41 protein-coding genes, 2 pseudogenes and 1 riboswitch are annotated in these 44,427 nt (G+C 43.3%); of the genes and pseudogenes, 27 read left to right on the top strand and 16 right to left on the bottom strand.

The annotated features are described in order from the left end of the window. Positions 1-522 precede the first annotated feature (522 nt). Positions 523-1,842 (bottom strand): branched-chain amino acid transport system II carrier protein, encoded by a 1,320-nt coding sequence (brnQ, locus tag LF817_RS17015; protein WP_253937010.1) that lies wholly within the window; start codon positions 1,840-1,842, stop codon positions 523-525. A 457-nt stretch (positions 1,843-2,299) separates the two neighbouring features. Here brnQ and LF817_RS17010 point away from each other — a divergent pair. Then, positions 2,300-4,150 (top strand): annotated as a pseudogene (locus LF817_RS17010) (cation:proton antiporter). 178 nt (positions 4,151-4,328) lie between these two features. Here the strand turns inward: LF817_RS17010 and LF817_RS17005 are convergent. Next, positions 4,329-4,508, bottom strand: coding sequence for an SE1832 family protein (locus tag LF817_RS17005; protein WP_253937009.1), 180 nt, complete (start codon positions 4,506-4,508; stop codon positions 4,329-4,331). Between the two features lie 127 nt (positions 4,509-4,635). On the opposite strand from LF817_RS17005, the gene LF817_RS17000 reads away from it, so the two are divergent. The 3 genes and pseudogenes from LF817_RS17000 to dctP all read left to right on the top strand — a co-directional run bounded on the left by LF817_RS17000 (position 4,636) and on the right by dctP (position 6,112). Beyond that, positions 4,636-5,484: a GNAT family N-acetyltransferase gene (locus LF817_RS17000; protein ID WP_253937008.1), complete on the top strand. Its 849-nt coding sequence runs from the start codon at positions 4,636-4,638 to the stop codon at positions 5,482-5,484. A gap of 18 nt (positions 5,485-5,502) precedes the next feature. Beyond that, positions 5,503-5,598, top strand: a pseudogene (locus LF817_RS16995) (TRAP transporter large permease subunit); the annotation flags it as partial. Continuing rightward, positions 5,579-6,112, top strand: a complete 534-nt coding sequence (gene dctP / locus LF817_RS16990; protein ID WP_371925087.1) for a TRAP transporter substrate-binding protein DctP — start codon at positions 5,579-5,581, stop codon at positions 6,110-6,112. The pseudogene LF817_RS16995 and the gene dctP, both read left to right, overlap by 20 nt. A 1,089-nt stretch (positions 6,113-7,201) precedes the next feature. Here the strand turns inward: dctP and LF817_RS16985 are convergent. Together LF817_RS16985 and LF817_RS16980 are read right to left on the bottom strand one after the other, a co-directional pair. After that, positions 7,202-8,392, bottom strand: coding sequence for an MFS transporter (locus LF817_RS16985; protein ID WP_253937007.1), 1,191 nt, complete (start codon positions 8,390-8,392; stop codon positions 7,202-7,204). A gap of 72 nt (positions 8,393-8,464) precedes the next feature. Beyond that, positions 8,465-9,535 (bottom strand): AI-2E family transporter, encoded by a 1,071-nt coding sequence (locus LF817_RS16980; RefSeq protein ID WP_253937006.1) that lies wholly within the window; start codon positions 9,533-9,535, stop codon positions 8,465-8,467. Between the two features lie 196 nt (positions 9,536-9,731). On the opposite strand from LF817_RS16980, the gene pepT reads away from it, so the two are divergent. From pepT to LF817_RS16950, 6 genes are all read left to right on the top strand, one after another. Next, the gene (gene pepT / locus LF817_RS16975; RefSeq protein ID WP_253937005.1) at positions 9,732-10,958 is read left to right on the top strand and encodes a peptidase T; all 1,227 of its coding nucleotides are present in this window, start codon (positions 9,732-9,734) and stop codon (positions 10,956-10,958) included. Positions 10,959-11,240: 282 nt separating this feature from the next. Next, the gene (locus tag LF817_RS16970; RefSeq protein ID WP_253937004.1) at positions 11,241-12,017 is read left to right on the top strand and encodes a TerC family protein; all 777 of its coding nucleotides are present in this window, start codon (positions 11,241-11,243) and stop codon (positions 12,015-12,017) included. Between the two features lie 122 nt (positions 12,018-12,139). Then, positions 12,140-12,334 carry an SE1561 family protein gene (locus tag LF817_RS16965; protein WP_253937003.1) on the top strand — a complete coding sequence of 65 codons (195 nt, stop codon included), beginning with the start codon at positions 12,140-12,142 and terminating at the stop codon, positions 12,332-12,334. Continuing rightward, positions 12,327-12,977, top strand: coding sequence for a hypothetical protein (locus LF817_RS16960; protein ID WP_253937002.1), 651 nt, complete (start codon positions 12,327-12,329; stop codon positions 12,975-12,977). Before LF817_RS16965 ends, LF817_RS16960 begins: the two co-directional genes overlap by 8 nt. Beyond that, positions 12,943-13,401: a GNAT family N-acetyltransferase gene (locus LF817_RS16955; RefSeq protein WP_253937001.1), complete on the top strand. Its 459-nt coding sequence runs from the start codon at positions 12,943-12,945 to the stop codon at positions 13,399-13,401. The genes LF817_RS16960 and LF817_RS16955 overlap by 35 nt, the downstream gene beginning before the upstream one ends. Positions 13,402-13,466: 65 nt before the next feature. Next, positions 13,467-13,913, top strand: coding sequence for an OsmC family protein (locus LF817_RS16950; protein ID WP_253937011.1), 447 nt, complete (start codon positions 13,467-13,469; stop codon positions 13,911-13,913). A 378-nt stretch (positions 13,914-14,291) separates the two neighbouring features. Here LF817_RS16950 and LF817_RS16945 read toward each other — a convergent pair whose 3' ends face one another. Together LF817_RS16945 and LF817_RS16940 are read right to left on the bottom strand one after the other, a co-directional pair. Continuing rightward, the gene (locus tag LF817_RS16945; protein WP_253937000.1) at positions 14,292-15,953 is read right to left on the bottom strand and encodes a glycoside hydrolase family 13 protein; all 1,662 of its coding nucleotides are present in this window, start codon (positions 15,951-15,953) and stop codon (positions 14,292-14,294) included. A 4-nt stretch (positions 15,954-15,957) separates the two neighbouring features. Beyond that, positions 15,958-16,746, bottom strand: coding sequence for an endonuclease/exonuclease/phosphatase family protein (locus tag LF817_RS16940; protein WP_253936999.1), 789 nt, complete (start codon positions 16,744-16,746; stop codon positions 15,958-15,960). Positions 16,747-17,077: 331 nt separating this feature from the next. On the opposite strand from LF817_RS16940, the gene LF817_RS16935 reads away from it, so the two are divergent. Then, complete coding sequence (locus tag LF817_RS16935; protein ID WP_253936998.1) at positions 17,078-18,334, top strand: DNA polymerase IV; 1,257 nt, start codon at positions 17,078-17,080, stop codon at positions 18,332-18,334. A 140-nt stretch (positions 18,335-18,474) separates the two neighbouring features. On the opposite strand, the gene LF817_RS16930 is transcribed toward LF817_RS16935, so the two are convergent. Beyond that, positions 18,475-18,570, bottom strand: a complete 96-nt coding sequence (locus tag LF817_RS16930; RefSeq protein WP_125556768.1) for a YjcZ family sporulation protein — start codon at positions 18,568-18,570, stop codon at positions 18,475-18,477. A gap of 338 nt (positions 18,571-18,908) precedes the next feature. On the opposite strand from LF817_RS16930, the gene LF817_RS16925 reads away from it, so the two are divergent. The 9 genes from LF817_RS16925 (at position 18,909) to LF817_RS16885 (ending at position 28,525) form a co-directional block, all read left to right on the top strand. Beyond that, entirely contained in the window at positions 18,909-19,160 is a 252-nt protein-coding gene (locus LF817_RS16925) for a hypothetical protein (RefSeq protein WP_253936997.1), read from the top strand. A gap of 174 nt (positions 19,161-19,334) precedes the next feature. Continuing rightward, positions 19,335-19,485: riboswitch (FMN riboswitch) on the top strand. Positions 19,486-19,623: 138 nt separating this feature from the next. Beyond that, positions 19,624-20,718, top strand: a complete 1,095-nt coding sequence (ribD, locus tag LF817_RS16920) for a bifunctional diaminohydroxyphosphoribosylaminopyrimidine deaminase/5-amino-6-(5-phosphoribosylamino)uracil reductase RibD (protein ID WP_253936996.1) — start codon at positions 19,624-19,626, stop codon at positions 20,716-20,718. Positions 20,719-20,720: 2 nt separating this feature from the next. Next, entirely contained in the window at positions 20,721-21,368 is a 648-nt protein-coding gene (ribE, locus tag LF817_RS16915; RefSeq protein ID WP_253936995.1) for a riboflavin synthase, read from the top strand. Between the two features lie 16 nt (positions 21,369-21,384). Beyond that, positions 21,385-22,578, top strand: a complete 1,194-nt coding sequence (locus LF817_RS16910; protein ID WP_253936994.1) for a bifunctional 3,4-dihydroxy-2-butanone-4-phosphate synthase/GTP cyclohydrolase II — start codon at positions 21,385-21,387, stop codon at positions 22,576-22,578. A 173-nt stretch (positions 22,579-22,751) separates the two neighbouring features. Further along, on the top strand, positions 22,752-23,222 hold the full coding sequence (ribH, locus tag LF817_RS16905; RefSeq protein ID WP_253936993.1) for a 6,7-dimethyl-8-ribityllumazine synthase: 471 nt from the start codon (positions 22,752-22,754) through the stop codon (positions 23,220-23,222). A 120-nt stretch (positions 23,223-23,342) separates the two neighbouring features. Then, positions 23,343-24,779: a cryptochrome/photolyase family protein gene (locus LF817_RS16900; protein ID WP_253936992.1), complete on the top strand. Its 1,437-nt coding sequence runs from the start codon at positions 23,343-23,345 to the stop codon at positions 24,777-24,779. A gap of 24 nt (positions 24,780-24,803) precedes the next feature. Next, positions 24,804-26,045: an aminopeptidase gene (locus LF817_RS16895; RefSeq protein WP_253936991.1), complete on the top strand. Its 1,242-nt coding sequence runs from the start codon at positions 24,804-24,806 to the stop codon at positions 26,043-26,045. 729 nt (positions 26,046-26,774) lie between these two features. Further along, positions 26,775-27,794 (top strand): acyltransferase family protein, encoded by a 1,020-nt coding sequence (locus LF817_RS16890; protein ID WP_253936990.1) that lies wholly within the window; start codon positions 26,775-26,777, stop codon positions 27,792-27,794. Positions 27,795-27,871: 77 nt separating this feature from the next. Then, positions 27,872-28,525 (top strand): type 1 glutamine amidotransferase domain-containing protein, encoded by a 654-nt coding sequence (locus LF817_RS16885; protein WP_253936989.1) that lies wholly within the window; start codon positions 27,872-27,874, stop codon positions 28,523-28,525. Positions 28,526-28,802: 277 nt separating this feature from the next. On the opposite strand, the gene LF817_RS16880 is transcribed toward LF817_RS16885, so the two are convergent. From LF817_RS16880 to LF817_RS16865, 4 genes are all read right to left on the bottom strand, one after another. Next, positions 28,803-30,158 carry a YjiH family protein gene (locus LF817_RS16880; RefSeq protein WP_253936988.1) on the bottom strand — a complete coding sequence of 452 codons (1,356 nt, stop codon included), beginning with the start codon at positions 30,156-30,158 and terminating at the stop codon, positions 28,803-28,805. A 341-nt stretch (positions 30,159-30,499) separates the two neighbouring features. Next, positions 30,500-31,369: a fructosamine kinase family protein gene (locus tag LF817_RS16875; RefSeq protein ID WP_253936987.1), complete on the bottom strand. Its 870-nt coding sequence runs from the start codon at positions 31,367-31,369 to the stop codon at positions 30,500-30,502. A 95-nt stretch (positions 31,370-31,464) separates the two neighbouring features. Beyond that, positions 31,465-32,367 carry a GNAT family N-acetyltransferase gene (locus LF817_RS16870; RefSeq protein WP_253936986.1) on the bottom strand — a complete coding sequence of 301 codons (903 nt, stop codon included), beginning with the start codon at positions 32,365-32,367 and terminating at the stop codon, positions 31,465-31,467. Between the two features lie 105 nt (positions 32,368-32,472). Next, positions 32,473-34,644: a M6 family metallopeptidase gene (locus LF817_RS16865; protein WP_253936985.1), complete on the bottom strand. Its 2,172-nt coding sequence runs from the start codon at positions 34,642-34,644 to the stop codon at positions 32,473-32,475. 368 nt (positions 34,645-35,012) lie between these two features. On the opposite strand from LF817_RS16865, the gene LF817_RS16860 reads away from it, so the two are divergent. Further along, positions 35,013-36,659, top strand: coding sequence for an ABC1 kinase family protein (locus tag LF817_RS16860; protein ID WP_253936984.1), 1,647 nt, complete (start codon positions 35,013-35,015; stop codon positions 36,657-36,659). A gap of 14 nt (positions 36,660-36,673) precedes the next feature. Next, positions 36,674-36,967 carry a phasin family protein gene (locus LF817_RS16855; protein WP_253936983.1) on the top strand — a complete coding sequence of 98 codons (294 nt, stop codon included), beginning with the start codon at positions 36,674-36,676 and terminating at the stop codon, positions 36,965-36,967. Between the two features lie 424 nt (positions 36,968-37,391). On the opposite strand, the gene LF817_RS16850 is transcribed toward LF817_RS16855, so the two are convergent. Both LF817_RS16850 and LF817_RS16845 read right to left on the bottom strand, forming a co-directional pair. Further along, positions 37,392-38,624: a GNAT family N-acetyltransferase gene (locus LF817_RS16850; protein WP_253936982.1), complete on the bottom strand. Its 1,233-nt coding sequence runs from the start codon at positions 38,622-38,624 to the stop codon at positions 37,392-37,394. Positions 38,625-38,628: 4 nt separating this feature from the next. Continuing rightward, a complete protein-coding gene (locus tag LF817_RS16845; protein ID WP_253936981.1) occupies positions 38,629-39,351 on the bottom strand; it encodes a YwaF family protein in 723 nt (240 codons plus the stop codon). Between the two features lie 76 nt (positions 39,352-39,427). Here LF817_RS16845 and LF817_RS16840 point away from each other — a divergent pair, with 76 nt between their 5' ends. The 5 genes from LF817_RS16840 to LF817_RS16820 all read left to right on the top strand — a co-directional run bounded on the left by LF817_RS16840 (position 39,428) and on the right by LF817_RS16820 (position 42,720). Beyond that, entirely contained in the window at positions 39,428-39,646 is a 219-nt protein-coding gene (locus LF817_RS16840) for a hypothetical protein (RefSeq protein WP_253936980.1), read from the top strand. Between the two features lie 96 nt (positions 39,647-39,742). After that, positions 39,743-41,080 carry a sodium-dependent transporter gene (locus tag LF817_RS16835; protein ID WP_253936979.1) on the top strand — a complete coding sequence of 446 codons (1,338 nt, stop codon included), beginning with the start codon at positions 39,743-39,745 and terminating at the stop codon, positions 41,078-41,080. Positions 41,081-41,594: 514 nt separating this feature from the next. Continuing rightward, positions 41,595-41,897, top strand: a complete 303-nt coding sequence (locus tag LF817_RS16830) for a DUF5316 family protein (protein WP_253936978.1) — start codon at positions 41,595-41,597, stop codon at positions 41,895-41,897. A gap of 135 nt (positions 41,898-42,032) precedes the next feature. Continuing rightward, complete coding sequence (locus LF817_RS16825; protein WP_253936977.1) at positions 42,033-42,338, top strand: YwdI family protein; 306 nt, start codon at positions 42,033-42,035, stop codon at positions 42,336-42,338. A 13-nt stretch (positions 42,339-42,351) separates the two neighbouring features. Beyond that, the gene (locus tag LF817_RS16820) at positions 42,352-42,720 is read left to right on the top strand and encodes a DUF423 domain-containing protein (RefSeq protein ID WP_253936976.1); all 369 of its coding nucleotides are present in this window, start codon (positions 42,352-42,354) and stop codon (positions 42,718-42,720) included. Here the strand turns inward: LF817_RS16820 and LF817_RS16815 are convergent. Genes LF817_RS16815 through LF817_RS16805 form a run of 3 tightly spaced genes read right to left on the bottom strand, consistent with a single transcriptional unit; the run spans position 42,717 to position 43,967 of the window. Then, positions 42,717-42,965 (bottom strand): hypothetical protein, encoded by a 249-nt coding sequence (locus LF817_RS16815; RefSeq protein ID WP_253936975.1) that lies wholly within the window; start codon positions 42,963-42,965, stop codon positions 42,717-42,719. The genes LF817_RS16820 and LF817_RS16815 overlap by 4 nt on opposite strands. Before the next feature lie 36 nt (positions 42,966-43,001). Then, positions 43,002-43,502: a spore coat protein GerQ gene (gerQ, locus tag LF817_RS16810; RefSeq protein WP_371925088.1), complete on the bottom strand. Its 501-nt coding sequence runs from the start codon at positions 43,500-43,502 to the stop codon at positions 43,002-43,004. Between the two features lie 42 nt (positions 43,503-43,544). Then, on the bottom strand, positions 43,545-43,967 hold the full coding sequence (locus LF817_RS16805) for a cell wall hydrolase (protein ID WP_253936973.1): 423 nt from the start codon (positions 43,965-43,967) through the stop codon (positions 43,545-43,547). Between the last annotated feature and the right edge of the window lie 460 nt (positions 43,968-44,427).

Raw genomic sequence — 44,427 nt, 5'->3', positions numbered from 1 at the left:
GTCTACCACACTTCCAAAAATAGAAAGATAAGGATACATCTAACAGAGGAAGTGCTTAAAAAATTTTTTTTGAAAGACAAAAGACAGCTATAAACCCTGATATATCAATGTTTCCGGAGGGAGTCTCACCGTTTTCCCATCCACCTTACGCTTGTACGGGTGCTCGATACTAAGCTTAAGGAGTTTTAATACAAAAATGCTGTAACTACGGCATGCAATATGATGATCCCGTTATTATTAAAAGTAGTAAATCATTTTTGAAAATCAGGTATACGGATCGGGGCGGCGAGCCATTCCCCTCCGCCCCGATCCACTCACCAAATATCTCAGAATCGAGTTTAACCATCCTGACTTCTCATGACATAACTCAATACAAAAAAACCGCTCCTTTCGTTTTAATGTAAGCGGCTAAGCTTAACAAAACAAGAATAAGAACGATTTTATGAGTATCACAACTTGCTTATTTTCTTAGGGGATGGTGCTCATTCAACAGGCTTTTGGGGTGAGTAAGTTTTTCTATCATTAGCTTGAAAAATCATGAGCCGCCGTTTTAGGTGTTTTCACATAACTGATTAACCAACCTGCAATTCCACCGATCAGTGCGGGTGCGACCCAGCTTAAGCTGATTTCGTACAATGGCATGGAACTGATCAAAGGCTCAACGAAGCTCATGGAGAAACCGAACTCTACAAGTCCGTCATAAAGACTAACAAGTGAAGTGAGTAAGACAGCCCCTCTATATACGTAAGGTGAGTGATCAAAGGCACTTCCGATAAACGTCAATATGACTAATACGATCGCAATAGGGTATAAGAATACGAGCACCGGTACAGAGTAAGCGATAATTTCATTAAGTCCCAAGTTGGAAATCGAAAAACTAAGAATAGTAATGAAGGTGATCACTTTTTTATAAGATAATGAAGTGAACCGTTTAGAGAAAAATTGTCCGCATGCTACAGTCAGCCCGACACAGGTCGTGAAGCAGGCAAGCAGAACAATGAGTCCGAGCAGCAGGATGCCGATATTGCCGTACATAAGATCTGCCGCGCCTGATAGGACAGCACTTCCGTTGGCATACTCACCTTCAGTAGCCATTTTTGCACCAATCCAGCCTATAGATACATAAACAGCGGTAAGTCCGATAGCCGTCACACTGCCCGCCTGGACAGTTCGGTACGTGAGCTCTCTCGGGTCCGTTATTCCACGATCGCGGAAGGAGCTTACTACAATAATACCAAATGCTAATGAAGCGATGGCGTCCATCGTTAAATAACCTTCAATAAAACCAGCTGAAAATGGCTGGCTGCTATATTTTTCTTGAGCAGGCTGAATGTCGCCGTTCAATAAGAAGAAACTGCCAATGACAAGGCCTAATATGGCAAGGAACAGAGCAGGGGTCAACCACTGGCCGACTCGATCAACCAATTTCGATGGATTTAAGCTGGTAATGAACACTAAAGAGAAGAATATTATAGTGAATACCATAAGTCCTAAAGAACTGACACCGCCCACCCAGGGAGATACCCCTGTTTCAAAGCCTACGTTGGCAGCACGGGGAATACCGAAGAAAGGTCCAATGGCTAAATAGATAATTGAAGTAAAAACGATTCCGAACAGCGGATGTACCCGTCCAGCTAGTTCGACAGCACCGTTTCTGACGAGAGAAATAGCGGCTACCGTGATAATCGGCAGACCGACACCTGTTAAAATAAACCCGATAATAGCAGGCAGATAGGACGTCCCTGCTTCCATTCCTAAAGAAACGGGATAAATCAAATTACCAGCTCCAAAAAACAAAGCGAACAGCATGAAGCCTATGAATAGTATATTTCTTTTCTGCATACGTTAATCTCCTCTAAGGTGTGTTATATAAATAGCGTAAAAAAAAGCCCCTCTTTCATAGAAGGAGCCATCCTTTTAACGGCTTTCGAATTTTGTCACAGGCGTAATCTTACCAATGTCAAAAAATTATGTCAACGTATTTTTCTTAAAATTTCAAATAGAAAATATTTCATTTGTCGAATGGAATCGTAAAAATAATTATCTGCTGTATAATTTAGTAGTAATCAAGTTCGTGCGAGGGTTTAGAGAGGAAGTAAATTCCGTTAATATATAGAGAGTTCAACAACATTATGATTCGTGAAATAATAAAATACAATCCAATCAACTTTATTTACATGTGGTTCAACGGTCTATAGAATATGTCTATATGATAAAAAGTTTTAGTGGAAGGATCCTTCTGAATGAATGGATGATTCCTGGTGAATATGAACTTACGGTAGTTTAAGGAGACATACATATGCTTGATTCTTTATTATTTCAGCTCATGCTCGTTGGCCTGCTCGGTGTAGGCGCACAGTGGGTCGCATGGCGTTTTCGTTTACCTGCCATCGTCATCATGTCCATCGCCGGGCTGATGGCCGGCCCTATTTTCGGCTTGATTGAGCCTGAACAGGATTTTGGCCCATTATATGACCCTATTATATCTTTAGCAGTCGCTATTATATTATTCGAGGGAAGTTTGAATTTAGATTTTAAAGAGGTCAGGGGGCTTGGCCGCCCGGTATTCCGAATCGTCACAGTAGGTGCTTTCATCAGCTGGATCTTCGGCTCATTTGCGGCTCACTATGTAGCGGGTCTTTCATGGGCCGTGGCATTTGTGATCGGCGGATTGTTCATCGTGACTGGCCCCACAGTAATCCTGCCTTTATTAAGACAGGCGAAACTGAAACCACGTCCTGCTAAGATATTGAAGTGGGAAGGGATCATAGTTGATCCTATTGGCGCGTTGCTTGCTGTGTTCGCTTTTGAATTCATCGTATTCTTAATGGGTGCTGAGGGATCGATATCTGCACTTATTACCTTCTTTTTAGCATCCATTTTTGCCGTCATTTTAGGCTATGGACTCGGTAAAGGCGTAGGGTGGATGTTTGAAACAGGTTATGTACCTGAGTTTCTAAAATCACCTGTAGTTTTAGCTACTGTCCTTGCATGTTTCACCATTGCGGATGAAATCACTCATGAGACGGGGCTTTTGTCGGTAACGGCAATGGGGATGACGTTAGCTAATATGCACATATCTTCCATATCAGATATGAGGCACTTCAAAGAGAATATTTCATTACTATTGATATCGACTATTTTCGTTATGCTGACGGCTTCTCTTAATCGGGAAACGTTAATGGAGATCTTCAATATTGAGATCATTGGCTTTGTTTTACTGATGTTATTCATCGTAAGGCCCTTGTCTATCATCGCATCGACATGGGGGACGGATTTGACTAAACAGGAGAAAATTTTAGTCAGTTGGATAGCTCCCCGAGGAATTGTCGCTCTGACAGTAGCCAGCTATTTTTCCAGTGTACTATTAGATGAAGGGTTTGAAGATGCTTCCATTTTGAAGTCGCTCACCTTTGCACTTGTCTTTACGACTGTAGTCGCCCATGGGTTTTCAATAGGCTGGGTTTCTAGAAAATTGGGGCTTTCTATGGAAGGACCTCCAGGCGTATTAATCGCCGGAGGAAACGCCTTTACTACGGAGCTTGCGAAAACGTTGAGCAGTATGAACATCCCGGTGCTCGTCAGTGATTCATCATGGACGCGTCTCTCTGGAGTCCGTGCCCATGGATTGAAAACTTATCATGGGGAGATCTTATCAGAACAGACGGAATATCATTTAGAAATGACTCCCTATGAATAATATTTGATCTCTGCCACCGAATACGATTCTTATAACGCTCTCGTATGTACGACGTTTGTTCCTGAATTCGGACGTAATAACTTATTCCAGCTGAGTTTGAATAAGCAGGAAGGCGATAAGTTAGAAGACCTTGTCCACACGATCGGCGGACGCATTTTCATGAATGAAGCGGCGACTTGGGAAGAGTTGAACACTAGAGTCGAGAGTGGATATGTGTTTAGAAAAACCAATATTACGAGACAGTACACGTACAAAGATTATTTACAGAAAATTGATGAGCACGCCATGCTCGTCTTTGTAAAAAAACCGACGAATAAGATTGAATTTTTCAGTCATAGTAATAGCGTTAAGGTAGAGCATGGAGATGTGATCGTTTCCTTGACTCCACCTAGTAAAGAACATGTGAAAATCCAGGAAAAATTGAATAAGCAGCGGAACGAATCGCTGTAAATTAAAAAATCAGACCGCCGAGAACTTTCTCAGCGGTCTGATTTTTTTCTAATGTTTCAAAGATCTTTAGGAAGAGCTAGTAAGGCTGAATCTTATGTGCACAGCGACAGCCTGAGAAGATTTATACTGAAATCGAACCAAGCTGTTGGCGTAAATTTGATGTCTGATCGCTATTCAATTAATCAGCCTCTGCTAACTGCTTTTTCAAATCTTTTAGTTGTTCTTCCACTTGGCCTAGCTGTCTTTCCGCATTTTGGACGTTTGCTCCTGATGCTTCTAGTTTATCAAGATCCCCCTGGATACGAACGTAATCAGACTTCAAGGCTGCGATTTCATCTTGGATTTCCTGTTTAGTCATTTCATCACTCCTTGCCATCTATTGTAGTGGAAACAACCTGGTTTAACAATTGGATGGAATCAAAAGAATAGAACGTGATAGACTAAGGACAAAGTGGTTTGTTTTTGGAAAGAAAGGGGTAAAGAATATGAAAATAGTCCGGCATTATGATTTAAATAAATTCAGAAAGCTCATGGAACCGTTGCTCATGGAAAATGAGGCTGAAAACAACCTTCTATTGGGTCTTATGAGAAATCCACCTCCGTCTAACACCATTATGCTGTCCATTCAAGAAGGTACCACCGTTGTATATGGGATCATGCGCACCCCTCCACATCTTTGGATATTACCATCCATCCCACACTTAGAGTCACGACACATAGAAAAGCTATCACAATTTTTTATTGAAAATGACATAGAAGTACCAGGAGCCATAGGTGAAAAGAGTGCAGTAGAGTTATTTCTACGTGCATGGCACGGCATAACTAAAACTAATTTCCGTTTACATATGAGGCAGGGAGTGTATAAACTACGCAGTATAAAGACTAGTTCTTCTGAACGAGGCCGTTTGATTCAGGCGAAGCATGAAGATACGGGGTGGTTAGTGGAATGGTTTCAGCAGTATTACAAACAAATAGGGGAGACGTCACAAATTGAAAAAGCAGAGGAGACGACTGTATCTCTGGTAGGTGATGAAAAAGTTTACTTTTATCGTGTGGACGGAGAGAATGTATCAATGGTAAGCCGGGCACGCAGTACCCCGAATGGGGACACCATTAATGGAGTGTTCACACCGGACAATCATAAGAGAAAAGGTTATGCAACTGAAGCCGTCACATTGCTGACAGAAAAACTATTAAGAGAAGGCAGCGATTTTTGTGCACTGTACACGGACTTATCGAATGAAACGTCAAATTCGATCTATACAAAAATAGGTTATGAGAAGGTAGGAGAATCCTTAGTTTATCATTTTCTTGATGAGAAAACGCTTTCGTAGGTAGTATTTCTTACTTTTTTTAGATTCATTATTATCGGGGGAATTTACTCCGGGTTGTTCAGCCCGACAGAAGCGGCCGGGGTGTCTGTCCTTTATGCTTTCATATTGGAAGTCGCGGACTCAGGATTCTCCGCTTATCTTAGAATCGTATGAAGCTTACGGTGCGGATCCTACTCCAATGAGCTGGTCCGAGCTATATACTTCACTTGACCGTGGAACAGTTGATGGACAAGAAAACCCAATCTTCTTTATTGGAGATGCTTCCTTCCACGAGGTTCAAGATTATATGACCATTTCTAACCATAATAACTATGTTGCGATGACGACCGTGAATTCAGATTGGTACAATGAGCTGCCTGAAGATATGCAGGAAATGCTTGATGAAACTACTCAAGAAATGCAGGAATGGGCATTTGAAGAACAAGATGCTCAAAACAAGGAATGGTTAGAGACTATTGAAAACGATGATGAAAACCCGACTGAAATTATCGAGCTTACTGAAGAGCAGCGTGACGCTTTCCGTGATAAAGCTGAACCTGTGCGTGATTATTATAGAGAAGAAGTATCTACTGTAGATGGAGCTATTCTTGATAAGCTTCAAGATGAAATCGCTGAAATGGAAGAGTAATCTTATTCAATAAAAAAAGGGCTGTCCCAAAAGTCTAAAATAGACTTTTGGGGCAGTCCTTTTTTATATGATGACCTGTTATATTTCACTAATTACTTTTTTAGAAGGCTATGTCAAAGGTGGTTGTTGCTATTGATAAGTGAGTTATTCAACAATATGGCAGGATAGCGGAAGACTTGATTTCGAGATATTTGATGAGAGGATCAGGGCGGCGGGGAATGGCTCGCTTTCCGTGGGAGCGCGGTGAGCTTCCTCGGACGTCCCGTCCTGTGGGATCTCACCAAGCACTCTCTTCCCACAGGAGTCTCCCCATTCCCCGCCGCCCTCCCTATATATGCGCTTCTCGAAATCCAATTAATAAGAAAATTTTTAATTAAAGAGGGAGAATAACACTCCAGTGCAACGGTTAAATTGTCCTATTTTAAAACTCCACAATTTTAAATTAGTTTACTTGCCTTCCTGTGCAAGGTCGATAAGAAAATTCAGACATTCCAATCCTTTCTCAACTCAACACATAGCTACGAGGAGACTTCCTTCACTTATGTGCGGTAAGGAATCATCGAATCCCTCGTTCTTCTTGTTTCTTTATCTCCGGCATCTCATTCCAGTTCATACGAAATTGAACGAAGCGCTTTCGCTTTTAAAAATGGGATATCGCAGTTCCCCAATCCTCGATACGAAGTAAGCGAGAAAAAGTACCGCTTTTACTAAGAAGAAGCGGTTTTCATCACTCTGTTCTTTCGGATTAAGATCTTTATAGCAAGGTTTTGCAACCTGAGACACTTGGACAGAGAATCTGCGTACTAACAGAAATGTTTGCTTTTTCTTGAAGCGGTTTCGAGATACATGTTTGGCCGAGAAGCGGAGGAAACGGTGAGACTCCTGGGGGAGGAGCGGGACAGGTGAGACCCCGGAGAGCGAAGCTCGAGGAGGCTCAGCGCCCGCCCCCCGGAAAGCGATCCGTTTCCCGGAGCTCCTAGATTCTCATTATGTCTCGAAACTGAGTTTTCCACTAAAGGGAGCTTATACGAATATAAACACGGAACTTTAACAAGAAGAAAGCCTTGAAGTAACACATCAGTTCCCTTTTTATTGAGGGGCTGTCCAGGGTTCCGTCTGTTTCTGATAATCTCTCCACGTCAGATAAATGACGAGGATGAATAAGAAGCTGGACATTTTAAAAAGAGTGGCTGTTTCTACAAAGGCATAGATAAAACCTAAGATTAATGCGCTCAATCCGATGCCAAGGTCAATGGAGGAGTAGAACATTCCATTCGCGATACCACTGCGCTCTACGGTCGTTTTCGAAATGACCCAGGCCTGGAAAGCAGGCATCATCGATCCGTAACCAGCACCGAATAAGGAGCCAGCCAGTATGAGATCCATATTCGAATCAGCAAGCGCTAAAATCCACATCGCAATGAAGGAAAGGGCAGAGCAGACCATAATCAGCTTCCACGGTCCTTGCTTATCAAAGTACTTTCCTGTGATCGGTCTTGAAACTGTAGCCAGTAAGGCATTGAAGAAATAAAATAAAAACACGCCGTCCAACCCTTGTTCAACTCCGAAAATTACGATGTACGTGACAATCGATCCATAGCCGAATGTTGTCAAAAAGGTGACAAGCGCGGGGTAGCCGCTTTTCTTTTCGATAAGAGAGCCGAAAAATGAAAAAGGGGGCTTGTCTTTCCTATTTTGATACACACTTTCAGGAGTGACGAAGCTCGTCAAAGAAAATAAAAGAATGGCAATAATACCAAGGCCCACCGAAATCCATACGAGCAGGTTGAAATCGTAGTTTTGGTAAAGGTAAATACCTAGACTGGGCGCCATAATCATCCCTATGGTAATGGATAAACCAAAATAACCCATGCCTTCTCCTACACGTCGTCTTGGAACGAGATCAACAGCCGCCGTTCCATTAGCGGTTGTGGACCACCCCCACGCGATACCGTGGCCGAATCGGATAATGAGCAGCAAAATAACAACTTGAGTAATGGGGTAGAGCAGCGTAATGAGCAATAAGGAAACTGCACCGATCAGCACTAGGAATTTTCGTTTGCGTGTCATTAGTAAATGTCCGATAAAGGGACGGATGAGAATAGCGGCAATCGAAAACATGGTGGTGACCAGTCCGATTTGCAATTCACTACCGCCAATCGATTCAATATAAGGTGGTAAATTTGGAAGGAGCATTTGAAAACTCATAAACGTAAACAGGTTAGCTAAAATTAAAAAGATGAACGGCCATGTCCAAAGTTTGTTTGTATTCTGGGTCATAAAGTAAACCTCTCTTTCTGTAACGGACGAGCATAGATAAACCCGCTATGTAATATAGCGGGTATCAGCTAACTAATCGTGTGCGGCTTTTCTGGCCTGCCATTCTTCGTAAAAGTGACTGATCACCGTTTTCACTACGGCATATACCGGGATGGCGAACAGCAGTCCGAGGAAACCAGCTAAACTTCCAGCCGCTAAAATAATAGTGATGATCGTTAACGGGTGGATGCTTAAAGCCTTACCCATGACATTAGGAGAAACTAAATTCCCTTCAATCTGTTGAGCTACAATCATGATAATGATCACGTATACTGCCATTATAGGTTCTTGGAACAAGGCAACGAGTACTGCCGGTATAACTGCCAGGAATGGACCTACGAAAGGAATCACATTCATGAGCATAGCGAACAAAGCCAATGTAAGCGAATATTCGAGGCCTATAATCAGATAGCCTACCAGTAATATCAACCCGACAAAGACACTGACGGTCAACTGACCTATAATAAAAGAATTCAGTGTATGGTCTAATGATTTAGCAAGTTTTTCAAAGCTTGCAGCGACACGTTTGTTCATGAACTGCTTGAGGAAAGGGACTAGTTTATGACCATCCTTCAGCATGAAAAATAAGAAAAACGGAATAAGCACGAGTGCGAAAACGAAACCGACAAATTGACTGATCACATCAATGATCACACCAGGTGCTGCATCCAGGGAACTTTGCAGGTTGTCGACTACCCCGTTTAATGCATCATTGAATTGACTCGGAATAATATCCTGGTTCTGCTGCCAGTACGTAATCGTTTCTCCGATCATATCACCCATTCTAGGAATGTTCTCGACGAGTCGAGTGAATTGCTGCTGAGCGATAGGCGCGATGAATTGAACGATAAAGAAACCGGCCAGAATGTATAAAATAAATACAGTCAAAATAGATAGGAGCCTGGGAATTTTATAGTGCTCAAGCAGGTGCATAACAGGTCTTGAAATATAGAACAATATTCCTCCGCCTATAAAAGGTAAAGCAATGGCTCCTGCGTATGTAAGGAACGGATCAAAAAAGAACTGAATTTCATGTAACAATAAAATAAGTAAAGACAATAGAATACCGACGATAATGACTTGGAACCAGCGTTTCTGTAACATATGTGCCCACCTTTTTCGGAATGTATAGATTTATATGTGATACCCTGATGTTTACGTGGATATGCAAAAAAATGAAAATCTACTACTAGTATACTATAAGAAATGGAACATCGTAGGAAACAGGTATTGATTTTAACATAATCTTCTGGCTACCCGTTATAATGAAAATCAAGATGGTTTGAAAGGATGGAGTGACATGAGAGAAGATCTTTTAAGAAGATTTACAAGCTATGTTCAACTGGATACTCAATCGGATATGGACAGCCTATCTACTCCTTCGACAGAAGGACAATGGGATTTAGCTTATCAACTGGTTCGTGAATTGAGAGAGATAGGGATGGAGGAAGTAACGGTTGATAATTACGGGTATGTGATGGCAACGCTTCCTTCTAATACGGAGAAAGCGGTGCCTGTTATCGGGTTTCTCGCTCATCTAGATACAGCGACTGATTTTACAGGGAAGGGTGTGAGTCCTAAAATTGTAGAAAACTATGATGGCGGCAATATTCCTTTGAATCAACAAGTAACATTATCGCCGGATGATTTTAAAGAGCTGTCTACATATAAAGGCCATACGCTGATTACTACAGATGGTACGACATTGCTTGGGGCAGATAATAAAGCTGGAGTCACGGAGATTATGACTGCTATGGATTATCTTATTCAACATCCTGAAATTAAGCACGGAAAGATTCGGGTCGCCTTCACTCCTGACGAAGAAATCGGTCGCGGCCCTCATAAATTCGATGTGGAGCGCTTCGGCGCATCTTTCGCTTATACAGTGGACGGCGGCCCTCTGGGTGAGCTTCAATATGAAAGCTTCAATGCGGCAGCGGCAAAGATTACGTTTTTCGGCAACAGCGTACACCCTGGTACCGCAAAGGGTAAAATGATCAATGCTTCGAAAGCCGCCGCGGAGCTGATCACTGAATTACCTGCTGAAGAAGCTCCGGAGTATACGGAAGGATATGAAGGTTTTTACCACCTCGTGTCATTCCAAGGAGATGTGGAAAAAGCTTCCCTCTATTATTTAGTGAGGGACCATGACAAGGCAGAGTTCGAAGCGAAAAAAGATAAACTTGCTTCGGTCGTTCAATTGTTCCAGTCCAAGTACGGAAAGCAGTCCATCATCCTAGAGATGGAAGACCAATATTATAATATGCGTGAGAAAATTGAGCCCGTAAAAGAGATTGTGGATACAGCTTATAAGGCGATGGAAAATCTAAACATTCAGCCTATCGTCCATCCGATCAGGGGCGGTACGGACGGGTCTCAACTGTCATACATGGGGCTGCCTGCTCCTAACCTTTTTACAGGAGGAGAGAATTTCCACGGGAAATATGAATATATCTCTTTGGACAACATGGTAAAAGCGACAGAAGTCATCGTTGAAATTACGAAGCTTTTTGCTGAAGACAGCTAATTTACGTATAGAGGATGTTCCCCATTCACATAATGAGGGTGGTAAGGGTTTATAAATTGAATTGACAAATAACGATCCCATGCTATGATGAAAGAAGAATATGGTATTTCCTAAAGGGGAGTAGCTGTACAGTAAAGTCGTCATTACGGGAGCGATCCCCGGCTTTATTGGCAACGGACGTTGTTAGCGAGACCTTTACCCACGCGAGGGTAAAGGTCTGTTTTTTTATGATCTTTGCCTGTCGGCAGAGATCATTTTTTTTTTGAAAAGGAGAGAATGCAGATGGATGCGCAATTATTGATTGAGTACGGCTGGGTACTGATCGTACTCGTCGGTTTAGAAGGGATACTTGCAGCGGATAACGCCCTTGTGTTAGCGATTATGGTAAAGCATTTACCTGAAGATCAACGGAAGAAGGCATTATTTTATGGATTATTAGGGGCTTTTGTGCTCAGGTTTGCTTCGTTATTCGTCATTTCCTTCTTAGTCGACGTTTGGCAAGTTCAAGCTTTAGGGGCAGCGTACTTATTATTCATTTCAGGGAAACATTTATTTGATAAATGGCGAGCAAAGAACGGCAAAGATGAGGAATCTGGAGGGGAAAAGGAGCCAGAAGGAGAAGGGTCAAGCTTTTGGATGACTGTAGTCAAAGTAGAGTTAGCGGATTTAGCTTTTGCAGTAGATTCCATTTTAGCTGCCGTTGCTCTAGCTGTGGTATTGCCAGCAACACCTCTTCCGAATGTAGGAAGTCTCGATGGTGGTCAGTTTGCTGTTATATTAACAGGAGGGATGATCGGAATTATTATCATGCGTTTTGCAGCTAACGTCTTCGTGAACTTGCTGCAATCACGCCCCGGTTTAGAAATTGCAGCTTTTGTCATTGTAGGATGGGTAGGGATTAAGCTTTTAGTGTATACTTTAGCTCACCCAAGCATCCAGATTTTAGATGAACACTTTGCACATTCGACCGCTTGGAAAATCACCTTCTATACCGTGCTCGTAGGTATAGCCCTTGCTGGTTGGTTTTTATCAGGAAAGAAAAAAGTGAAAAAAGCATAATGGTCAGCCGCAGGATATTTCTCCTGCGGCTTTTTTGATCTTTTTCAATGGTACGCGCGTTTACATTATATAGTTTGTTATAGTCAACTATATGGGTATTTAAAGAATAGAGGAGGGATTGTATGGGAAAAGCTGTTGATAATAAGGTGGATCAATTTCGTTATGTGAAAAACAGGATTCAAATGTTGAATGAGGTGGTTTCTTCCATGGACCCAGATCATATGGATATGGAGGACTACAACCGTGTACTTGAAATGATTGAACAGCTGCAACTGAAGATGGCAAGATTTAAACAGGACTGGCAGAAAGATGAGTAAGCGTGGAGCTTTTCTTATGTGGGCGTGGGTTGCATTCATCGGGTATGCAATGTTTCTTGCCCCTTCAGACGATCCAGGATATTTACGCCAGCTTATTACGATGGACGATCCAGATCCCTTGCTCCTGTCGGTTTTTTCCATGCTTGGGATGTTCCCAATTGCTTTTACGATATTGTTAATACGTAATGATGAACATAAGTGGCCGGCGATGATCTTCGCACTGGCATCATTTGGACTCGGTGCATTTGCGCTTATGCCTTATTTCGCCTGGGTGACGGGTATACCGAGCCGTCCCTTACGTTTTCCGAAAAAAGTAATTGCAGCAGTGCAGCATCCTGTTTTACTCGGCATTTTGGGTCTTGGGGTCATAGGTTTAGTACTTTATGGCGTCATCTCTGGAGATTATGGATTATACTCCAGGGCGTTTATGGAATCCTCGTTTGTTCATGTGATGACCATTGACTTTTTTGTGCTGACAGGCCTAAGTGTTTATGCCCTTCATTGGGATGCTGAGAAAAGAAATATATCGGTCACACCGTGGCTCGGTTTACTACCTGTTATCGGCATCTTATTGTATATCGGAATGACTAGAAATCAGAGGTGGAAAAATGGAACTGAAACGGATAACCCAGAAGGAAGCTGAGGAAATTTCCGAATGGCAATACGAAGGAGAGTATAGCTTTTATGATATGAAAGCGGATCCTGAAGATTATGAAGAATTCATCCATGAGGAGACGCGCAGTCCTTATACATACAGTGTATATGAAGGTGACGATTTGATGGGCTTTTTCAGTGTATATAAGGGGGATGAGGAAACAATCAGCATTGGTCTCGGAATGCATCCTGAGTGGACAGGAAAAGGGCTGGGGGAATCATTTATCCGTGAAGGGCTGGATGCACTTTCCAAAGAGTTGATGTTTTCAAGAATTTCCTTAGCTGTCGCTGTTTTCAATAAACGGGCGATTGCCGTTTATGAGCGGACAGGGTTTGTACCAGTCCATACGTACCAGCAAAAAACGAATGGGGCGTCGCACGCATTTTTGAAAATGGAGAAAGTGGTTAGATGAAAAGCAAATCGTTTATACACGGATCTTCATTTGTTTTACAATAGGCGGTGAAGGAGTGATCAATGATGACGTTACACCACTTTCATTTGAAAGCTGACTGGCCGGGCGGACGCAACGAAGTCGGCTATATCGAGTCAGATAAATTGAAGACAAAAATATCTATCCCGAAGGAAATGGATGGACCTGATATCGGCACGAACCCTGATGAAATGCTGTTAGGAGCTGCAGCGACTTGCTACATTATCAGCCTGGGTGCTTTAATTGAGCGGGCGCGTCTGCCGCTGGCTGAGATGAGTATGGACTCAGAAGGGATTGTCGACGTGACAGAAGGGGTCTTTACGTACAAAAAAATCATTCATAAGCCGAAAATTTTTCTAACGAATGAGGCGGATGAAAAGCAGCTTCAGCGTCTCGATAAATTAGTGAAACAAGCGGAATCTAGCTGTATGATTTCAAAAGCAATCGCCGGTAACGTTGAACTGGAATTGCAAGCGGAAACCGGTATCCAGTAAGGCAAAGGTCTGTCTCGAAGCATTGATGATAGGGGCAGGACCGTTCAATATTCGACACCGATAAAATTGGGTTCGTTACTGTATAAAACATAGGGGTGGTTGGGAAACAACTCGCTTTCCTGCGGGGGACCTGGCAAGCTTCCTCGGGCTTCGCCCACCACAAACTTGAAGAAGATCCTGGACATTGCGAGACTCCTTTTATAAAAGCGGAAGCGCTTCGTTCAGCGGCGTATGGACTGGACTGAGCTGCCAGAGATAAAGAAAACACGAAGAACGGAACATACCTTCCAGTTTAGGAAGGTTTTATAGACCTTGTTTAGAAAAAAAGAGCTGGCCCAAAAGTCTAATTTCCTAGACTTTTGGGCCAGCTTCATCATATTAAAAGAGATAGACGCGGGCTTCATATGGTGCAAGGTGAAGGGTCTTCGTATCTTTTTCGTCTGAAAGCTTTTTGTTAGCTAACAGAAGCTGATCTTGTTTCAGCGTGTAATCACTCGTAAAAGTAGCTTCTACGTCTGTTAAGTTCGTAATGATAAGAGCAGTTTTTCCTTCATACGTACGAGTATAAGCATAAATTTGCAGATCCTCAGGCATCAACAGATCATAAGGACCATACGTGAACAGTTCATAGTCTTTTTTCAACTGGATCAATCGTTTGTAATGGGCCAGAATGGAATCATTCTCTTTCTGCTGCCGAGCGACATTAACCTGCTCGTAATTCGGATTAATCTTCATCCACGGTTTCCCGGTAGTGAATCCGGCCTGCGCTTTATCACTCCACTGCATAGGGGTCCGACTGTTATCGCGGGACGTCGTCCATAGAATAGACATAATTTCATCGTGCGCCATTCCTTCAGCTTTTTTTGTGGCGTAAAGGTTCTTTGCGGCGACATCGTCATAATCTTCAATGGATGGGAGTTCAATGTTCGTCATGCCGATTTCCTGCCCCTGGTAAATGAAAGGAGTTCCCTGCATAAGAAAGTACATGGTGGCTAAAGAAGTGGCGCTCTCATACCAATACTCTTCATCATCTCCCCATGTGGAAACGACGCGTGCTTTATCATGATTCTCCACGAACAAAGCATTCCAGCCGTCGCCTTCGAGCGCTTTCTGCCATCGGGTGAGCGCTTTTTTCAATCCTATCACATCGAGTTGCTGTTCCGCGTCTTGATCCCAGAGGTCCAGATGCTCAAATTGAAAGACCATATCCATTTTTCCTTGATCCCCGACCCACTGGTCCGCTTCTTCCGCACTTACACCGTTAGCTTCTCCGATCGTTAAAGCATCGTATTTGCCATAGGTTTCGTCCTTGAATTCTTGTAAAAATTCATGGATACCTTCCTGGTTCATATGCATTTCAAAGGAAGTAACATATGGTTTATCATTAGGATTTGGAAGATCAGGAAACCCGGCGCGTTTTTTAATGTGGCTGATGGCGTCGATCCGGAAGCCGTCAATGCCTTTATCGAGCCACCAATTGACAGTATCGTAAAGGACCTGGCGAACCTCTGCATTTTCCCAGTTCAAATCGGGCTGCTTTTTAGAAAAAAGGTGGAGATAATACTGCTCCGTTTTCTTATCATATTCCCAGGCAGACCCTTCGAAAATACTTTCCCAGTTATTTGGTTCTTTGCCGTTTTTCCCATCCCGCCAAATGTACCAATCTCGTTTAGGGTTATCCTTAGACGAACGAGATTCGATGAACCATGGGTGTTCGTCACTCGTGTGGTTAAGGACGAGATCGATGATCAGTTTCATGTCACGCTTATGCACTTCTTTCAACAGCTGATCGAAATCTTCCATTGTCCCGAATTCTTCTAAAATATCCTGATAATCTGAAATGTCATAGCCGTTATCATCTTTAGGTGACTTATACATAGGACAGATCCAGATAAAGTCGATGCCGAGATCTTTTAAGTAATCTAAACGTTCAATCATACCTTGTAAATCTCCAATGCCGTCTCCATCAGAATCCTGGAAACTTCTTGGATATACCTGGTAACCGACAGCTTCTTTCCACCAAACTTTTTCCAATATCATTACCTCACTTTTTATAGCATTCGATTTCTAAACCATAATGGTCCGACACGACAGGCTCATACTTTCCATTAAAAATGACGGAAGATTGACTGACATCAACCTGGTCGTTTGTGAAAATATGGTCGATCTTCAAAACGGATGAATTTTTGTCCCACCCGGCAATCTTTCCTTCTATTGTACATGAACCAAAAGTTTTATGGGCTGTTTCATGAGTATCCTGAAATCCTTTGCTTTTTAAATAATCATATCCTTCGTTCCTCTGGCTGTCCGCAGCATTGAAATCTCCCATTAAAAAAGCAGGGGAGGAGGCTGTTTGCACTAACTGGTTGATTTGCCGTTCGTAAGGTTCATCAGCATCGCTCCACCACCCTAAATGACAAGAATAAAAAGAAAGAGAGGAGCCGTCGATAGTTAAAGTAGCTCCGACAATTTTTCTTGATTTCCAAAAATCAATACGATTTGATGACGTAATATAAAACTTGTGCACTTGATCAACGGGGTGACGCGTTAACAAAGCAATACCCTCTTCATACACTTCGTAACCTATATGAGAGATATCCCAGTGAAGTTCATAATCATCACTGCCAAGCTCCCTCAGCTTTTCAAGAAGTACAAGCTCGTAATTATCCTGCTTGATGTCTTTATAAGCCAAAGGACTGTCTTGATGCTGGTTTACCTCTTGAAGAGCAATGACATCATATCGTTTTTCGTGGATGACTTCAGCAAGACGGAGGATTTTTTCTAGTTGGTTTTCTTCCTGCCATGCGTGCACATTCAACGTTAACAATCTCATTTGTTTAGCTCCTGCTTTTCTGATTTTTGAATTTGCCACGTCCGCTTTAGGTTCATGAACCGCTTGCCTTTCAAGTTAATGGTGAAGGGATTTTGTAATAAAAACACTAACTTATGCAAACGTTTTCGCTGATTCATATCATAAATGATTACATAGGGGTTGGCAATAGATTTTTTCTTTAGCGGGGAATGAATCTGTACAAAATCCTTCGATACTGCGGGAAGTACGGCGGGATTTATGGTCTTTCCTTATTTGGATAAAATCGTCACTTTTCAGAAGAGAGGTTACCGGGTATAATAAGAACAAACGTTCGTAATTTGGAGTGGTGAAAATGGATTATTCAAGTTATCCTCGGCATGATGTGCTGTGTATCGATATGCGTTCTTTTTACGCAAGTGTAGAATGCACGAGACGGGGGCTGGATCCGACAACGGCTTTACTGGCAGTGGTCGGCGATCCGAATCGAAGTGGAAGCATTGTGCTGGCTGCATCTCCCGCTTTAAAGAAAAAGCATGGAATAAGTAATGTCAGCCGTTTCTTTGAATTGCCGAACGACCCCGATATTGTCATTGCTCAAGCACATATGGGTGATTATTTAGAGGTGTCTGTAGAAATCACCAAAATGATGATGAGCTATGTACCGCCTGAAGCGATTCACGTGTATTCCGTCGATGAGTTGTGGGTGACCATTGATGGCCTGGAAAAGTTGTATGGATCACCGTCTGACATCGCCCGGATGATTCAGGATAATATCCGGGACCAATTCGGCATCGAGTGTGTCATCGGCATCGGAGATAACAAATTTTTAGCTAAAGTCGTTATGGATATCCATGCAAAAAAGGCTGCCGATGGGATAGCTGAGTGTCGATATGAAGATGTACAGAAGTTATTGTGGCCTACTCCTATTGAAGACATTTGGGGCATCGGTTCGCGGATGATGCGCAACTTGAACAGACTCGGAATTGTAAGGCTCGGCCAGCTTGCCGAATACCCGCTTAAATATATGAAAAAACATTATGGAATCATTGGTGAACAGCTGCACTGGCACGCATGGGGTGTTGATTTAAGCCCTGTCCTTGGAGATTTTACTAAAAGCGAGCAGAAAGGTTACGGGCATGGCGTCACCCTTCTTCGTGATTACACAGGCGAAGAATTGCCGACGGTCATCCTCGATTTATGTGAAGAAGCCTGCCGGCGCGCAAGAAGAGATAAACAAGCGGGAAGGACTGTTCATCTGTCGGTCTCCTACTCAAGCGAAGGAGGAGGGGGGTTCAGCCGATCGATGTCCATGGATCTTCCGACGAATATAACAATGGATATGTATCATTTATGCATGCGGTTGTTCCGTACGTTTTATGATGGAGAAAGCAAAATACGGAGAACGAGTGTGACCCTTACGAATTTAGATGAAGACATCGCTACCCAGCTGACATTATTCGATGACCGGCCGAAGAAAAAGGATGTAGGGATTGTAATGGATGAGATTCGCGACAAGTACGGGTCGACCGCGATTTTGAGAGCGAGCAGCTTTACGGATGCAGGCATTACGCCAGAACGCAGCAAGAAAATCGGTGGGCATTTTGCTTAGATTACTAACCCTTCCGTTTAGTCTGGAGGGTTATTTGTACGCCGGAAGGTTGTCCAATTAAAAAAGAGCAGTTCAAAATAAAGAAAAATGTCCCCGAAGGAAATCCCTTGGGGACAGTCATTGATCTAATAGGGGGTTAATTAATAACCGTAGCCACCATAACTAGCTCCAATAATGATCAAAAGAATGAACAACACAACGAGCAAGGCAAAGCCTCCGCCATATCCGTAGGACATTCATAACCACTCCTTTTAGTATAATTAAAGAAACTGAATCCTCGTTTCTTTAGTACTATACTATGGCGTGTTTACATATGTTGATTGGACGTTTTTTAATGTTTTTTAACCTGGTGTGAACCAATCGCAGGGTGATTGAACTAGCTTCTGTTTAAAGGCAGGAAAGTGGATCGTAATTATATAACATCATATAAAGGTTTTGAAGAGAGTGTCACGAACACTTAAAATTCAAGGGGAATTATTTTATTAGATGAAACCATTTTGAAACAATAACGTTACAGTAAGTGAATAGCATAGAGTCTATATCATAGCGAGAATGAACGAGGAGGAAAAAATAAATGAAGGATCCTAAGAAATTAATATACGCCACTTTTCATTTGGGAACTCCATTGTTCTATTTTTTTGGATACACAGCCATACAATTTTTCAGGGGGAACTCCGTTGCAGCCTCTATACCTGACACTTTAGCCATTATTGCTATTTACTCTTTTATTATGAACATCATGTGGTTATTCTATGTTGATAAGCTTGATAAAGCTATCAATAATGATAGAAAAAATCAGACTTTAAATGAACGTGAGAATACTTAATGATTTTTAATACAATATATAATTGCGACTAATCAAATACATGAATTTGGAGAGATGACTTTAGGATCGGCTTCGGCACAAACTTCAAATTTCAGCGGAACTATATGTATGCAAACCTAAAGGATTGCGACTTCCTCACATTTCATATATATTAAGAGTAATACAATAGAATATTAAGTCCTTCGGGGTCGGGTGAAAATCCCAGCCGGCGGTAATGAACCTTGTGTTCCGAGCCCGCGACGGGGAAGCAGCAGCTATGCGTTTCCCCCTGATTTGGTGTATATTCCAAAGCCGACAGTTAAAGTCTGGATGGGAGAAGGAGTGAAGCGCGTCTTGAGGTACAGGGAAATTCTGAATCTGTATCCTTTATTAGGCGTACCTTTATGCTGATTTATATGTAAAACCAACCCTGGGGAAGTCTATCTTCTTCAGGGTTTTTTGTATAGGTAAGAGGAGGGATAAAATGGACCGCGATGAAAAATATATGCAGATGGCGATTGCCATGGCGGAGGGAACGGTGGGGCAGACATCCCCGAACCCGTCGGTGGCTGCCGTGGTCGTGCGCGACAATCAGGTAGTAGGTCTCGGCGTCCATGTCAAAGCAGGAGAGCCGCATGCAGAAGTCCACGCGTTAAAGATGGCAGGAGAGAAGGCGGAAGGTGCTGAGATTTATGTGACACTTGAGCCTTGCAGTCATTACGGACAGACGCCTCCCTGCGCCCAAGCTGTCATTGACGCTGGCATAAAGCGAGCCATTATTGCTTCTCATGATCCTAACCCGAAAGTGAGCGGACGCGGCATTCAAATGATGGAAGAAGCGGGCATTGAAGTGAAAACCGCTGTTCTCAAAGAAAAAGCGGATCAGCTGAACCGTGCTTTTTTTCACTTCATCCAGACGAAACGGCCTTATGTACGCTTGAAGTCAGCCATCAGTATGGATGGAAAAATTGCTACGTCGACTGGTGAAAGTCAGTGGATTACAGGAGTAGAAGCACGTTTGGATGGGCACCGCTACCGTCACCAATCAGCTGCCATTCTCGTTGGCGTGAATACGGTGATGATGGATAATCCGAAATTGACGACCAGACTGGAAGGCGGAGGAGATAACCCTGTACGTATCGTGTTAGATACGAACTTGCGCACCCCGCCTGCCGCTCAGCTCATTCAAGATCCATCAGCTCCGACCTGGATTTTTACAGGGGCTGGCGTGACAGAAGAGCAACTCACACCTTTTAGAAATTTCTCTCATGTAGATATCATCCAGTTTCAATCAGACAAAGTCGATATAGAAGAGGTCGTAGACTTTTTAGGGGAACAAAAAATCACGTCCCTGTTAATTGAAGGGGGCGCCACAGTAGCTGATGCTTTTGTAAGATCAGGACACGTAAATGAAGTAATCACTTATATGGCACCGAAAGTAATTGGTGGTGAGAAATCTCTCACATCCGTCGCTGGAGAGGGAATCAGCAGTTTGAAAAATATAGACCGGTTTGAGTTTGTATCGAGCGAAAAAATCGGTGACGACTTGAAAATCATAGCAGTCAAAAAGGAGGGGTAAATGTGTTTACAGGAATCGTTGAAGAAATAGGGTCTGTCAAAGGGATTAAAACAAAAACAGAAGCACTAGAAATCAGTATTCAGGCGAAAGATATATTGGACGATGTGAATTTAGGAGACAGCATATCCATTAACGGCGTTTGTCTGACAGTCACAAGCTATACCGATCGAAGTGTTGAATTTGATGTGATGCCGGAAACCTTTAGAGCTACGAACCTTAACGAGCTGAAGCAAGGAAGTCCTGTCAATTTAGAGCGAGCCATGGCAGCAGGAGGCAGGTTCGGCGGTCATTTAGTTTCCGGACATATCGATGGAACCGGTCAGATCGTCAATAAAACGCCTGAATCCAATGCGGTTTATTATGAAATTGAATTACCGGATGAACTTATAAAATATTTCGTTTATAAAGGATCGATTGCAGTAGATGGAACGAGCTTGACCGTTTTTGGAGTGAAGGAGAACAAGGTAACCATCTCCCTCATTCCACACACGATGGAACATACGGTACTAGGGAATAAAGGCACGGGAGATCGAGTGAATATCGAGTGCGATATGATTGGCAAGTACGTAGCGCATTTTTTAGGAAAAGATGAGCCGGACGAAAAATCGCAGATGACCAAAGAATTTTTAAGTGAAAACGGATTTGCTTAACGGAAGGAGCAGCACTATGTTTGATTCAATTGAAATAGCTATAGAACGTTTAAAACAAGGTAAAATGGTTATTGTATGTGATGACGAAGATCGTGAGAATGAAGGGGATTTGATAGGTCTGGCCGAGCATGCATCGACGGAGATGATCAATTTCATGATCACTCACGGCCGTGGTCTGGTCTGTGCCCCTGTAACAGGAGAAATCGCTGAACAGCTGGAACTCATTCCTATGGTAGGAACGAATACCGACCCCAATCAAACGGCATTTACCGTAAGTATCGATCATAAAAACACAACTACCGGTATATCTGCGGATGAACGGGCATTAACAATTCGAGAGTTGTTGAATCCTGAGTCGAGCCAGGAAGACTTTCAAAAACCTGGACACATCTTCCCGCTTGTGGCTAAAGATGGAGGTGTCCTTCGCAGAGCCGGCCATACCGAAGCAGCCGTCGACCTGGCCGTTTTAGCAGGATCCAAACCAGCGGGGGTCATATGTGAAATCATTAAAGATGACGGCACAATGGCACGAGTGCCTGACTTAAGAAAAATGGCCGATGAATTTGATATCCCGATGATTACAATTGCGGATTTGATTCAATACCGTCACCGCCATGAAGATCACGTAAAACGTGAAGTGGAGATTCAGCTTCCTACAGAATACGGAGATTTCCGAGCTGTCGCCTATTCAAATGACATTGATCATAAAGACCACATCGCATTAATCAAAGGGGACATCAAACCTGGAGAACCAACACTCGTCCGTGTCCACTCAGAATGTTTAACAGGAGACGTGTTCGGATCGTACCGTTGTGACTGCGGTCCGCAGCTTCATAACGCATTAAGGCAAATCTCTGAGAATGGCAGCGGAGTGCTGCTTTACATGAGACAAGAAGGACGAGGTATCGGTCTTGTTAATAAAATGTTTGCATATAAGCTGCAAGAGGAAGGGTTAGATACAGTAGAAGCCAACGAAAAACTAGGCTTCGGTCCCGACCTCCGCGATTACGGAGTAGGAGCACAAATACTGCGAGATCTCGGAATTTCCAAGATCAAGCTGTTGACCAACAACCCTAAGAAAATCTCAGGACTAAGCGGCTGGGACCTAGAAGTTGTAGAAAGAGTTCCAATCGAAACCCCATCCAGAAAAGAAAACGAACTCTACCTGAAAACCAAACAATCCAAAATGGGCCACCTCTTTCATTATTAGGTAGAAAAGCGGAAGCGGCCTGGGGTAAAGGAAGATCGGCTAAAACCGGCACGTCCTGTGCCAACGCCGACCTGACCCCCATCCTGGGCCCCCAGGACCGGACGCATAAGCAAAACAACGAAGTGAAGCGAGTCACCAAAATCAAGTAAAACAACAATAAAGGAGAGAGACAATTGGTAAAAGTATTAGAAGGAAATTTAGTAGGCAGCGGTTTGAAAGTAGGAATTGTAGTTGGACGTTTCAATGACTTCATTACAGGACGTTTATATGAAGGTGCGGTAGATGCGCTTAAACGTCATGGAGTAAATTTAGATGATGTAGAAGCAGCGTATGTACCGGGGGCTTATGAAATCCCGATGGTAGCAGGTAAAATGGCTAATTCAGGAAAGTATGATGCTGTGATTACGCTTGGCGCAGTCATTCGCGGCTCCACTCCACACTTTGATTACGTGTGTGGAGAAGCGGCTAAAGGGGTGTCTCAAGCCTCCATTCAAAGCGGAGTGCCTGTCATTTTTGGTGTCATCACGACAGATACTATTGAACAAGCTATTGAGCGTGCTGGAACGAAAGCAGGGAATAAAGGCTGGGAAGCGGCAACAGCTGCAATAGAGATGGCTAATTTGAATCGTCAATTCGAAGTATAATGAATGAAGTCCCTTGAACTGCGGTTCAGGGGACTTTTCAATAAGGGGCTCGGATTCGATTAATTTTGTATATAACAGGGTACATCTAGAGCAGTGAGATTTTTGAAATGAGGGTTTTGTATGGGGAAGCGGATCGTATGGTTTCGCAGAGACTTAAGACTTAATGACCAAACGGCATTATCACGTGCTGTGCAGGATAGTGGGGAAGGGGACGAGATTCTCTTCATTTTTCACATCCATCCTAAATTGATCGAGGAATTTACGGTGCGACATGATTACTTTTTCCAGACGGTTGAAGCGCTCGCGAAAGAGTGTGAGACTTACAAGGCGCCGATTCACTTTTTGTATGGAGAAGAGGAAGAAGCATTCGGCCAGCTCATTCACAACGCTGGTGAAATCAGCGGTGTATACTTCAATTATGATGAGGTGGGTTTTGGTAAGCAAAGAGATGATCATATGATTGAATGGTTTCACGAACAAAGGATTCCGGTATATTCTTCGATCGATCACCACATTCATTCTGCGAGAGAAGTTACTAAGAAGGATGGCGGATTCTATAAAGTATTCTCTCCTTATTTTAAACAATGGCAGCAGCTTGATAAGCCCGAAGTTCAAACTGTGGACTTGGAAAAAGTTAAACAGTATGGAGTGGATGAACGGGAACATTATAAAGAAGGCGGGAATAAATGGGCCTCGCTGCAGAAACAATTTGAATATAAAGGAAATGATATAGGTGAAAATGCTGCATTAGAGAGGCTTGATCTCTTTTTAGACGGGGCTATTTATGATTACGAGGAGCAGCGTGACATCCCAGCTGTGGATGGGACAAGCTTGATGTCCCGCTTTTTGAAGACAGGGGCGATTTCTCCAAGGACGATTTACCACAAAATCAGAGAAGAAACAGACGGCCGCAAAGGGCAAAAGGGAATAGACACCTACGTTCAAGAAATTGCCTGGCGCGACTTCTATAATATGATTTATCATTTTTATCCAGAAGCTCACGATCTTGAGATGGTTGAGAAGTATCAGGGAATCGATTGGAATGTGGATGAAGAATACTTAGAACGCTGGAAAAAAGGTGAAACCGGCTTTCCCCTCATAGACGCTGCGATGCGCCAGCTGAATGAAACAGGATGGATGCATAACCGGTTGCGCATGGCGGTGGCTTCATTTTTGACAAAGGATCTACTGATGGACTGGCGACTCGGCGAAAAATATTTTCAGGAACGTTTGGTAGACTACGATGCCGCTTCAAATATAGGGGGCTGGCAGTGGGCGGCTTCGACCGGCACTGATCCCGTCCCGTATTTTAGGGTGTTCAATCCTACCCGGCAATCTGAGCGGTTTGATCCTCACGGCCGGTTCATTAAAGAATGGGTGCCCGAATTGGAGAATGTAGAAAAGAAGTACATCCATGCACCTGGTACCATGCCGGAAGATATTCAACAAAAGGCAGGTTGTCAAATCGGGAAAGACTATCCTGAACCGATTGTGGATCATAAAACAATGAGAAATAAGGCGATTGACCGCTTTAAACGAGTGAAAGACTATAATTGATATTATGACGTGGAGGTAATTACATTGACGACACATCGCAAACAATTAGAAAAGTATGCAGAATTGGCACTGAAGAAAGGCGTAAATATTCAGTCAGGACAAGGGTTGATCATCAATGCTCCGATTGAGGCGGCTGACCTTGTTCGCATCATTACAGCTAAAGCTTATGGAAAAGGTGCGAAGAATGTCCATATCGAGTGGAGCGACGAAATGGTAAGCTACATGAAAATGAAAAACGCTCCTATGAGCATCCTTGAGAATTTTCCGAAATGGAAAGTGGATGCGTTGGAAGGAATGGTGAAGGATGGGTATTCCTTATTGACCGTTTACGGCCCTAATCCTGACTTGCTGAAGGGGATAGACTCTGAACGTATTGCTAAAGCCAATAAAGCGAGTGGAGAAGCATTGACGACGTATCGGGATTATATTATGAATGATAAAGTGACGTGGTCGATCATCGCTTACCCACAGGCTTCCTGGTCTGAAAAAGTGTTTCCTGACGACACCACAGCCAATGCTCAAAAGAAATTATGGGAACAGATTTTTTCTATTACTCGTGTCGATCAACCCGATCCGCTCAAAGCGTGGGAAGAGCATAATGAGACGCTGAGAAAAGCGCGCGAATACTTGAATTCAAAGCAATACAAAAAACTTCATTATAAAGGTCCGGGCACAGATTTGACGATTGACCTCGTTAAGGACCACATCTGGCATGGCGGCTCAACGGAGTCAGAAAAAGGCGTAGAGTTCAATCCGAACATGCCGACCGAAGAAGTGTTCACAATGCCTCATAAAAACGGAGTTCAGGGAACGGTAAGCAGTACGAAACCGCTTAGCTACGGCGGAAATTTGATCGAAAACTTCACTTTGACGTTCGAGAATGGAATAGTAGTCGATTATACGGCTGAGTCAGGAAAAGAGACGTTGAAGCATTTGTTAGAGTCTGATGATGGAGCGAAGCGGTTAGGAGAAGTGGCACTTGTGCCGGATGAATCACCTATCTCTCAATCCGGTCACATATTCTTCAACACGCTGTACGATGAAAATGCTTCTTGTCACCTGGCCTTAGGTAAAGCATATCCGACGAATGTCAAAGGAGGCTCCTCCATGACGAAGGAACAGATGAACCAGCAGGGAGTCAATGACAGCCTCGTACATGAGGATTTCATGATGGGGTCTTCTGAGCTTGATATTGATGGAGAGAGTCATGAGGGACAATTCGAACCTGTTTTCCGTAACGGCTCATGGGCGATTGATTTTGAATAAGACATGTTGAAAAAACGGGCTTATTGAGCTCGTTTTTTCTATGTTAAAGTTCCGTGTTGATATTCACTTAAGATCCCTTTAGTGGAAGACTCAGTTTCGAGACATAGTGAGAGTTTAGGGGCTACAGGAAACGGTTCGCTTTCCGTGGGGCGGGGGCTGAGCCTCCTCGAGCTTCGCTCAGTGGGGTCTCACCTGTCCCGCTAATCCCACAGGAGTCTCACCTTTTCCTTCCGCCCCTTTCCATATAAGTATCTCGAAACCGCTTCAAGGAAAGCAACATTCTCAATGTAAGCATGTCTTCGAAAGAATTTCTATAGAGCGTTTTCCACCTATAGGACAATAATGACGGAAATCTTTCCTTATGGGGGAGGTTTCTCTATTTCATAGAACGGGGGGGTTGGAAAGCGAGTAGCTTCCCAACCACCCCTGACTGTCAACCTGGCAACGAACCCAGTTTATCTCGGAATCAAGTCTTCCACTATCCTCCCATATTGTCGAATAACTCACGTATCAATATCAACAACCACCTTTAACATAGCTTTTTTGTGAAAGCAGGCCATACTCGCCTCTATCAATTGTTACAGTTTTATCAAAATAATTACAGTTTGGTTAAAAGCCTGTGAAAATTAATTCATTCACGCTCCAAGTATGTTAAAAAAGTATAGATAGGTTTTAATTCTAAAAAAAGAGTGTATAAATGTATTATAGTAAATCTAGAGGTGAAACGATATGAAGAAACGGGACGCGCTTTTTGATAACGCAAAGATATTTTTAATATTTCTCGTTGTATTCGGCCACATGGTTCAGCCGGCTACACATGAGTCACGTGAAATGTACACCGTTTATACGTGGATTTATACGTTTCACATGCCTGCATTTATTTTTCTTGCCGGCTTTTTCGCTAAAGGTGCAGGAAACAAAGATTATATCATCAATTTAGCTAAAAAATTAATACTTCCTTACTTGGTTTTCCAGTTTGTGTATACAGGCTATTTCCTATTCATTGGTAAAGATGGATGGTTGAATGCTCCGTTCTATCCCCACTGGTCTCTATGGTTCTTGTTCAGTTTATTCTGCTGGCATATTCTTTTGATTGTCTTCCGCAAAATGCCTCCTATGATAGGAATAGCTCTGGCAGTCGGGATTGGAATTGTTGTCGGGTATGCGGACAGTATCGATCAAACGTTCAGTTTGTCTCGTACCTTTGTATTTTTCCCGTTTTTCTTAATCGGGTATTGGCTGACGAAAGATACGGTCAAGAAGTGGAGAATGCCTAGCGTTCGAGTTGCGAGTTTGGTCTTTATGACCGCGCTGGCTATCGTCATAGCGCTTGCTCCTGAATTCAATTCGGATTGGCTGCTTGGTTCTAAATCCTATCAAACGTTAGGTGAGCCTGAATTAGGCGGACTTTACCGATTTGGAGTCTATCTGCTTGGTGTTTTAATGACGGTAAGCATTATGTCTTGGATTCCGAACACCCATTACAGCTTCACTGCCTTAGGCGGACAAACCCTGTACGTGTATTTACTGCATGGTTTTATCGTGCAGTTGTTCAGACAGCAAGACTGGGTACAAATCAATAATGTAGCGGATTTTGCATTCTATGTCGTATTTTCAGGTTTAATTGTTTATCTGCTGTCAACCAGCACCATTCGTACCATTACTCAGCCGTTTATAGAAGGCCGGGCTGCTTTATTGAAGAGCCAGTTAGCCCGCAGCAATGACAACGATCGATATCGCACAAATTAATAGCAAATACCTCCCTTATGTTTGAAAAAGCTGTTCTTGTGAGAGAATAAGCGGACAAGAGAAGGGAGGTATTTTTTATGCCAAAAATACTTATGGTTGCTACAAACGCAGATCAGATTGCTGATCGAAAAACAGGCTTATGGCTTTCGGAATTTATCGAACCAGCCACCGAATTCCAGCATGCAGGAATTGAAGTGACAGGGGCGAGTCTTAAAGGTGGGAAGATCCCAATCGATCCTCACAGTTATAGTAATGAACTTCCCCGCGTGTGGGACGGAGTGATGAAGCCAATACATGATACGATCAAACTCTCTGAAGTGATCCCTGAAGAATATGATGGCATCTTTTTTTGCGGGGGCCACGGGGCTATGGTAGATTTTCCGAACGCAAAGGAGATCTCGACGTTGCTTGCTCATTTTGCTCATCATTCGAAACCCATCGGGGCAGTTTGTCATGGCGCTGCCGCGTTTATAGGTGCGGAGGACGTAAACCATAATCTAATTATCAAAGGTAAAAAGGTGACAGGGTATTCTAATGAAGAAGAGAAGGCTGCGGGGATGATGAGTGCCGTACCGTTTTCACTGGAGGACGAGCTTGAAAAGGCTGGCGCCACCTATGAAGCGGCAGCACCTCAAGAAGAGCATGTGGTAGAGGATGGTTTTTTCATTACAGGGCAGAACCCTCAGTCTACGCGTGCCATCGCCGAACTATACAAGAATCGTTTATTATGAAAACGAAGCTGTACCAATAGTTTTTTAAGTCTGCAAGATCGGTTTCGTTATGTGTTACTAGGAGAAATGGGGACTTGGAGGTGAATCGCTTTCCGCGGGGAAGACGGCAAGCCTCATTGAGCTAAAAGCTCTGTGGGGTCTTGCCAGTCTATCCTTTCCCGCAGCCCTAACTCTCCTTAATGTCTCGGAATCGGTCCTTTGAAGTTTTGTATAAAAAAAAACAGGGCTGTCCATAAAAGTCTGGATCTTAGACTTTTTGGACAGCCCCGTCTTTCGTTTAAAAGATCAGGTGAGCAATCAGTGCGATGACTGGAAGCGTAATAATCGTACGTAATAGGAAAATAATGAAAAGATCCTTCAGATTGACCGGAACTTTGGAGCCAAGCAGCAAGCCGCCGACTTCGGACATATAAATAAGCTGAGTAACAGATAAACTGGCGATGACAAATCGCGTCATCTCGCTTTCGATACTTGCTCCGATAATTGCCGGTAAGAACATGTCAGCAAAACCGACAAGGATCGTTTCCGAAGCTGCCGCTGCATCAGGAATCTGCAGCAGTTGCAGGAATGGAATGAACGGATAACCGAGCCACGTGAATACCGGTGTAAATTCAGCGATGACTAATGCGATGGTACCAAGTGCCATAACAATAGGAGCTACACCCATCCACATGTCCAGGATGTTTTGGCCGCCTTCTTTGAAAAATTGCACGGGTCCCTTTGCTTTGCTTCCGCGTTCTACGGCTTTAGAGTACGCATAAGTAATCGTGTTATGTTCATCAGGAATCTCTTCTTTGATGTCATCGGCTTCTTCCGTTACATACGTATTCGCTTTACGAGACAAAGGAGGTATTCTAGGCATAATTAATGCAGCTATGAATCCTGCGATGGCAACTGTCAGATAAAACGGAATGAACATGTGCTCCAGATCGACCTCGGAAATAACAACTAAGCTGAACGTGATCGATACGATAGAAAACGTTGTACCGATGACCGCAGCTTCCCTTTTTGTATAATATCCTTCTTCATATTGCTTACTGGTAAGCAGAACGCCGATCGTTCCATCTCCAAGCCACGAAGCAAGAGCATCGATCGAAGAACGTCCAGGGAGTTTGAACAAGGGACGCATCACCTTAGTTAATATGACCCCGAATAATTCAAGGAGTCCGAAGTTCAATAGTAACGGCAGGAACAAGCCTGCAAAAAGGAAAACAGCGAACAGTACATGTAGTAAGTCTCCTAAAAGTAGTCCGCCGGTGACATCGGAAATGATTGCTTCCGGTCCAATTTGGAAATAGACCATGACGGCAAAAATCATGCCGAGAACACGCGTGACGACCCAAACGGGCGGAACGTTGAAAAGAGATTTGAAAAACGGTGTGCCGTTCAACTTTTCGGGCCCTGCTACTTTAACAGCGACGGTGATCATCGCCGTAATGGAAATGATCAGCATCATAATCAGCGATATAGAGGATGCTAAAGTATCTTGCAGCCAGTTAGCTAAAATAGCGATTAATATAGTGACGCTTTCTTCTTCGCTATCATAGAAGGGAACCATGAATAGAATGATCCCGATCAATGAAGGAATAATAAATTTTAAATGAGAAGAAGCCCGGAATTGACTTGCTTTCATATAGGAACTCTCCCGTCTGTAAATAATAGTCTCTGTAAAAATCCCGTTTTGATATTCATATAAGCTGCCATACCCTGCAACCTCAGCTTTTAGATTATTTCATTTTCTAAGAATGGGTCCGGGAAATCACTCGCTTACCATAGGTGTAAGGTGAGCTTCCTAGCCTTATATGGTTACGAAACTCCATTACCATAGAACCGCGTCTTCTATACAACTGCCGTACCCAGGAATACACTCTTATGAAAAATCAACAACGACGTTTAACATAGCTAAGTAATAAAGAATAAATATACAGCGCTTTTAATTTTAATACGATTAAGGAAAAAAGCCAATAGAAAATATTAGGTGATATAATGATTTAAAATTCTGTCTACCGAGGGACCGTAACTTTCACCGAATATATTCAAATGGACGAGCAAATAAAAAAGCTGGTAGAGAGGTTTGATTTCCTCGTAGTATTCGGGGAGAGGGGAAACCTCTTGATAAGCATCATAGAACTCTTCCGGGAAGCCACCGAACAATTCAGTAAAGGCGATTTCAAAGGAAGGATCTCCGTATAAGATAGAAGGGTCAATTAAGTAAGGCTCACCCTCTGGCCCTGCTATATAATTTCCGCCCCATAAATCCCCATGTAGTAAAGAAGGGGAGGAGACGTCAGGGATCCACCGTTCCAACTGCTGAATCAGCTTCTCTAACTGCTGTTTTCTTTTCCCATTTATGTTTCCGTTCTCAACACCGATCTGCAGTTGGTTGCGCAATCGGAAATTGCGGTAATATTCGATCCAGGAATTCTGCCAGTCGTTGGGCTGATCGAGTTCTCCGACAAACGTAGGTTCCCCAAACCCATGAGCGTTGGATGTGTGCTGATGCATGAGTGCTAAATTGGTTCCGAGTTTTTGTCCGGTATCAGACTTCTTACGGCCTTCGATCCATTCGAGAACGAGAAAGCCGGGTTCATTGGATTGAGGTTCATCGTAATAAAAAACGTCCGGCACAGCGATGGTGTTTGATTTTTGAATCATTTGTAATCCTGCCGCCTCTGCTTTAAAGAAGTGGGGAGGAACGTTACGGTTGCCCTTTATGAAGTACTCGCGGCTGCCTGTGCGGACATAGAAAGCTTCATTGATATCTCCACCACTGACTGAACGGATTTTTTCTACTTCGCTATCATCTTTCAGGTTATGTAGTACACGATTTATCTCTCTTTTCATACATGACCTCCTCATTAAGCAGTTATTCATTTATACCCTTTAGGACGAAATCACAACCTTGAAAAAGAAAAAAGTCAGAGCGAGGCTCTGACTTTTTAGTGGATGATCGGTTTTACATTCTCGTATCTAGCTTCTCTTTCATAGGCGTAGATGGTGTGAATTTCTTCAAATCCCAGGCTTTCATACAGTTCTTCGGCTTGTTTGTTGTTTGTTCGAACGGAAATGGTGACGACTTGTACGTCGAACACATAAAAGGCGTACTGGAGAGCATGGTCGATCAGTGCTGAACCAATGCCGCTGCTGCGTTCAAAAGGAGATACATTAACGAAACATATTTCACCTTCCTGAGACGTAATCATTTCAAAATATAAATAACCAATCAGCTCACCATTTTGCTTATAGCCCCATAATTTATTTGTATCTTCTTGAGAAAGTTCTACCATTTCTTTCGTCGTATAATAGGCTCCCTCCGGGTGGAGCTCATCTAAAGCAGCATGCTCATAATCTTGAATTTCTTCAATAAAAGAGTTCTTTACATGGGAAGGCGTATAATGAGATTGGTGAAGTACCAGCGTCTTTTCAGTGTTATAAAGCTGGAAATGGTGACGTTCTGCAAAGGAAACCAAATCCTTGTTCGCTTCAAAACAAGCGACCTTGACGGCGTCAAAATGCAGCTGTACGGTAAGAGAAGCCTTCTCCCATAAACCTTCGATCACTTTTGTTCCCTTCCGAAGAGAAAAAGGTCCGAGCAAACGACATAGCTTTTGTTCGAAAAATGGCAGAATGCCAATGAAACCTATGATTTCTTCGTTTTCCCAGGCGACATAAGCAAGCGGTTCCTGAAATTGAGTAAGGGTCCAAATTTGTTCGAATATTTCATCAGGATCTGAAGCAAGCCAGGCAACATAATGTTGATCCTGCTCGTTCATGCCGTGCAGCCACTCAGCAACCGTATGTAATTGTTTTACTTCTAACTCCGTAATCTGCAAATCAATCACCTTTCTCCCTTTTGCTAAAATCATGCCATAAGAAGGTAGGGGAGTAAAGGAAATTCAATAGAAAAAACCAACCAGTGCGGGGAACTGGTTGGTTTAACTTACGTACTACTTATTTCCTTTTCCTTTACCAGGGTGGTCTTTATCTTTGTCTTTTCCTTTACCAGGCTTATCCTTATCTTTCCCTTTATCCTTGTATGTGATTTCATACTCGAATGGTACAGGATTCAACTGGTCTTGTGGAGCGGCATAGTACGTAGTCATGTACGTCTTACCAGGGCGGAAGGCTTTTTGGATATTCAATGCATCTTCCTCGGTTACGTTAAAAGGATCGACTTCGATGACTTGATGCTTGCCGCCTTTATTTTCCTTGATGAAGGTAACTCCGTAATTGATGAATTCCTCATTCAATTCATTTTCATTCACGAAGTCTTCAGCGATATTACTGTTTCCATCTAAAGCAATATTCGCTTCAGGTACATTGATATTATCAATGAACCAGCCATCATTTGTTGTTCCCCAGTCCGTAAGGTAACGGAAAGAAACGAGTACTTCTTCGCCGGCATATTCAGAAAGGTCGAACGTTTCATTCTGATATTCATCAAATGTGCCTGTAAATCCAGGGACGTTATCTTTGATCTTTGGATATCCATCTTCTACAACATCGGAACGCGTATTTTCATTATCAAGTGAGGTCCACGTGTCGCCGTTATCTGTGGAAACCTGAACGACTCCGAAGTCCCACTGTTCTTCGATATCCGCATAGTGATCGAAGTTGAGAGTTGCTTCGTTTAATCCAGTCAAATCAGCTTCGAAGATCAGCTTATTATCAGCTTCATCGCTATCGCCGCCGAACAGAACCTGCTCGCCGCTTCCAAGCGGGTCATCCACTGCTTCCCACTGAATCGGCATGAAGTCGATGCCGTTGAAGCTGAAGTCTTCTACTTTTTGACCAGGCTCGATGTTGAATTCTTTAAAGTCAGTACCCCAGGCAGGGACGCCGTCTTTTTCATAATCCTTTGCTTTTTCGAAATCAACCGTCATTCCGCGAGGCTCGTCCTGTCCATCTACAGGAAGATCGCGCAGGTCAATGTTTTCAAAGCCGTACAGGCCGCCTTTGTATTTGTTATCATCTAAAACTAAAGCAGAAGTGAAGTCTTGATACACTTCGTTAAAGGTTGTATCGATACCGAATTCTTCAAAAGCATCTTCATAGCTTTCAATGCTGTTCAATTCACTTTTCGCGATGTATCGGATGAATTCTTGTCCGAATCGTTCATAGTTGTAAAGGGTGAAAAGCTGCACCAGGCCATAGTCCGCAATAGTTTCAGGGCCGGTTTCAGCGTCTACGTGTTCGTCCCAGTTGGTAAGAGAGTTCTCAGGGTGATCCAGAAAGAAGTTGATAGAACCCTCAGACATCCCGTACCCGCCTAAGAACTCAGAGAAAGTCGACATGCCTTCATTGAGCCAGCTCGTCTCATCGGAATCATTATCTGCATGGATCAAGTGCTGCAGCTCATGAATCGTTGTGCTGAAAAATGTGCTTTCCAGACGCGTATCCCAGTCTCTGGAATCGATCGTGATCATATTACGGTCGGTATAGTTTTCTAATGTCTGCCAGAAGAAACCGGCAACGAAGAATGGATACTCCGGATCATAGTAGTTGTCATCCTTCACGTTGTCTACCATGATAAGGACTTTGTCTCCTTCTCCTTCTTCTTCGTAGTAGCCTTCGGGAACTGCACCAATGTCTTCAAGCAAGGCATTGCTGCCGTCCAGGCTGTCCGGACTACCGAAGAAATCTGTGGCTACAGGGTACATGTTCGTATCGAATTCCTCCGCCATTGTGTCAACCTGGTTCTGAGTAATGACGTGTGGATCACGCGGATCGTCCTCCGCAAAAGAAAGATCATTCGCTACCCATATTTCTGCGTGCTCGCTTTCACTTCTCAGAGTGAATTCCTTAAATGCAAGATCTCTGTCAAGGAACTGTTTCGTTCCTCCATCATATGTAAAATTACTCTCGGAGTCTGAATCCTCATCCTCATCAAAGTTCGTATTCTCAGCATTATCCTTTATCTTTTGCTCCGCCTCTTGCTGGAAACCTTGTTGGTTCTCTTCTTTTTCAAGCTTTCCGTCAATATCGATCGTATCGCCATACCGTTCTTTGTTCCAGTTCTCATACTGTGAGCTTGCGCTGACATCTGAATTTGCGGCTGGCGCAAATAAAGACAAACTCAAAGCGCTGACTGATAATAAAGCAGTCATCTGTTTTTTCATGTGCATGAATACCTCCTAATGGAATTTATTTCGTGACCCGCAATTTCCATTATAAGGCGTACATGAAAAATATTCAAAATATTTCGAATAGTAAATTGGAAGTATTTTTTAACTAACCATGTCATAAGTATGTCGATTGAAAGTCCTCATAAATAGCTAATTTATACTAATTATGATGGAAGGTGTAGAATGAATGTCGATTTTTATTTTGTGAAAACCTTAATATATCAGTGTATAAACCTTTACTTATTCCGAAAAGGCAAAAGGGGGGCTGAAAGACTTAATTTTTGTGTTTATTATTGAGAGGATTTTGACAGGGCGTCTTAGGGTAAATATAAATGTCGAATGGATAGAATGGAGAGGTTATCATGAAGGCACGTTTAAAATACATATCGCTTTATCGAATAACCGTCATTGTATGGATGGCTCTGAAATTCCTCATTCAAATCTTCTGGTTCAAAAAGAGACACAGGATTTGGGACCAGGAAACGAAACGGAAGTGGGAGTCCTTGCTTGTCAGCCAAGCCGAAGAATACCGGCGTAAGGCTATCCAGTTAGGGGGACTGCTTATAAAATTCGGGCAGTTTCTTAGCTCGAGAGGAGATTTGCTTCCTCAGTCTTTCATTCGTGAACTGGAAGGATTAGTAGACCGGGTCAAGCCCGTCCCGTTCAAGTACTCGAAGCAGACGATTGAAGAAGACTTGAATGCATCGATCGACGACCACTTCCGACAGATCGATACGAAGCCGATAGCTTCGGCTTCTATAGGAGAAGTGTACAAAGCAGAGCTGCTCGATGGCACGCCAGTTGCGGTGAAAGTACAGCGCTACCGGGTACGAGAGATTTTCCGGATGGATTTCAAAGCATTGAGAATCGTTTTCTTCATTCTTGGGAAATTCACAAAGTATGGGAAAAAAGCCGATCTTCCGGCCTTATACCGTGAAGTCGTAGCCGTCATTACGGATGAACTGGATTTCACGATGGAACTGAAGAACGGCAATCATTTCAAAAAGAGATTCAAAGATTTCAATGATGTGTATATTCCAGAATACTATCGTGATCTTTCGACGAAGAGAGTGCTGGTCATGGAGTGGATTGAAGGGGAGAAGATTACCGATATCCATTTCATGAAGAGCCATGGCATTGAAAGGGAACGGATTGCTAAAATCCTGTTTGATTTATGTGTCGAGCAATTTTTGTTTGCCGGGATGTTCCACTCGGACCCTCACCCAGGAAACTTGATGCTTAAGCCGGATGGGACCGTAGTCATCATTGATTTCGGTATGGTAGGCGAAATCAAACAGCAAGACGCCAACTCGATCCGCATGATGGTCCAGGGCTTTATCATGGATGATTATGACCGGGTAATCGACGCATTATGGGAAATGGACTTTTTATTAGACAACGCAGATACAGAAAAGGTCAAAAAAATGATCAAGCAGACGACAGACATGTATTTAGAGGGAGATCTCAAGAAGCTGGATGCTCATTTGATGAATGATATTCTTGAAGACTTACAGGAATTCATCAAAGAACAGCCGATTCAGCTTCCGGCGGATTATGCTTTCCTAGGAAGAGCTACCTCCATTATCGTGGGAGTGCTGACGTCGATTTATCCTCAAGTAGATTTAGTGGAGTGGGGCCGGCCTGTCATCAAGAAATGGATGACAGGTGAGAATTCAAGCTTCTCTCTTTATAAAGAAATAGCTAAAGATACAGCTAAACCTTTGATGTCCCTGCCTCGGGCTCTTGTTGAATACTTAGAGGATGGAGATAAAGAAAGAGAGTGGAAGTCTGTAAAACAGCAGCAGAACCTTTTTCATCAATTCTTTCTATTTTATGCCTGGCTATCGTTCATTTTGCTTCTAATTGGAACAGGTGGTGTCATATTCTTACAACAAACAGGGGTTTCGAGTTATTTGAACTTGGCGTGGGCCGTCACAGCTATCGCCGGAGCGGGACTCTTCATCATCCTAATCAAACACTACCGTATGATCAAAAAGATTAGACAATAAAAGGAGGAATCAGTATGAGTTTGTTAAGGAAAGGGTTTTACCTGGGATTAGGCGCAGCTATCAGCGGAAAAGAGAAATTCGAAAAAGGTCTGAACGAAATGGTCAGAAAAGGGGATGTGTCCCCGGCGGAAGCAAGAGAAATGCTGAATGCCTGGCTGGCCAAAGGAGAAGTGAAAAATAAAGAATGGAATGAACAAGCCCAGGCGCGAATGCAGGACCATGTCAAAGAGCTTGGTTTTGTCACCCGTGAAGAATATGAATTACTAGAAGCCAGACTGCAGCGACTGGAAAATCAAAACAAACAGTAAAGAAACAGCCCTTTTCCTTGTTGAAGAAAAGGGCTGTTTAAGTTAGTAGAGAAAATTTGAGTTTTCCAAAAGCCTTTTTGTGGCTAACGGACGCACGTCCGAGTCTTCTGGTACGTGCCCGCCCTTGTAGATAAATAGCCCCCCAATTTATAAATTAAACTGGTTGAATAAAGAACCAATGTGCTTAAGGTCAGGCAAATCAATCTTCCATTGAAACGCGCGTTTTATGATCCGAGAAATGGTTTCGTTCCTCAAATTATCGTAATGGGTCTTGGAAATGGTGAGACTCCTGCGGGAAAGGATAGACTGGCAAGACCCCGCAGAGCGTTAGCTCGAGGAGACTTGCCGTCTTCCCCGCGGAAAGCGATCCATTTCCAAGACCCCATTTCTCTATACAAAACAACGAAACCAGGTAAATACTCACTTAAAAAAACGTCCAGCTTACCGGTTTAGTCGGTCTGCCAAACAATTCAATAGCTTTAGCGATCTCATCATGGTTACCATCAGCGTCTGCTTTATTATAATCGAGCAGCTTCTGTAAGGGAATGCATCCCATCAGCAGAGAAGAAAGATCAGCAATATCTATAGACAAGCTGATACCATGACCAAGATGCTCATCACTCATCTGAGGCTTGCCGTTTTGAAATTGGATACTATGCGCACTTTCTTCATTCAACAGTGAATCAGTCACTTTAAAGTTGATGGCGACCGTTTGCTGTCCAAAAGAATGATCGGCAATATACATCATGAAAAGAGGAACGTTAACAATCCGGTACATGAGTCCCGTACCCCGTTCATGGGTGCCATGATAGATACGATGGATCAATTGCTTCGACGCGTGACGAGGATCATGGAACATAAAGGCGAAGTCATCATCGAAGGTAGGGAAAATGATATTCGATACCTGGTCCTTCTGTTGATGAAGGAAAGTAAGCAATGATTGAAAAGCTTCATTAGAATTGCTGAACCAGTCGATAATCTTCAAGTCATGCTTGAAGCTGCTATCCTGTTTCATTTCATAAACGAGGTACCCTTTTAACTGTCCGTTTATCCGGCAGCCTACTGTATGCGTATGTTCTGCAGCTATATGACGAAATTCGTACTCCTGTTTATCACAGGCTCCATGGTGATCTTCCGCCCAGTCGTGGTAACAGCGTTTAATGTCTTCCAGATGATTTTCGTTCAAAGGAATGACAGCATCCGCCTCATTAAAATAAGGGACCTGGCCCGGAGATACACGGAATACGTTCAGCTGAGGTCCGAAACCGAATCCCATCTTCCGGTAAAAGTCCGGCCGGAAAGGGTAGAGCTGCATAAGAGGGAAGCCTTCTCCGCGAGCTTTCCCGATGGCGTGGATTATCATGTCTTTCGCAATTCCTCTTTTTTTATAAGGGAGGTCGACCGCGAGCGTACCGACTCCGACAGAAGGGAGCGTTTGGTCATAAACATTCATAGGAAAGGCGTATGCTATGTAGCCGCCCACCATTTGATCCTCTTCATAAACAGCATTATGAGAAACCATATCGTACGATTCCATCCGTTTGCGGTGTTCAGTCATTTCTTTTTTATCTTCAGCGGTCCGCACCTCCATCATCGGGTAACAGCGGCTCAGTATATCGGTAAACGTCTTAAAATCATCCATTTGTTTAAAATCCATTGTTTTAGCGCCTCCTCATCTTAACTATTCCATTATAGAATACTAATATCAGTAAAAAAACCGTCAGTGTCAAGAGCGCCAGGTTTATTTGATAACCCGCTCCAAAAGCGAGGTAATTTAAGAAGGGGGCGGCTTGAGGCGGGTGGGATAAATACAAATAATTGGTTTCGAATAGTCGGTTAAAGACGCCAATTGCTACAGCATAGAGCACTAAATACATATAGGTTTCGAGCATACCCTTCAGATTAATTGTAAATTTCATAGTCAGGAGCAGGAATATGCTTGTCCAGGGAATTGCCATATGGTGAACGAAAAATTTCCAATAACGGTAATGCTCGTACCCGTGAGGTATTTCAGGGGTGATCAAAGCCATAAGGGCAGGAATGATTCCTATGAAAACATTCATTTGAATGAGTTTTTTATGATAAGTGAGCAGGCTGATCATGCCAAGTAGAGAAGCGATTCCACATAAATGAAGGGGCAAATGTTCGGCTGATGACGCCAGCCCATGGTGAAGAGCCCACAATTGGTAACTGGCTTCCGATAAGAAAAGGAAAATGAATAAAATCCAGCGTACCCATTGATGAGCCTTCGTCCCTTTTCTTAAAGCGGGAGCGTAGACAACGATAAGAAGGAAGCCGAGTCCAAATACAGCCAGCATGATGACATGGCTGAATCCGAACATTTCAAAAGCGTGGTCACTTGTTAAGCCGAACCATTGCTGCATAAGGAACACATCCTAGTTGAACTATATTTCTTGTGCTATGATTCTATCATACCTGTACCAAGGGGAGAGGGGTATTATGGACAGAGTGAACTGTTTCAAATGTATTCATTTTTATTCGACGTGGAACCCGCAATTTCCTCGGGGATGTAAAGCTTATGGATTTAAAGGAAGAGAAGTGCCTTCACAGACCGTGCTGAAAACGACAGGCACGCCATGTATGCAGTTCTGTCCGAAGCCTGTGCAGACTGAGAAGAAAAAGCTGCGATCTTCCTCACGGTTGGACATTCAGCTGTAAATAAAATGTAATGTCAGATTATATATCGTCTCTATGAATAAAATGTGGTATGCTGATGAATATTTAATACTAGAGTGAAAGGAGATGAATAAAAAAATGGAAAGAGAAAAATGGGGCACGAAGCTTGGTTTCATGCTTGCTGCTATGGGATCTGCTGTCGGGCTGGGCAATATTTGGCGGTTCTCTTTTGTAGCAGGAAACAATGGAGGAGGCGCCTTTTTAATTTTATATCTTTTGTTTGTCATTTTGATCGCTGTCCCGCTTTTGCTGACTGAAGTCAGTATTGGACGAAAAGCGCAGAGTGACGTCGTAGGTTCTTTCAAAAAACTGGCACCGGGGACCCCTTGGTTTTTAACAGGCTTTTTTGGTGTGTTCAGCGCTTTTTTAATTTTAGGGTTTTACAGTGTAGTCGCTGGCTGGTCAATGTTTTACTTGTGGAATTACATCACAGGAAGTTTCGCTTCACAGCCCGAGGCTGGATATGAGGGGGCCTTTGGTGCCTTTACCTCTCATTCGTGGCAGCCGCTGTTCTGGGTCGCTTTATTTATGGCACTGACGATCATCATCGTTGTCAGCGGTGTTAAGAGAGGGATCGAATCGGCTAATAAAATATTTATGCCCGTACTTGCTATCATATTAATTGTTCTTGCATTTTACAGTGTTTCCTTTGAGGGAGCGTCTGAAGGTCTGCGATTCTTATTTTCTCCAGACTGGTCCGCTTTTAGTGATCCTTCCATTTATATTGCTGCTTTAGGACAAGCCTTTTTTTCACTAAGTCTTGGAATGGGTGCGATGTTGACGTATGGCAGTTATTTATCAAAAGAACACAAACTGCCTGGGGCGACAATGGGGATCGGGTTGATGGATTCCTTATTCGCCATCGTTTCAGGAATTGTGATTTTCCCTGCTGTTTTTGCATTCGGAATCGATCCTGCTTCGGGTCCACCGCTTGTATTCATTACGCTGCCGACGATTTTTGAGCAGATGCCTTTAGGCGGGTTTGTGGGTCTGGTGTTCTTTTTTGCCTTAGTGTTAGCGGCTTTATCGTCTTCTGTATCAATTTTGGAAGTGCCGACCGCTTACTTTATGCGTGTCTTCAACTGGCCGCGCCAATTCACAAGTGTTGTCATGGGGGCGATCATGTTCTGCCTTGGCATCATTGTATCGTTAGGGTTCGGAATTTGGTCAGGAGTGACTCCGATCGGAGATTTAGGCATTCTCGACTCAATGGACTACGTGGCTTCTAATATACTGCTGCCACTAGGAGGATTGGCGATGGCGTTGTTTGTCGGCTGGTATTTCACGAAACAGCAGGCACTCGAGGCTACAGATTTCACAGGCTCATCAATAGGACAAGTATGGTATGTAATTATCAAGTTCCTAGCGCCGGTATTGATCGTTTTAATTTTCTTAAATGCTTTAGGGTTTATATAAGATGGAAGCAGCTTCATCCTGTGAGGGGTGAAGCTGTTTTTTTTGTGAGAGGCCTTGTTAAAGTTCCGTGTTGATATTCATATAAGCTTCCTTATGCTGAAGGCTCAGTTTCGAGCTGTTTGGGGATGTTTCCGTTATGTTTAACAGTGCAAAGAGCTCCGGGAAATCACTCCCTTTCCGTGGGAGCGCGGTGAGCTTCCTCGGACGTCCCGTCCTGCGGGATCTCACCAAGCACTCTCTTCCCACAGGAGTCTCGCGATTTCCCGGAGCTCTTTACGTTCATTAGTAGGAAACCCCAATGACTGAATATAGCACTTAAGAGCAGGGAACAAGCCCAAACCTAAACGCTATTTGGAGCATGTCAAGCGAAAGATGTACACCACCTCCACACATACAGGGAGCACAGAGGCTCCACCCTTGCGCCCATCAATCCTTTCCTGGACATTTAACAGGGTTTTGCAGAATGAAACGTGAAGAGCAGGTGATACGTAAGAATAATAAAGGAGGCGGTTCCTTGTTTAAATATTTTGCAATAGGGCTTATTATTCTGGCAGGAGCAGGCGTCGTATGGTTCATGTCGGGAGATGAAAATTTATTCGTCAGAACGATAGCTGTTTCAGCAGGAATACCTTTGTTTTTGGCTGGAATTCTTACGGGGGCTTTTGTAAGCGGAGATCGTAATCGGGCGAATTTCCATACGGAATCAACTCAGGGTCGAAGTTTTAGAAAAAGCCTGACGTTGAAGCTAGTTGTCATCAGTTCTCCGAGTGACGTCATGTTCGTGATTATGCTCGTCGACTATTGGATGACTTCGTAAGGGACTCTAAAGGGAAGGGTCTCTTTTTTCTGCAAAAAATCAAGGGGAATTACGGCCCTTGTTAGCTCATACTTACAGAAGCATGTTATGATAAGTGCGGAAGTTTTTTATCAATTGTAAAAGGAGTCATATCATATGGCGATTTCAAATCAAACGATACTCAAAAAAATGTCGAGCGAGATACAAGAAGCCATGCTGAACCATGGCGATGACCATCGTGTGCGTGAGCACGTCCGCGCGGTTAAACTGCTGGCGGATCTGGTGTTGGATCAGGACAGCGCCTCCCAGGCGGTTCCAAAGCAGAAAAGTTCCGTTCAGGAGCCGACAGTCGAGGAAATCAGACAAATGATGGGGAACGATCAGCCTGTCCAAAAACAAACATCCGCCCCACAGTCGGATGGACATGATGAGGCGAACGGAAAATCCATTTTTGATTTTTAAGGAGTGACAGACGTTGAAAATATTTTTAATTTTAGGTGTGTTGAATGGCTTCTTAGCGGTTGCCCTCGGAGCCTTTGGCGCCCATGGGCTGGAAGGCAAAGTTTCTGAAAAAGGGCTGAGCCAATGGGAAAAAGCCGTCGATTATCAAATGTTCCATACGATGGCTCTGTTCGTTACCGCATTATTAATGGGCAAAATCCAGACCGTGATGATGACAGGGGCCGGATGGTTCTTCGTGGCTGGAATCATTTTATTCTCAGGCAGTTTATACGCGTATGCTCCTACAGGGATTAAAACCTTTGCGATGATTACCCCGCTTGGCGGCTTATCCTTTCTCATCGGCTGGGTTCTGCTTGGCTATGCCATCATCAAGAACATTTAAAAATATAAAATGGTCGTGAAGATCAATAAAATAACAGCACGCAGCAACTGGCTTATACAAGAAGCTAGCTGCTGCTTTTTTAATTCTATATAACCATTGATCAGTAAGCTGATACTAAGAATATATAACATGAACAGCACGATCCACTGGTGCTCCAAATGGAAGAAAGCTACGATAGCCAGCAGTAATGCCAGACCAAGAGCGGCGAGCTCCAGGCGCATCAATGGTGCATAGGGATGCCGCATACGATCACCCCTTTCTAGTAGTATAGAACAGGTGGTTTAACGAGGAGAGTAACTGTTCGTGCCGCCGTTAAACGGGTAGTCGTAGTTGATTTCTTCATCAAACGTAATGTAGTCGAGGTATACCATCAATAGAATATACCTTTTATCGGTCTTTGGATCACTTAAAATGATATGGTCACGACCAGCGGCTTCGATAATCCCCTTGAAAACTTTCGCATTCCATTCGTCATTATTTTCAAAAGTCATATAAACCGTGGCTTCTTTTCCGCGATTTAACCGCAGGATATTTTCGATATAGGATTCTTCTAAAGCGAGCATCCCTTGCGAATTCCCATTCCCACTTCCACTACCATAATTGAAACCGTTGGAAGTCGTAGGCACCTGCATGCCTGCACCGGCAACAGTACCTCCGTTCGATCCGTTAGAGCCTCCCATACCTTGTTGATACATATAAGGATTGCCAGGGTAGTACGGAACATTGCCATGAGGCATTCCCTGCATTCCCTGCATTCCCTGCATTCCTTGCATTCCTTGCATGCCTTGATACTTCTTCGCCAAGCCAATCACTCCTTCAATAGATTAATAAACGGACGGACAATCTGCGCGTGTTGGAGCAAAGAAACAGTGAGATTTATACCTGCCGACATTAGGCTGGTCGAACCATGTAGCTGGACAGTCACCTTCAGGCATAAAAAACCAAAGAGTATTTGTGGCGGGATGAAAACGTTCCCCTCTAATTACACGACGTGCTAAATCAATATCCCTCTGTCGAGCGCGTTGATAAAAGTATCCCTTTTGAGTCGCCTCGAACCCGCCCGGACTTTGATAAACCATATTACGGATAGAGCGGATATCTTTGAAATCAATACAATTACCCCTTACACGGTTCACCCCGGTGTTCCCGACCATCAGCATCCCCAGTTTTCCATCTCCTTCGGCTTCCGCTCTCATCAACCGTGCCAATAATTTAACGTCTTCTTCGTTGGAAGGAACGACAGCCATGCTTTCACCTCGTTTCGAAAAAGCTGACTCTCTATCACTATATGAAACAGCCTGCCTAAGATATGAGTAAAAATTGTTTGAAAGGGAGGACACGAAATTGGTTATTGATGTAAGATATTAGTGAATGAAGAGGGGAGGAGGCTGCTTGATGCAAATCTTATACATAGAGGATGACGGAGAAATCGGAGAATGGGTCGTCAGGAAGCTGCAGTCTTGTTTCCCAACCACCCTTTGCTCTATACAGTAACGAATCCCATATGTAAAATGAAGTCTTCAGTATTTCTGCCTGCATTTCATAAAGCTCACATAATCAACAAAAAAAGCCCCGCCAATAAGGAGGCCACTGAAAAAGTCCATGATAAAACTAAACACGCATCCTTTCTTTGAAAATCAAAGAAAGGATGCGTGTTTTCTTGTATAATGAAAGAACTACATAAAAGTGAGGGATTCGATGTTAGAC

The organism is Halobacillus sp. A1 (genome assembly GCF_024189295.1).
Taxonomy (GTDB): domain Bacteria; phylum Bacillota; class Bacilli; order Bacillales; family Halobacillaceae; genus Halobacillus_A.
This window is presented reverse-complemented; position numbering and strand designations above follow the sequence as displayed.

What these genes read in the sequence shown, in the direction of transcription:
- LF817_RS16850 (WP_253936982.1), bottom strand. Translation starts at nt 38,624, where the DNA reads ATGGATTTTAAACAAATGGATGATTTTAAGACGTTTACCGATATACTG.
- LF817_RS16840 (WP_253936980.1), top strand. Translation starts at nt 39,428, where the DNA reads ATGGACAGAGTGAACTGTTTCAAATGTATTCATTTTTATTCGACGTGG.
- LF817_RS16885 (WP_253936989.1), top strand. Translation starts at nt 27,872, where the DNA reads ATGCCAAAAATACTTATGGTTGCTACAAACGCAGATCAGATTGCTGAT.
- LF817_RS16805 (WP_253936973.1), bottom strand. Translation starts at nt 43,967, where the DNA reads ATGGCTGTCGTTCCTTCCAACGAAGAAGACGTTAAATTATTGGCACGG.
- LF817_RS17000 (WP_253937008.1), top strand. Translation starts at nt 4,636, where the DNA reads ATGAAAATAGTCCGGCATTATGATTTAAATAAATTCAGAAAGCTCATG.
- LF817_RS16965 (WP_253937003.1), top strand. Translation starts at nt 12,140, where the DNA reads ATGGGAAAAGCTGTTGATAATAAGGTGGATCAATTTCGTTATGTGAAA.
- LF817_RS16900 (WP_253936992.1), top strand. Translation starts at nt 23,343, where the DNA reads ATGGGGAAGCGGATCGTATGGTTTCGCAGAGACTTAAGACTTAATGAC.
- LF817_RS16815 (WP_253936975.1), bottom strand. Translation starts at nt 42,965, where the DNA reads ATGCGGCATCCCTATGCACCATTGATGCGCCTGGAGCTCGCCGCTCTT.
- LF817_RS16950 (WP_253937011.1), top strand. Translation starts at nt 13,467, where the DNA reads ATGACGTTACACCACTTTCATTTGAAAGCTGACTGGCCGGGCGGACGC.
- LF817_RS16925 (WP_253936997.1), top strand. Translation starts at nt 18,909, where the DNA reads ATGAAGGATCCTAAGAAATTAATATACGCCACTTTTCATTTGGGAACT.
- LF817_RS16890 (WP_253936990.1), top strand. Translation starts at nt 26,775, where the DNA reads ATGAAGAAACGGGACGCGCTTTTTGATAACGCAAAGATATTTTTAATA.
- LF817_RS16940 (WP_253936999.1), bottom strand. Translation starts at nt 16,746, where the DNA reads ATGAGATTGTTAACGTTGAATGTGCACGCATGGCAGGAAGAAAACCAA.
- LF817_RS16855 (WP_253936983.1), top strand. Translation starts at nt 36,674, where the DNA reads ATGAGTTTGTTAAGGAAAGGGTTTTACCTGGGATTAGGCGCAGCTATC.
- brnQ (WP_253937010.1), bottom strand. Translation starts at nt 1,842, where the DNA reads ATGCAGAAAAGAAATATACTATTCATAGGCTTCATGCTGTTCGCTTTG.
- LF817_RS16880 (WP_253936988.1), bottom strand. Translation starts at nt 30,158, where the DNA reads ATGAAAGCAAGTCAATTCCGGGCTTCTTCTCATTTAAAATTTATTATT.
- LF817_RS16945 (WP_253937000.1), bottom strand. Translation starts at nt 15,953, where the DNA reads ATGATATTGGAAAAAGTTTGGTGGAAAGAAGCTGTCGGTTACCAGGTA.
- LF817_RS16985 (WP_253937007.1), bottom strand. Translation starts at nt 8,392, where the DNA reads ATGACCCAGAATACAAACAAACTTTGGACATGGCCGTTCATCTTTTTA.
- LF817_RS16865 (WP_253936985.1), bottom strand. Translation starts at nt 34,644, where the DNA reads ATGAAAAAACAGATGACTGCTTTATTATCAGTCAGCGCTTTGAGTTTG.
- LF817_RS16970 (WP_253937004.1), top strand. Translation starts at nt 11,241, where the DNA reads ATGGATGCGCAATTATTGATTGAGTACGGCTGGGTACTGATCGTACTC.
- pepT (WP_253937005.1), top strand. Translation starts at nt 9,732, where the DNA reads ATGAGAGAAGATCTTTTAAGAAGATTTACAAGCTATGTTCAACTGGAT.
- LF817_RS16860 (WP_253936984.1), top strand. Translation starts at nt 35,013, where the DNA reads ATGAAGGCACGTTTAAAATACATATCGCTTTATCGAATAACCGTCATT.
- ribD (WP_253936996.1), top strand. Translation starts at nt 19,624, where the DNA reads ATGGACCGCGATGAAAAATATATGCAGATGGCGATTGCCATGGCGGAG.
- dctP (WP_371925087.1), top strand. Translation starts at nt 5,579, where the DNA reads ATGCTTTCATATTGGAAGTCGCGGACTCAGGATTCTCCGCTTATCTTA.
- LF817_RS16935 (WP_253936998.1), top strand. Translation starts at nt 17,078, where the DNA reads ATGGATTATTCAAGTTATCCTCGGCATGATGTGCTGTGTATCGATATG.
- LF817_RS16960 (WP_253937002.1), top strand. Translation starts at nt 12,327, where the DNA reads ATGAGTAAGCGTGGAGCTTTTCTTATGTGGGCGTGGGTTGCATTCATC.
- LF817_RS16835 (WP_253936979.1), top strand. Translation starts at nt 39,743, where the DNA reads ATGGAAAGAGAAAAATGGGGCACGAAGCTTGGTTTCATGCTTGCTGCT.
- LF817_RS16845 (WP_253936981.1), bottom strand. Translation starts at nt 39,351, where the DNA reads ATGCAGCAATGGTTCGGCTTAACAAGTGACCACGCTTTTGAAATGTTC.
- LF817_RS16875 (WP_253936987.1), bottom strand. Translation starts at nt 31,369, where the DNA reads ATGAAAAGAGAGATAAATCGTGTACTACATAACCTGAAAGATGATAGC.
- LF817_RS17005 (WP_253937009.1), bottom strand. Translation starts at nt 4,508, where the DNA reads ATGACTAAACAGGAAATCCAAGATGAAATCGCAGCCTTGAAGTCTGAT.
- LF817_RS16955 (WP_253937001.1), top strand. Translation starts at nt 12,943, where the DNA reads ATGGAACTGAAACGGATAACCCAGAAGGAAGCTGAGGAAATTTCCGAA.
- LF817_RS16980 (WP_253937006.1), bottom strand. Translation starts at nt 9,535, where the DNA reads ATGTTACAGAAACGCTGGTTCCAAGTCATTATCGTCGGTATTCTATTG.
- LF817_RS16930 (WP_125556768.1), bottom strand. Translation starts at nt 18,570, where the DNA reads ATGTCCTACGGATATGGCGGAGGCTTTGCCTTGCTCGTTGTGTTGTTC.
- gerQ (WP_371925088.1), bottom strand. Translation starts at nt 43,502, where the DNA reads ATGCAAGGAATGCAAGGAATGCAGGGAATGCAGGGAATGCAGGGAATG.
- LF817_RS16910 (WP_253936994.1), top strand. Translation starts at nt 21,385, where the DNA reads ATGTTTGATTCAATTGAAATAGCTATAGAACGTTTAAAACAAGGTAAA.
- LF817_RS16825 (WP_253936977.1), top strand. Translation starts at nt 42,033, where the DNA reads ATGGCGATTTCAAATCAAACGATACTCAAAAAAATGTCGAGCGAGATA.